Origin of the sequence: Sphingobacterium haloxyli (genome assembly GCF_002980525.1) — a bacterium.
In the GTDB taxonomy this organism is placed as follows: Bacteria; Bacteroidota; Bacteroidia; order Sphingobacteriales; family Sphingobacteriaceae; genus Sphingobacterium; species Sphingobacterium haloxyli.
In genome coordinates, this window is record NZ_PVBQ01000013.1 from 57,672 (window position 1) to 114,879 (window position 57,208).

43 protein-coding genes and 1 tRNA gene are annotated in these 57,208 nt (G+C 43.0%); 27 read left to right on the forward strand and 17 right to left on the reverse strand.

Annotated features, from left to right (window positions below; all coding sequences use genetic code 11):
- Positions 1-129: 129 nt before the first annotated feature.
- The 10 genes from C5745_RS15120 to C5745_RS15165 form a co-directional block, all read right to left on the reverse strand.
- The gene (locus tag C5745_RS15120) at positions 130-2,610 is read right to left on the reverse strand and encodes a glycoside hydrolase family 95 protein (protein ID WP_105717848.1); all 2,481 of its coding nucleotides are present in this window, start codon (positions 2,608-2,610) and stop codon (positions 130-132) included.
- A 16-nt stretch (positions 2,611-2,626) separates the two neighbouring features.
- Positions 2,627-4,234, reverse strand: a complete 1,608-nt coding sequence (locus C5745_RS15125) for a glycoside hydrolase family 28 protein (protein WP_105717849.1) — start codon at positions 4,232-4,234, stop codon at positions 2,627-2,629.
- Between the two features lie 67 nt (positions 4,235-4,301).
- Positions 4,302-5,375, reverse strand: a complete 1,074-nt coding sequence (locus C5745_RS15130) for a pectinesterase family protein (RefSeq protein WP_243403367.1) — start codon at positions 5,373-5,375, stop codon at positions 4,302-4,304.
- A 107-nt stretch (positions 5,376-5,482) separates the two neighbouring features.
- Positions 5,483-7,111 (reverse strand): DUF5123 domain-containing protein, encoded by a 1,629-nt coding sequence (locus C5745_RS15135; RefSeq protein ID WP_165793106.1) that lies wholly within the window; start codon positions 7,109-7,111, stop codon positions 5,483-5,485.
- Positions 7,112-7,128: 17 nt separating this feature from the next.
- A complete protein-coding gene (locus C5745_RS15140; protein ID WP_105717888.1) occupies positions 7,129-9,156 on the reverse strand; it encodes a RagB/SusD family nutrient uptake outer membrane protein in 2,028 nt (675 codons plus the stop codon).
- Between the two features lie 13 nt (positions 9,157-9,169).
- Positions 9,170-12,451 (reverse strand): SusC/RagA family TonB-linked outer membrane protein, encoded by a 3,282-nt coding sequence (locus tag C5745_RS15145; protein ID WP_105717851.1) that lies wholly within the window; start codon positions 12,449-12,451, stop codon positions 9,170-9,172.
- A 148-nt stretch (positions 12,452-12,599) separates the two neighbouring features.
- On the reverse strand, positions 12,600-16,898 hold the full coding sequence (locus tag C5745_RS15150) for a hybrid sensor histidine kinase/response regulator transcription factor (RefSeq protein ID WP_105717852.1): 4,299 nt from the start codon (positions 16,896-16,898) through the stop codon (positions 12,600-12,602).
- A 262-nt stretch (positions 16,899-17,160) separates the two neighbouring features.
- Positions 17,161-17,940, reverse strand: coding sequence for a rhamnogalacturonan acetylesterase (locus C5745_RS15155; protein ID WP_105717853.1), 780 nt, complete (start codon positions 17,938-17,940; stop codon positions 17,161-17,163).
- Positions 17,941-17,951: 11 nt separating this feature from the next.
- Positions 17,952-18,950 carry a pectinesterase family protein gene (locus tag C5745_RS15160; RefSeq protein ID WP_105717854.1) on the reverse strand — a complete coding sequence of 333 codons (999 nt, stop codon included), beginning with the start codon at positions 18,948-18,950 and terminating at the stop codon, positions 17,952-17,954.
- Between the two features lie 3 nt (positions 18,951-18,953).
- On the reverse strand, positions 18,954-20,591 hold the full coding sequence (locus C5745_RS15165) for a glycoside hydrolase family 43 protein (protein ID WP_105717855.1): 1,638 nt from the start codon (positions 20,589-20,591) through the stop codon (positions 18,954-18,956).
- A gap of 187 nt (positions 20,592-20,778) precedes the next feature.
- On the opposite strand from C5745_RS15165, the gene C5745_RS15170 reads away from it, so the two are divergent.
- From C5745_RS15170 to C5745_RS15225, 12 genes are all read left to right on the forward strand, one after another.
- Positions 20,779-21,522 carry a rhamnogalacturonan acetylesterase gene (locus C5745_RS15170; protein WP_105717856.1) on the forward strand — a complete coding sequence of 248 codons (744 nt, stop codon included), beginning with the start codon at positions 20,779-20,781 and terminating at the stop codon, positions 21,520-21,522.
- An 11-nt stretch (positions 21,523-21,533) separates the two neighbouring features.
- Positions 21,534-22,544, forward strand: a complete 1,011-nt coding sequence (locus C5745_RS15175; RefSeq protein WP_105717857.1) for a zinc-binding alcohol dehydrogenase family protein — start codon at positions 21,534-21,536, stop codon at positions 22,542-22,544.
- A gap of 141 nt (positions 22,545-22,685) precedes the next feature.
- On the forward strand, positions 22,686-23,663 hold the full coding sequence (locus C5745_RS15180) for a pectinesterase family protein (protein WP_105717858.1): 978 nt from the start codon (positions 22,686-22,688) through the stop codon (positions 23,661-23,663).
- 199 nt (positions 23,664-23,862) lie between these two features.
- Entirely contained in the window at positions 23,863-25,773 is a 1,911-nt protein-coding gene (locus C5745_RS15185) for a glycoside hydrolase family 88 protein (RefSeq protein WP_105717859.1), read from the forward strand.
- Entirely contained in the window at positions 25,774-26,814 is a 1,041-nt protein-coding gene (gene pelA / locus C5745_RS15190) for a pectate lyase (RefSeq protein ID WP_243403368.1), read from the forward strand.
- Between the two features lie 4 nt (positions 26,815-26,818).
- A complete protein-coding gene (locus C5745_RS15195; RefSeq protein WP_105717860.1) occupies positions 26,819-28,336 on the forward strand; it encodes a tagaturonate reductase in 1,518 nt (505 codons plus the stop codon).
- Positions 28,318-29,964, forward strand: coding sequence for a UxaA family hydrolase (locus C5745_RS15200; RefSeq protein WP_105717861.1), 1,647 nt, complete (start codon positions 28,318-28,320; stop codon positions 29,962-29,964). The genes C5745_RS15195 and C5745_RS15200 overlap by 19 nt, the downstream gene beginning before the upstream one ends.
- A gap of 12 nt (positions 29,965-29,976) precedes the next feature.
- Positions 29,977-31,377: a glucuronate isomerase gene (uxaC, locus tag C5745_RS15205; RefSeq protein WP_105717862.1), complete on the forward strand. Its 1,401-nt coding sequence runs from the start codon at positions 29,977-29,979 to the stop codon at positions 31,375-31,377.
- Positions 31,378-31,469: 92 nt separating this feature from the next.
- Complete coding sequence (locus C5745_RS15210; protein ID WP_105717863.1) at positions 31,470-32,129, forward strand: beta/alpha barrel domain-containing protein; 660 nt, start codon at positions 31,470-31,472, stop codon at positions 32,127-32,129.
- 73 nt (positions 32,130-32,202) lie between these two features.
- The gene (locus C5745_RS15215; protein WP_105717864.1) at positions 32,203-33,660 is read left to right on the forward strand and encodes an MFS transporter; all 1,458 of its coding nucleotides are present in this window, start codon (positions 32,203-32,205) and stop codon (positions 33,658-33,660) included.
- Positions 33,661-33,667: 7 nt separating this feature from the next.
- Positions 33,668-35,287 (forward strand): NADP-dependent glyceraldehyde-3-phosphate dehydrogenase, encoded by a 1,620-nt coding sequence (locus C5745_RS15220; RefSeq protein ID WP_105717865.1) that lies wholly within the window; start codon positions 33,668-33,670, stop codon positions 35,285-35,287.
- Positions 35,288-35,428: 141 nt separating this feature from the next.
- Positions 35,429-36,448 carry a LacI family DNA-binding transcriptional regulator gene (locus C5745_RS15225; protein ID WP_105717866.1) on the forward strand — a complete coding sequence of 340 codons (1,020 nt, stop codon included), beginning with the start codon at positions 35,429-35,431 and terminating at the stop codon, positions 36,446-36,448.
- On the opposite strand, the gene C5745_RS15230 is transcribed toward C5745_RS15225, so the two are convergent.
- On the reverse strand, positions 36,445-37,623 hold the full coding sequence (locus C5745_RS15230; RefSeq protein ID WP_243403369.1) for an MFS transporter: 1,179 nt from the start codon (positions 37,621-37,623) through the stop codon (positions 36,445-36,447). The genes C5745_RS15225 and C5745_RS15230 overlap by 4 nt on opposite strands.
- Positions 37,624-37,778: 155 nt before the next feature.
- Here C5745_RS15230 and C5745_RS15235 point away from each other — a divergent pair.
- The 14 genes from C5745_RS15235 (at position 37,779) to C5745_RS15300 (ending at position 50,200) form a co-directional block, all read left to right on the forward strand.
- A tRNA-Lys gene (locus C5745_RS15235) sits at positions 37,779-37,851 on the forward strand.
- Between the two features lie 152 nt (positions 37,852-38,003).
- Positions 38,004-38,606 carry a TetR/AcrR family transcriptional regulator gene (locus tag C5745_RS15240; protein ID WP_105717867.1) on the forward strand — a complete coding sequence of 201 codons (603 nt, stop codon included), beginning with the start codon at positions 38,004-38,006 and terminating at the stop codon, positions 38,604-38,606.
- A gap of 55 nt (positions 38,607-38,661) precedes the next feature.
- Positions 38,662-39,945: a TolC family protein gene (locus tag C5745_RS15245; protein WP_105717868.1), complete on the forward strand. Its 1,284-nt coding sequence runs from the start codon at positions 38,662-38,664 to the stop codon at positions 39,943-39,945.
- Positions 39,946-39,998: 53 nt separating this feature from the next.
- On the forward strand, positions 39,999-40,901 hold the full coding sequence (locus tag C5745_RS15250; protein WP_105717891.1) for an HlyD family secretion protein: 903 nt from the start codon (positions 39,999-40,001) through the stop codon (positions 40,899-40,901).
- Between the two features lie 5 nt (positions 40,902-40,906).
- The gene (locus tag C5745_RS15255; RefSeq protein ID WP_105717869.1) at positions 40,907-41,824 is read left to right on the forward strand and encodes an ABC transporter ATP-binding protein; all 918 of its coding nucleotides are present in this window, start codon (positions 40,907-40,909) and stop codon (positions 41,822-41,824) included.
- A 2-nt stretch (positions 41,825-41,826) separates the two neighbouring features.
- Positions 41,827-42,564 (forward strand): ABC transporter ATP-binding protein, encoded by a 738-nt coding sequence (locus C5745_RS15260; RefSeq protein WP_105717870.1) that lies wholly within the window; start codon positions 41,827-41,829, stop codon positions 42,562-42,564.
- Positions 42,564-43,670, forward strand: coding sequence for an ABC transporter permease (locus C5745_RS15265; RefSeq protein WP_105717871.1), 1,107 nt, complete (start codon positions 42,564-42,566; stop codon positions 43,668-43,670). The genes C5745_RS15260 and C5745_RS15265 overlap by 1 nt, the downstream gene beginning before the upstream one ends.
- Positions 43,667-44,788 carry an ABC transporter permease gene (locus C5745_RS15270; RefSeq protein ID WP_105717872.1) on the forward strand — a complete coding sequence of 374 codons (1,122 nt, stop codon included), beginning with the start codon at positions 43,667-43,669 and terminating at the stop codon, positions 44,786-44,788. Before C5745_RS15265 ends, C5745_RS15270 begins: the two co-directional genes overlap by 4 nt.
- 118 nt (positions 44,789-44,906) lie before the next feature.
- The gene (locus tag C5745_RS15275) at positions 44,907-45,773 is read left to right on the forward strand and encodes a methylated-DNA--[protein]-cysteine S-methyltransferase (protein ID WP_105717873.1); all 867 of its coding nucleotides are present in this window, start codon (positions 44,907-44,909) and stop codon (positions 45,771-45,773) included.
- Positions 45,760-46,404: an alpha-ketoglutarate-dependent dioxygenase AlkB family protein gene (locus C5745_RS15280; RefSeq protein WP_105717874.1), complete on the forward strand. Its 645-nt coding sequence runs from the start codon at positions 45,760-45,762 to the stop codon at positions 46,402-46,404. The genes C5745_RS15275 and C5745_RS15280 overlap by 14 nt, the downstream gene beginning before the upstream one ends.
- Before the next feature lie 69 nt (positions 46,405-46,473).
- A complete protein-coding gene (locus C5745_RS15285; protein WP_105717875.1) occupies positions 46,474-46,932 on the forward strand; it encodes a hypothetical protein in 459 nt (152 codons plus the stop codon).
- A 307-nt stretch (positions 46,933-47,239) separates the two neighbouring features.
- The gene (locus tag C5745_RS15290) at positions 47,240-47,524 is read left to right on the forward strand and encodes an HU family DNA-binding protein (RefSeq protein ID WP_093364748.1); all 285 of its coding nucleotides are present in this window, start codon (positions 47,240-47,242) and stop codon (positions 47,522-47,524) included.
- A 12-nt stretch (positions 47,525-47,536) separates the two neighbouring features.
- Positions 47,537-48,370 (forward strand): tetratricopeptide repeat protein, encoded by an 834-nt coding sequence (locus tag C5745_RS15295; RefSeq protein WP_105717876.1) that lies wholly within the window; start codon positions 47,537-47,539, stop codon positions 48,368-48,370.
- Positions 48,371-48,646: 276 nt separating this feature from the next.
- Positions 48,647-50,200: an Rne/Rng family ribonuclease gene (locus C5745_RS15300; protein WP_105717877.1), complete on the forward strand. Its 1,554-nt coding sequence runs from the start codon at positions 48,647-48,649 to the stop codon at positions 50,198-50,200.
- Positions 50,201-50,276: 76 nt separating this feature from the next.
- On the opposite strand, the gene miaA is transcribed toward C5745_RS15300, so the two are convergent.
- The 3 genes from miaA to C5745_RS15315 all read right to left on the reverse strand — a co-directional run bounded on the left by miaA (position 50,277) and on the right by C5745_RS15315 (position 53,190).
- Positions 50,277-51,182, reverse strand: a complete 906-nt coding sequence (gene miaA, locus C5745_RS15305; RefSeq protein ID WP_243403370.1) for a tRNA (adenosine(37)-N6)-dimethylallyltransferase MiaA — start codon at positions 51,180-51,182, stop codon at positions 50,277-50,279.
- Positions 51,179-52,351: a Gfo/Idh/MocA family protein gene (locus C5745_RS15310; protein WP_105717878.1), complete on the reverse strand. Its 1,173-nt coding sequence runs from the start codon at positions 52,349-52,351 to the stop codon at positions 51,179-51,181. The genes miaA and C5745_RS15310 overlap by 4 nt, the downstream gene beginning before the upstream one ends.
- 62 nt (positions 52,352-52,413) lie before the next feature.
- A complete protein-coding gene (locus C5745_RS15315) occupies positions 52,414-53,190 on the reverse strand; it encodes a hypothetical protein (RefSeq protein WP_105717879.1) in 777 nt (258 codons plus the stop codon).
- Between the two features lie 134 nt (positions 53,191-53,324).
- Between C5745_RS15315 and def the strand changes: the two genes are divergently transcribed.
- Entirely contained in the window at positions 53,325-53,912 is a 588-nt protein-coding gene (gene def, locus C5745_RS15320; RefSeq protein ID WP_105717880.1) for a peptide deformylase, read from the forward strand.
- Between the two features lie 22 nt (positions 53,913-53,934).
- On the opposite strand, the gene C5745_RS15325 is transcribed toward def, so the two are convergent.
- The 3 genes from C5745_RS15325 to C5745_RS15335 are packed head-to-tail and all read right to left on the reverse strand — an operon-like array spanning position 53,935 to position 56,570.
- Entirely contained in the window at positions 53,935-54,537 is a 603-nt protein-coding gene (locus tag C5745_RS15325) for a trimeric intracellular cation channel family protein (protein WP_105717881.1), read from the reverse strand.
- 59 nt (positions 54,538-54,596) lie between these two features.
- The gene (locus C5745_RS15330; protein ID WP_105717882.1) at positions 54,597-56,204 is read right to left on the reverse strand and encodes a M56 family metallopeptidase; all 1,608 of its coding nucleotides are present in this window, start codon (positions 56,202-56,204) and stop codon (positions 54,597-54,599) included.
- A 12-nt stretch (positions 56,205-56,216) separates the two neighbouring features.
- Entirely contained in the window at positions 56,217-56,570 is a 354-nt protein-coding gene (locus C5745_RS15335) for a BlaI/MecI/CopY family transcriptional regulator (RefSeq protein ID WP_105717893.1), read from the reverse strand.
- Positions 56,571-57,208 lie beyond the last annotated feature (638 nt).

Genomic DNA, 57,208 nt, shown 5'->3' on the forward strand with positions numbered 1-57,208 from the left:
GGAATCTTCGGGAATATGCCAAAGCCAACCCGAGCATTTGCCGAACAAAAAGCGAAGATGTCCCAAATCAGTCCCGAACCAATCTCGAACCAATCTCGAACAACTTCTGAAGGACTAGTGGAGGAAACGTTAGCTAGCAGAAAACGTATACCGTTTACCAACTTTCGTATCAAACTCTACCAGTTTTGTTTTTGGTACCGTGAAACCTTTTAAGCTTGCTTTTTCTGATTTTAGTGGAGCTTTAATTTCGCGCACTTGAAAAAATGGATTAACATTCTCTCCTCGGGCAGTATGGAGTTCCACATCTCCTTTCAAATTTGTTGCCTCTGCCAAACGAAGGCGGCAGTTTCCGCCTGATTTGGAGTGAACCGTTAAGCTTGTTAGTATCCCGTTATCCCACGCCATATCGATCTCAAATCCCCCGCGGGCTTTCAGGCCACTCACACTACCGCTAGGCAATGCATCCGGTAACGCGGGTAAAATAAAAATATTACCGTCGTAAGACTGAACTAACATCTCGGCAATCCCCGATGTACAGCCGAAATTTCCGTCAATCTGAAATGGTGGGTGTGCGTCCAGCAAATTGGGGTAAGTACCTCCGCCTTGCCCCTTGTCTCCAAGAGGAGGACTTAGCTGCTCTTGGATAAGTTTATAGGTCTTGTTGCCATCTAACAGCCTCGCCCACCAGTTCACTTTCCAGCCCATAGACCATCCAGTCGACTTATCGCCCCGATACGTTAACGAGTTTACTGCAGCTTCGGTCAGGTCTGGGTGACGGAAGGGCGATATTTGCCCTGAAGGGTATAAACCGTATAGATGTGAAATATGACGATGCTTATCCGTCGTTTTATCCAGATCTTCCAACCACTCTTGTAATTGGGTATGCTGTCCGATCTGCATAGGAGGCAGCCGGTCCAAAGCGATTTTAACAGAATCGGCCAATGAAAGATCTTGATTTAATATTTTAGATGCTTGAACAAAATTATGAAATACATCAAAAATCAATTGATTATCCATGGTTGTCCCTGCCGAAACACCGATGCTGCCTGGTAAGTAAGAATTCTCGGGTGACATCGAAGGGCTGATAACCAGCCATCTCCCTGAACGATCTTCGTGCAGAATATCCAGATAAAACAGGGCTTTTCCTTTCAAGACGTCATAATGTCTTCTTAAAAACGCTTTTTCGCCATTATAGAGATAATGTTGCCAAATATGCTGGCTCAACCAAGCGCCGCCCATTGGCCACATACCGTAATAGCCGCCGTCAACGACACCGGTAATACGCCACAGGTCCGTGTTGTGGTGCATATTCCAGCCCCGCGCGCGATACATCTCTTTAGCGCTTTCCTGTCCCGTCACGGAAAGATCTTCTAGCATCGAAAATAAGGGTTCGTGCATTTCCGAAAGATTCGTAACTTCTGCGGGCCAGTAATTCATCTCGGTATTGATATTAACAGTATACTTGCTGTCCCAGGGTGGGGATAGCTTTTCGTTCCAGATTCCCTGGAGGTTGGCTGGTTGTCCACCGGGTTGTGATGAGCTTATGAGTAAGTAACGGCCAAATTGGAAATAAAGAGAAACCAGCTCCGGATCGTGCGCTGTGGCAAATTCCCGCACACGAACATCGGTTGTCTTATTGGCCTGTGCCGAAGTGCCTAGATCTAATTTAACCCGATTAAAAAAGGTTTGGTATCTTTTGCTGTGTTTCGCTAAGGCCTTATTATATTTTACTTTTAATGCATTGTTCAATGTGGTCTGTGCACGTAGCGCGGGCTGACCGGTTAAATCGTTGTACTTATTAAAGTTCGTGCCGATAGAGACATATAAGATCACTTCGTCCGCATTTTTGATTTCGAATTTATCATTACCTGCAGTCAGCTGTCCCCCTCTTAGTATAGGGTGTACGATACCCTCAAAATTCACTTTCCCCGTTTTGCTGTCGACGGAACCGCTCGTGCCGGAGAGGTGCATTTGGTTTTTCGTTAAGGTTAAGGCATGCACCTGATGTGGTGTGCTGAGACCGACTGAAAAAGATAAGGCATTTTTTTGGGAGGACGTCAAACGGATGATGACCACGTCGTCTGTAAAAGACGCAAACACTTCCCGATGATATTGAACACCGTCAACTCGGTATGATGTACGTGCTACCGCATCTTGTATATCTAGTTCCCGGTGAAAGTCACTATACGTATCGTGACCCTTAAAATCCAGCCAGAGGCTGCCGAATGTCTGGTAAGGCATACCGTAGTCTAAACCTTCCGGCGCTTGTCTAGGAAAGGTAGCGTTCGACAGATCTTGCGCCTCCTTAGGTTTTCCCTCAGCTAGTAGTTTTCGTATCGCTAAAATATTGTCATGGGTGTTTTTGGGGACGTTGTTACCGGGTTCTCCTGCCCATATCGTTTCTTCATTTAATTGTATCTGCTCTTTGTCTGGGCCGCCGAAAATCATAGCGCCTAGCCGACCATTACCAATGGGTAAAGCTTCGTTCCATTCCGTGGCAGGTTTATCATATTTCAATTTTAAAGGCTGGTTTGCCAGTAGTCCATTAAAGGGTACGACAATAAAAGCCACAGTAATAATAAGGGAAGTTTTTAGCAATAATTTTCTCATAGTCATACAGAATTTCTTAGTTTACTCTTACAGCATCAGCATGTGCACCGTAATCGAAAGTTACTTTATTTTTGTCAATAGTTGAATTTTCAAAGGCAATATTTGAGGAGTTGGCGCCGTGTACCTCTACATGTTGAGGCTGTTTCTGGTCGACATCTAGCTTGTTAAGCGCTATGTCTTTTGCGCTTTCTATGTAAACGATAGGGCCTTCACTTGCAGTGTGTAGTCGCGCGTTTTCGATTGCTATATGTCTTGCATCTTTAATTTCCACACCTTTATTCACCGTTAAATTTAAATTCTTCATATGGATATGCTGTACAGGCATTTCTGGCAACCCACGTACGAAAACACCTACCTTTCCGCCATTACAACTGACATTTTCAATGAATATATTTCTGATTTGCGGGGTTTCCACCGTTACGGGCGGAATTTCTTGTACTTCGTTTGCCTGTGGCGGTTTCGTCCAGTAATACATATCAAAGAAGATGGCTTCGTCAACGATGTTAGACATGTTTATATTGCGAATATGAATGTTTTCTACTATTCCCCCGCGTCCACGTGTCGTTTTAAAACGTATTCCTTTGTCGGTTCCCATAAAGGTACAGTCTTCGACAAAAATATCTCGTGCTCCCCCCGACATTTCGCTTCCTACGACAAATCCACCATGGCCTAAATAAACTTTATTTCGACGGATGATTACTTTCTCTGTGGCAATCCCTCTTTTTCGTCCTTCCTCGTCTTTACCAGACTTAATACAAATAGCATCATCACCGACGTCTAAAATACAATCTTCAACGAGCACATAAGAACAAGATTCAATATCAATACCGTCTCCATTTTGGGCATAGTCGGGATTTTTGATCTTGACGTCCCTAACCGTAATATGCTGGCTCATGAGCGGGTGCAGGTTCCAAGCAGGGGAGTTTTGAAAGGTAACACCCTCCAACAATACCTTTTCGCAATTTGTTAAAACGAGTAAGTTGGGGCGTAAGTAATCTTTAATATCTTCAAAATCTGCCAAGGTCCTCCCCTCGCTCAATAGAACGGATCGTTTTTCCTCATGCGCTCGTTTTGTTTTTTCCGATGGAAACCAAGTTTTACCATCATCACTGATCAGTCCACCTGAGGCAACCTTATCACGCCACGCTCTGTCCGTTAGCGCTCCTTTTCCGACCATACGCCAGGCATCGCCGTTGCCGTCGATAGTACCTTTTCCCGTAATAGCGATATTTTTTAAGTTTCCTCCGCTGATGGGAGACTGGTTGCGGGCAGATGGTTTGCCTTCATAATTCCCCTCTACAATCTGGTACTGGTCGAAGTCTGCCGTGAACTGCAGGAAAGCGTTGTCGTTTAAATGCAAATTCACATTGCTCTGTAATTCCAGTGGTCCTGAAAGCCAGTATCCAGCGGGTATCAGAACCACACCACCGCCTTTTTTACTGCAGGTGATAAGAGCTTCCTGGATGCTTTGGGTATTGAGCGTATGGCCATCACCCTTAGCCCCAAATTGTTGTATGTCGATGGTGTCTTTCGGAAATTCCGGTTGTGTGACTTGCGGCAGATTATCCCAATGATAGGGGCTTGCCGAGGACTGTGCCTGCGCGTAATCGATATTGTTTAACATACATAAAACGGTGGCTCTGAGCAAAATCTTCTTTGTGCGGTTAAAAATCATATTCTATCTTTAAAAATTACGGTTCAATATCCAAGTTTATATCATCAGCGATAAAGTCGGGGTGTTTGCCTGCGATCACTTTATCGTAACTGAATTTAACAGCTTCTTCAGCTGGTAGTTGCCTAGACCACGAAACACGCGTTTCTGGACTAGCCCCCCATCCCCTAGAGTTGAATTCAGCATAGAATGCTGTTCTCTCATTGTCGGGGTTTCCCCAATTATGCCATCCGGATTGCTGTATGTGCTTATCCATTGCACAGTCGATGAATACCGCTTGAGCGTGCGGACGCCAGGGCCTGCCGAGATAAACCGAACTTTTGGCTATCTCAGAGCGAGCTGTGAGGGTACATTGATGGAATACATATCCATAGGCTTGATCTTCGGGGGTAGATGCCGCTGTGATGTACCCGTTCCGAGTACTTTCCAACTGGCAATTATCGAAAAATGCGGTAGAGCCGCCGAAGATAAAATCGACCGATCCTTCGATAAAGCAGTCTTTTAGGTATTGATAGGTTCCATTGCCAGCATACCACGTATCTTGATGGCCTAAAAATCTACAGTTACGAAAAGATGAGTGAGCACCACCGATATTGATCGCTAATGCCTGTCCCGCATTTATACCTGCGGTATTTTCGAAAGTTATGTTTTCAGCAACGAAATTATTTCCCCGTACAAAGAACGATGCGGAACCACTTGTTCCGTAGTCGGAACCATCCGGTTTAATGCGACTCGCATAGTTGTTGTAGGTCAAAACCGTTGTTGCCGCATCCTCTCCTACCAAGTGGATATGATCTTTGTTCCGGGGTACGGTAATGACCTCTTTATAGATGCCATTTTTGATGTAGATGTAATAGGATTCCTGTGCATTGTCGGGTGCAGCATCAATCGCTTCCTGAACGGTTTTATAATCGCCGGTACCATCCGCCGCTACAACCCCATCCGCTTTGATCGTTTTATCCTCTTCTTCTGTCGATGTCGTTTCCGAACTGTTAGAACAGGACAGGAGAATAGGATAAACAGCTATTAGCAGGATAGCACATAGCATCGAGATATCCGGTATATAATTTTTTGTTTTCAATAGTAAAAGCATATTTGTTTTTTATTCGTTAATTTTAATCCTGTGCGATTAATGCTATTTTTACTGTAAGATATGCGCGCAGACCTTAAACGAAGAGTCTGCGGCATATCTCGTTGTTTTTATTCGAACCAACGTGGATCACCCGCTGTTCCGCGACCGCCAAACCCGGAGCCGGGATTAATCCTAAAATCGCCGGCGTCCGGATCCACAAAAAGATCGGCAGCGCTACCGCTGAAGAGCGTAATATCTGCAAATCCACGGGAATCCCTTTCGATTTCAAACTCGTTCGTTCGATAACTGCCTGCAAAGGATACCGGAAGGCTGAAGTTTGCATGGTCATAACTGGTTGCATTCAGTTTCGCACCACTGTTTGTGCCTGAAATAATATTGCTTCCCGCCTCCATCTCTAATGGGAGCCTATTGGTATCAAAACGGAGCAACTGACTCATAGTGGCGTTCTGATTGTAGAAGGTACAGTTTTGTACTACAATCTTTTTGACGGCAACCCGCACGTCCATGAGCTGTGTAGAAAGATCCGTTAGTGTACTGTTGGTAAACTTGATGGAGTCTACAACGGCCTCACTTCCGCCCACATTTACAACACCCCAGCCGCCGTTTTTATGAATTCTGCAATTATCAAACTCAATTCGATTCACATTGACGGCATTATTCAAACGCACCACGCCGTTGCCAAAGCCTTCTATAAAACAGTTGATGAATCGGTAACCTGTAGTCTGTGTACCTGCCTGATCGGAGGTGACAAGGAAAGAACTTCCCGTAATAGCGTGAAGGTCCACATTCTCAAAAATAACCCTACCGTACTGCGTGTCCGATAGTTTAAAAGAACTGATTTGTAATATTGGATTCTTACCGTTAGCATTCGCTGTTCCGGTTATACTAACGCTGATTACGCCCGTCGGTAACGTTACGGAACCCAGATTATACGGTTGATCTCCCGAAAAGTTTAAAATTATCTCCCGTTTCCCTGCCGCCAATGCCGCTGAGACTAACGCTGGTATATCATCTCCAGGAGAGACGGGGATGATTTCTCCTCCGGATATACCTGAGGTCACAAGTACCCGAGTACCTCGCAAAACATCGTCGTTGAAAATAGAGATCATATAGATTTTACCCGGCTGGAGCCCCGTAATCGTTACAGTTCCTTCTGTTTTATTGGAAGCAGTCAAATCAATCCGTCTTACCTCGGCATCATCGTCTATCGGATCGGTGACCATGATATGGGTCACATTGTCCGTCGCTGGCCAATGCATCGTAATTTGGTCTAAGGATATATCGGCACCGGAAAACAATTGTTCTGCCGTGGTCTTGAAAAACAGTTCTACATAGCCTGACTCCTGGCCGGTCTCCGTATTTACGCCTTTCATGCGTACAGAGTAAAGAGATGTTCCGTCTAAATCCTCAAATATGGTGCGGTAGACCACCCGTGTTGGCGTGGTGGACGGTGCAAAAGGTGTTAGCGTATCCGCTAGTATTTCTACTGTTTTGACAATCTCATTAAATGCTAAGCTATCTTTGCTGAACTCAAAAATGTATTTGGTAGCGGATACAGTTTGGGTATAGCCGATTTCTACATCGGTAGCACCAATGTTAGTTGTTTCAAAACTTAGCGATCGGAAGAGCCGCGCATGTGAAGGGTCGACATCCCAATCGTTGACTTTTTTCTCGCAGCTTGATATGGCTAGTGCTATCGCCACTAGCATGATCATGTTTATTAAATTCTTTCTCATGATTGTTTTCTTAACCATTAATACCCATATGAATTTTCCAGATAGCCCCTTGACTCACGGATATCGTCCACATAGATTGCGAACGGATAACGATAATTGCATACACCGTTCCCCATCTTATATTGTTGCAGTAAATTCTGAATTTCGGTTCCATACGTTAGAGTAGATAGAAATTCCGAATAGTCGTACGAGGCCATCAGGCCTGTTCCTGCCAATAGTGTCCTCACGGGCCACATCGTGTAGTTGTAGGTACGGCCCTGCTCCACAGTGACCGGTTTTTTGGCTGCCTCTGGAAACCAAGAGACAGACAACCAGTCGCCTCCGGGATTAGCGGGAAGATCGCCGTAATAGTTTAATGAGTTTTGATCTATATACTCTGCGTTCCGGAACCGGTAGTAGACGGTTTTGGGGAAATCCGAAGGTTGATACGTTTTGTCAAATATGGTAACAGGCCGTGTGTTATCATACATGAGACAAAGTGCTTTCTTCATGTCTTCGATTTTGTCGTATAACAATCCCCAACGCACCAAGTCTTGTTTTCGGATCGATTCTCCCCCAAACTCCCAAGCGCGCTCGTTGATAACCGCATTTAGGAAGTTGGGATCATATTGGGTAATTTTTGACGATCCGGGACCGAAAGCTCTTTCACGTACCTTTTCTAATGCTTGGCGTGCCGATATGCCGGCAGCTTCATGTACGGCGTCTGGGTTTTCTAATTGGCTCAACGCTTCGGCATACATCAGGTAAACGTCCGAATAGCGCATCAAAATCCAGTTCACACCGGTTGCAATCCTTCCACTGGCGGTTCTGTGCATCGCTAGATAGGCATCGGACATCCAATATATCCGCCATTTTCCAAATTTGACATCATAGGGATTGGTACTTATATTTTCCTTGTTATCCCCGCCGTATCCAATCCAAGTCAACGTTACATCGCGACGCTGATCTTCGCGGTCGAACGAGTAAAAATAGTAAGCGGTAGAGGTTACATAGCTACCGCCGAAGCCCCGCGATCCGTATTTAGATCCGCCTGCGACCGCGTAGCCCATCAACGAACCGACATCACCATTTTGGCCCATACCGAAAGCAACTTCAAAAAGATTCTCATTAAAACTGTTCAATTGTCCGCCACATACAGTTTCCCATATATGTTGAAAGCTCGGGTCTAAGGCGTGTGGGTTGTCGGGCGAACCAAGCAACTCTGCGGTATGTTGCGCAGCAATCTCATAATAGTCACGCCAGTTTTGTGGTCGGCCGACGTAGTAACCGTTGGTTTCGGGAATGGTAGGGTGTTTTTCTGCGGTAGAGTTGGGGAATAGACGCGCATCCCTGAGCGACCAGCCTCCAGCAAATAAGGCTACACGTGCCAACAGACCCTTTGCAAAGCCCTTGGTAACGCGCTCTACGGTGCCGTATTCGCCCGTAGCACCTTTATAGGGTAGGTACGACTGCGCTTCGTTTAAATCCTGTACCAGATAGTGGTAAATGGTATCCTTGTCTGACTTTCCGGAATATACGTTGGAAAGGTCGGATTTAGAAGCTTCTTTTTTATAAGGTGCATCGCCCCAGTAACGTGCTATCTCGAAGAATGCCAACGATTTCAGCGTAAGTGCTTCTCCCAACAGCGGTTTCATAGTCGCGGCATCGCTTTCCAAAATGGGGGAGTTACGGATGCCATCCACGACAGCCGTGGACATCTCGGCAAACTCATAAAGACGTTGCCAGCGGGTCGTTTGATTATTGGCGTCTCCAAAAAAGTTGCCTGCACCGTAATCACTAGTCGGTTGGACATAGTTCGTCTCGCTAAAGCTACCATTGGATTCCGTATCCGATACGCCTTGCCAGTTTACGGCAAGTTTTTGACCGTATATATATGTATCTGTCATCCGTCCATAAAGCCCCATGACGGCTGCTTTTGCCATGGAGCTGGTATTGAATACGGTCTCTGGGCTCAACGAAGAAGGCGATTGTGTTTCTAAGTATTTTTCACATGCGGTGAAAATCGTGACGAACACGATGGAAATTATTCCTATTATCTTTTTCATTTTCATCATCTCTTTAAAATGTAACATTTAATCCAAACAACACTTTCTTAGATTTTGGATAGGCTGAATACCCTACACCGGGGGTTAATGCGTTCCCTTGAGTATCTACTTCGGGGTCCTGTCCGGTATATTTTGTCCATACATGAAGGTTATAGCCCGCAACGTACACGCGTAGGTTTTGCATGAGCAAACGGTTGGCGATATGTGTAGGTAGGGTATAACCGAGGGTTAGGTTGCTTAGCCGTAAGAACGAACCGTCTTCGATAGCCCAATCTGTCAAGATGCGCGCATTCGCCGCCATCGGATTCCACATGGTCTTGCCTTCGTTCAAAGCCCGGAACATATCGGGATTCGCTTCGTTTCCAAACATAATGTTGTATCCGGTAGCTGGATCGATGGTGGTAAAACGCTCCGATAGCCGCATATCCGCACTTAGATTTTGGTAGCGTTTTGATCCTTCATAGGCAGTGAAATCAATTTTGTCTGCATTATAGATGTTGTTTCCGTAAGACCAGTTGAACATTGCGGCTAAGTCGAAATTTTTGTAGCGGCTATTCAACATAAAACCCCCCGTATGTTTAGGCTGTGCTCTACCGATGACCATCCGATCATCGTCTGGGTTAACAACGGTTCCGTCTTCTCCAATTTTTTTTAGCTTGATATGGCCCGGACCAAAATAATTGCCGGAGCGTGACATAACGTGGGAAGCGTCTACCACACCTTCGTTCAAGATCCACTTATTTTGATCCCCATCAAAATGGAAATCATCAAAGGTATAATAGCCATCTGAAAGAAATCCGTACATCAGCCCTACAGGTTGTCCTACTATAGCTCGGAAATCATCCCGCCCAAAATCTAACCATGCCGAGGCGGGTGTATTCATCTCGTCCAATCCATCGAGAAGTGCCCGGATTTTATTTCTGTTGAACGAGATGTTGAAGTCAGCCGATAACCGAAAGTCTTTTTTTTCCATCAACACAGCTGAGGCCGAAAACTCTAATCCCCTATTGGAAGTGCTACCGATGTTCTGGTATTGATTTGCATAGCCGGAACTGGAAGGAAGAGGAACTTGAAGAATCAGGTCGTTCGTAATATTATTATAGGCATCGATGGTGACATTGAACCGGTTGTTCAAGAAGCTTAAGTCTAAACCTATATTGGTAGAGACCGTACTTTCCCAGGTTAGGTTTTCATTTTTGAGCGTGTTTTTTGTACGTAGTGCACTCTGTGGCGTTTCGCCGATGTAATACAACTGATTACCTCCGGTGACGAAGCCATATTCCTGTCGCCAATAAGAACCTACTCTAGCGTTGCCCACCGCTCCACGGCTTAAACGTAATTTTCCATCAGATAGCCATGTACGTGTATTCTCCATAAAAGCTTCATCGGAAAAACGCCAGGCGAAAGCAGCACCGGGAAAGAAGCCCCATCGGTTACCGGGCGCAAAAACGTTCTTCCCATCTACTCTTCCGATGAGTGTTAAGATATATCGATCACGGAAGGTATAGTTTACGCGAGAAAAGAAAGACGAAGTCCGGGATGGCTCACCAATGGTGGTATAGGTAGGTTGCGGTGTGCCGTAATTCCACATTGCGAGTACATCTTGAGGTGTGAAGTCTTCGGGGTAAAACTTAGACTCCATTAACATATCGTTCCGTTGGCTATTCGTGATTTCCTGCCCACCCACAATGGTGAAACGGTGCTTATCTTCTTGTAGATTAAAATCATACGTCAGTACGTTTTGTATAGAATACAAGGTTCCCTTTCTATCTTCTCTTCGCGCCACGGGCTGTCCGCCGTTTGCGCTTGACTGTCCCGTGCCCCGTACCCAGATGTTATCCGTAAAATCTTTATTATAGCCAAAGGATCCTTTGGTGCTAAAGTTCAGCCCATCGATAATTTTCCAGTTGAAGCCGGCATTAAACGTGAGATTAAAACGATTTTGATCTTTATATTCGTTTTCCACATTCACAACGGGATCTCGCAACGAGCTTAATGCCTCGGGCGATGTGATATCTTCTGCGCCGCCAAGGGCATCCTCGTTCAAGGAGGCTAAACTACGTACCGGGGCATATTTAACGGCTTCCCGGAGTTTTCGACCATCCGATATACTGGGACCCTGTATTTCCGTCGCAGACATACGCGAATTAAACTCGAAAGACAGTTTAGGGCTGATTTTCTTATTGAGCTTGGCACTAACATAATCGCGCTGATAGGCAGAGTTAAGCATGATATAATCTTCATCGTCCCGGGTGTAATTAATATTATACGTTAAGCTGCCATCTTGGTCGCCCCCACTGAGTCCAATATTGTAATTCTGTTGTATACCTGTATTGCCGTAAAGCCGGTCTTGCCAGTTGATGCCGGCTTTAGATTTATAGATATCCAGGTCTTCCCACAACCCGTACATAGAATTGAAGCTGTTATTGGCGGAAGTAGAAGGATCGAGTTCCCGTTGCCAATAGACGTATTCGTAGGGAGATAGTACTTCTGTCAAGTTGTAGACGTTACTGGCACCCAAAAACGAACTAAATGCGATTCTAGGCGAGCCGCCTCTACCAGACTTAGTCGTGATCAATACGACACCATTTGCCCCCTCTGACCCATAGATGGCCGTTGATGCAGCGTCTTTCAATACGTCGATGGTTTCGATGTCAGTCATGGGGATATCGTTGATATTGGCGACCCGGAAGCCATCCACGATATATAACGGAGCGTTGTCTTGTGTGATGGAGTTTCCTCCGCGCACACGGACCTTTATATCGGCATCTGGAGACCCTTCTGTCACAGTTACATGAACACCCGGCATTCTCCCTTGTATAGCCTGGAGCACCGAGACTGTTGGTAAATCTTTAAGCTGCTCCGCATTTATCGATGCAACGGAGCCGGTTAGATCTTTACGCCTTGCCGTTCCATATCCAATGGCAACTACCTCTTCTATGGTCGAGGAACTTCCCTCTAAAACAATATTGACAAGGGTTCGCCCAGACAGGAAGACCTCCTGCGATTGCTTGCCCATATACATAAAAACGAGAACGGCATTTTCTTCGATGTCTTGTAAAGTATACTGGCCGGTATTATCGGTCGAGGTAACTTTATTTCCTCCTTTGACGCTTACTGTTACGCCTTCTATTGGATTGCCGTCGGTATCGTTCACTCGTCCTGTGACGTCAATCAGCTTCTGGGCTGCTGCGGTCTGCAGCAGCAGATCTGGATCAGATCCCCCTGCATGAGCAGTATAGGTATAACAAGCTATACTGATCAAAAAAAATGATGTGATTAAATTTAGTTTCATATTACTTTGGTTTATAATGATGGCACCTTTAAATGCAACCGATTGCAGTAAAAGACAATGCAAGTATAAGAGACATCGACATTTTCGAGGTCCAAATTTTGATCAATAAGGTTCAAATTTTAAATCTGTCTCTCTGGAAAGCGAGATTTTAGGGTTTATTTCCTTCTGGATATTTTTTTTGTTGAAAATATGCTTTAGGCGACGTACCAAACTTGTCACGGAAACAGGTACTGAAATACTTCGGGTTACTAAAACCGACTTGATAGGCGATTTCGGTAATATTATCCAGCCCCTGATCTAGTAATATTTTGGCTTTTTGAAGCCGCATGTCACGTACAAACTCAACTGGCGGGATATCAGTCAAACTTTTGAATTTTTTATAAAATGTATTTCGACCCATATTGAGCGAATCGGCTATTTGGTCAATACTTAACGTCGGACATTCCATTTTTTCCTCCACAAAGGAAATAACTTTCCGGAGAAATTCCCGGTCATGGTCTGTGATAATAATATCATCCGTGCATATCAACAGTTCGCGTTGATTTAACATATGATCAAAAAGAAGCTTACGTTGCTTTAAAAGGCGTTGTACAGACGCTAATAGAAAATCCAAATGGAAAGGCTTGGTAATATAATAATCTGCACCATATTCGAGCCCTTGGATCTGCGTTTCTATGGCGTGTTTTGCGCTTAGCAGAATAATAGGGATATGACTTGTTTCGGTCTGCTCTCTTAATTGTTTCACAAGCTGTATTCCATCCATACCCGGCATCATCACATCGCTAACGATGATGTCCGGTTGATGAGTTATCGCCGCAGATAGCCCATTATCACCCCGTTCTGCTTCTATGACCTGATAATGCTTGCACAGCTGCGAAACCAAAAAGGCACGGAGCTCTCCATTATCCTCAACGACAAGGACTTGTTCCTTTAGTTCTTTTGTTCCCGAGCCTTCTTTTTGCTTATCAGCATTGAGTTCCGGATATGCACCAATATTTTTTTGGACAACAGGAATAACCTTAGGCTCGGTGCATTGTTCTTCATCCAACATTAAAGAAAAGGTAACCTCCAGCCCTCCGCCCTCGCGATTTTTTGCCCATATTTCTCCCCCATGTAACTGTATAAGCTCTTTGGCAAGAGATAAGCCGATACCGGAGCTTTTTTCCGATTGTAGCAAAGGTGTCGATTCTATATGGAAGAGTTCAAAAATTTCGTTTAAAGCTTCTTCTTTTACGCCGGGTCCCCGATCGCGTATAGAAAGGGTTACAGCACGTGTTGCTGTATTTACATCAAAAGCGAGGACAATCTCCGTATCGGGGTAAGTATATTTTAAGGCGTTTGATAACAAGTTATAAAGAACAATTTCTATATTATCCTGGTCTATGTTCAAAAATAAAGGTGCATTGGGAAGATTGTGTTGTAGACGGATATTTTTTTCCCTTGCAGCAATTTGAAAACCATCCAGCACGTGTTGCACAAGCGAAATAAAATCAGTCGAGCCTTTATGCAATTGATAGCTGTTTTCCTGTATCTGTCTTAATTCCAGGAGTTGATCTACAAAACGCTGCATGCGTTTTGCGTTCAAGTTGATTAATTGTGTGTACTGACGAGTTTCTTCATCTAGCTGTGTGCTCTTGAGCAGTTGCTCCACCGGACTTAGAATGAGGGTCAAAGGTGTTCTTAATTCGTGCGAAATATTTGTGAAAAAACGCATTTTGACTTCCGCCATCTTTTGCTCAATCATGACGCGCTGTTTTAGGAGCCACATCGATTTAACGAAGTGTCGAACGATTACTAGTATGAGTATGGTGAGGCATAAATAAAGGCTATAAGCCCACCATGTAGTCCACCAAGGAGACAGTATGACGATGGAAAGCCTTCGGAAAGGCTCAGCTGTATCAAGATCATATTCCCCTTTTACTTCAAATAGATAATGGCCAGGTTTTAGATTGGTGAATGTCGCCCGATTTAGCGACCCGTTCTGCTGCCATATACTGTCCAATCCTAATAACCTATATGAAAAATTATGGTTGCTCGTGTAGAAATCTGTCAAAGCAAAGTCGACACTGATGTTGTTTTCGTCGTGTGAGAGAATCAGCGTATCGATATACTGAATATTCACTTTTTCCTTTTCACCTATTAGATTTCGCTCCTCATTATTGACCCACAGCCTTGTCAACACTAACTTGACCGCCTGGATGTTTGCATGGATGTTTGCGGGACTTACCTCGAGGAAGCCTTTGTTGGTCCCAAAGAACAGACGGTTTTCCGCTGCTCCGGACACTGTCTTCTCCGAGAAAGACAGGCTATTAAGACGATCTCCAGAATCCATGTTCATAAACTGTTTACGATGTTGGTCGTACTTGATTAAGCCACCTTCCGTGGAAAGCCACAGGTCGCCGGTAGAATCGGCGATACCACCTAGAATAAAGCTGTTGTAAAGGCCTTCCCGCCTTCCGTAATTTGTGAAATTCAATTTTCCAAAGGGATTGCCGTCCACTTTTGTGAGTCCGCCGCCAGACGTACAGAGGTACATGGATCCCTTTGCGTCAGAGAAAATATACTGTATGTCGTTGTCGCCCAGTTTTATGGTATGATTTGGTGTGTCAAAGAAAAAACGAGTCTCTCCGTGGGGGGCATGTATCACTAGTCCTTCTGTTGTTGCAACCCACAAGTTTCCATGTTGATCAAAAGAGATGTGGCGAATTTTGTTGAATAATCTGTTTTGCGTCGCATGGTTTTTCCAAGCGATTTTTTTCACGTCAACCTTTCCAAACCCATGTTCCAATTTATATAATCCATTATCGAAAGTACCTATCCAGATACGTTGTTTCTGATCTTGAACCAATGTATATATTTGATTGGCGTTTAGCCCATGCTGTTCGCTCGTGATCCTACTTAATGTATAACCCCCATCACCTTTGGTTGCGGCTTTAAATAATCCTGAAGCCTTCGTCCCGATCCAAATATTACCGGAATGATCTTCCAAAAGACTGTAGACGCCATCAGATTCTTTAAAACTGGTCGCAGTAAATGGCGAAATCGCCTTTTCGTTCTCTTGGACATAGAGGTTACCTGCTTTCGTTCCTACCCATAATTTTGATGTTGCGTCCAACATCAAACTTCTGACCTCATCGTTTAAAGCGCCATGCTTGTCAACAAAAAGATCATGATGATGAAATGCAACATCGGAAAAAACAAGTTTGGTAAACCCTTTCTCCTCAGAGGTAAACCATAAAGCTCCATTATGATCATAGAAAAAAAGATAATTATATTGAGGTAAAACAGTGGTTTGCGACCCAATGTCGTTTATCGAGAATTTAACCTCCTGAGCATTTTCATCAAAGTAGCCGAAACCACCTCCTCGTATGCTGATCCATACGCGATTGTTGATGTCTTCGAAGCAAAAAAACGGTGTCTTCGTATTCTGTTTAGCATATAACGGTTTAAAAATGCGTGACAAATTGTTGCGTCGATCCAAGTAGAGCACAGCGCCTTCCTGTTCTATCCAAACATTTCCGTTACGATCTTCGTACATGCCAAAGAGGGATTGATGTCCTTCGATGAGTTTATCTACAGCCTTCGTAGAAAGGTTAACTCTAAATAGGTAGCCGTCATTACGTGTTGCATATAGGAAATCACCATAATTTGAGAAAAGGATAGCATGGAGGATATCTCCGCCTATCTTTATCTTCTGCACTTGATGTTGACCATCTTTTACTAACAATATATCGGAATTATGGGTTATAAATGCAGAGCCCCATTTTCCATAGGCAAATTTGACGACCGGCCCATCTGTATACACGCTATCCGTGGATTGATATTCTCTATCTAACCGCTGTAGGAGATCGAGCCCCTTGTTAGTCCCTATCCAGATATGTCCGCTTTTATCCTGATGGACGATATTAATAGTATCCGAAGAAATTTGATAGGACCTCGAACTTTCCGTGCTATAATGTAAAATTTTGGCTAACCGATCTCTACGGGGGACAGCCACTATACCTTGATTTTCTGTGCCGAGCCAGATGTAATCATCGGTTAAAAGGAATATTTTATTAAATAGAATCGTGCGCCCTAGGGATTGTCTTATCAGTGGGGATAAGGTGTGGAATCTTTCGGTCGTTTTGTTAAACCAATAGATTTGGTGGTCGTAAGTAAGTATCCACAAATAGTCATCGTCATCTAAAATCTGTATGATTCGGCGATTCAATAAAAAAGATTCGCTGTTTTGCTGAATACCATCAAACGTTTTAAAAGTGGTTCCGTCATATCGATTGATACCATTCCAGGTGCCTAGCCAAAGGAAACCATCTTTATCTTTCGTGATACACGATACTGTACGGTGGGAAGGGCCATTTTCCTTGGTATATGTTGTTAAATGACCAACCGCTTGTGGAGAACCCACAAGCGGTAAGACAGCAAGTAATATGATGCAAAGCGTACGCAATTTTCTGAAAAATTAATTGTTAGGCAGCTCGTAACTGTCGTCTTCTGTCGGGTGATAGAAATGGGTTGTCTTTTACGCTGACCCATCAAAACCCGTCCCGCTTGATTAGCTTAATTTGGACTACTACTCCATTTTGAAACATTACACTCTCCTAGAGAGTTTATGCGGTTTATTAATTATGTTATTACAATATTAGCTAATAAATACCGAATAATGTCGATAAAAAAGCTACGCAAACGTTGTAGGGAGCGTTGTTGATATGCTACAATCCTTTTATCGCGTCAAAAACCAGTTGAGCAACAGCTTTGCCTCCTGCTGTCTGGAAATGGGTATTATCTTTTTGTCCATCCGGATAAGCTTGAAACTGTCCCGCGGAAAAATTCATAAAGTAATTTTTTGTTACATAATCTTGTCCTTTTTCTGAGAAATGAGCCATCGACAGCTCGTTTAGATCAATTAGCTTGACGTCCATTTCGGCAGCCACTTCTTTTACGGCTTGCGGATATTCCCCATGTACATTGTGGAGTCTGCCATCCTTCCACGGATAGTTGCGCGCCACCGGCGTAAGTAAAATAGGCAGGGCACCTTTTTGGCGTGTTTGGTTAATGAACAGGCGCAGAAACTCCTTATAGCCTTGAATATCTACATAGCGCTCCGGCTTGTTTTCCGCGGCATCATTGTGGCCAAATTGTATCATGACAACGTCTCCCTTTTGAAGCGCGTTATAGACAGCAGACCATCGGCCCTCTTGAAAAAATGTACGGGTGCTACGCCCCCCTTTGGCGCGATCGTCAACCTTCACTTGGTCTACTTTGCCAAGAAGATGTTCCACGTGCTTTAAACTATCTGCAAGGAAGAAGGGTTGGAACATCTGCCCCCAACCCACCAATGGATATCGTTTTGAATCGTAATCGTTCTCCAACGAATAGTCGGCGACTGTTGAGTCGCCAATCAGGTAGATGGTGGTTACTTTTTGATTAGAGAAAGAAGCAAGTAGGACACCTACTGCAAAGATGATTACTATTAGGCTATATTTCTTCATAAGTTTACTGTTTATAACGGATTCCACCCGTTTAGTACCTGTTCACGGCTGTATTTTTTTAGATCTGATTTCTTCAATTGATGCGACCATTCGACTCTTTTCGACAAGTCTTTTGCTCCTGGCCCATAGCTACCGTATTCTGCGTAAAAAGTGGTTTTCTCTTTGTTGGGAAAATTTTTGTCGCCCGGCCATGGATGCCAACCCTCCGGTGTAATGTGCGCCCCCATTTCCGTGTTGATGAAAACCGTTTTAGCAAACGGGCGCCAAGGTCTACCGAGATAAACCTTATTTACCTGCTCGTCCTTGGTGGTCAGTCTGCAGGATTTGAATACAAAGCCGTAAGGGTCTTCCGCCGTTGTGGATGCCGCAGTAACATACGAGTCACGAAGGCTTTCAATATTACATCTTGAAAAATAAGCAGTTGCCGCACCAAAAATAAAATCCGTAGTGCCATTGATAAAACAATTCTCAAGAAAGGTACGTGTACCCGCCTTCGCGAGATAGAGTGTATCTTGGTTACCCAAAATGTGGCAGTTGCGTACGGTGATGCGGTCCCCCTCCGTATGCAAAGCCACGGCTTGCCCTACCCTACCAGCTGTGTTGGCGATCGTTAAATCTTCCAGCGAGCAATCATTCGCAGCAACTAATACCGTATACGATGTGTACGTGCTAAACTTCGGATTCCCCGTCACATCGACTCCCCGAAAAGGCTTGCCCGAATAATCGTCATGTTCAATGATCGACTTTTCCGCCCCTTCTCCCTTTAGCGTGATGTTTCTTTTGAAAGCTGGGATAACGACCTTTTCTTTATAAATACCTGCTTTGATATAAATAGTCACACGTTTTTCAGCATGATCCCTCACCTGGTTGATTGCTTCCTGTATCGTCGCAAAATCACCTGATCCATCCTGAGAAACAACTAACTCAAATCGGTTGTCTGTCGTCTGCGCTCTCCCCCCCATCGCGACAAAGGAGATAAATAAAACGAGTAATATCTTGTGTAGCCGCATAGCTTATTCTTTAATAGGCTCTACTCTAAACCAATCAAACTCTGCGTAACCGCTATCATTGATTTGCGTGTCACGTACGGCGTATAGCCCTAACGTGGCACCGATCCATTTGCCCGGCTTTGCTGTAAATGCTTCTCCTACTGCTGTATACTTTTTGCCGTCCAGGCTATAAGACCATTGGCAGACTGCCCCCTTGTTTACTTTTACGCGGAGGTATATGTACTCCCCTTCTTGCAAATCGGTGATGGTCGTGACCGACTCTTCGCCTGAAGTTAATCCATTCTTGCAGCTGGCATAATGGAGTGTTTGCTTGCCCTTGTCTTGCTTGATGTATAGCTGGCTGTAATCTTCTCCTACCGCAGCAAACCCAGCACGCTCATGCTCGATTTTCTCGTTTGCTATAAGCCGCATCTTGGTCGTTGCCATAAACTCCTCAGCAGGGAATTTTTGCGTGAGCACATGCGGAATATCTAACAAATTTTTGTGATTTTCTGGGACTTGTTGTGTGTATAATGTTAAGTGCCCATGCTTGCTCGGCATAAGCCAGGTACCATCAGGGTTGGCTTGCCATTGCCATTGCTTACCAAGTAGTGGTGTTTCGAATTCATCCGACTCGACAGGAGTCTCAATCGGATACGTTTTCCCAACGTTCGGTTTTTTATATGTCGATACCGGTTCCCCAGTTCCCTTAATATCGTTTTCTATACCGATGATAGGCCAATCATCAACCCACTTCATAGGCTGTAAGTGAACGATACGGCCATATGCATCTTTATCTTGAAAGTGTACAAACCAGTCCTCCCCGGTTTGCGTATCTATCCAAGCGCCTTGATGAGGGCCATTAATGGATGTGCTTCCTTGATGCATGGCGACGTGTCGTTCATAGGGACCATATACATTTTTAGAACGTAATACCAGCTGCCATCCGGTAGAAACGCCGCCCGCAGGAGCAAACAAATAGTAGTAGCCATTGCGTTTATGCATCTTGGTCCCCTCAATAGTTGGGTCGTCTTCATGTCCATCATAAACAATCACGCCGCGATCCAACACTTTGCTACCGGTTGCATTGAGCTTCGCAATAGCAACGACACTTTTCAGTCCGGCGCGACTCCCTGCATACGCAAAAGACAGGTAGTTATTGCCATCCTCGTCCCAAAACGGACAGGGATCGATTAATCCTTTGCCCTCAAATACCAGAACGGGCGCTGACCAGTCTCCGGCAGGGTCCTTCGTTTTAATCATATAGATGCCAAAATCAGGATCTCCCCAATATATGTAGAATTCGCCTTCATGATAGCGAATAGAAGGAGCCCAAATACCATTTCCATGTTGGACCGTGTTGAATACATCTTCTGGGATTTGCCTAGCCAAGGCGTGTGAGACGATTTTCCAGTTTACTAGGTCTTTTGAGTGTAATACAGGAAGCCCTGGAGCATGATTGAAGCTCGAGGCAGTCATATAAAAGTCATCGCCTACGCGGATCGCATCCGGGTCGGAATAATCGGCATGTAAAATCGGATTTTGGTACTGTCCGTTGCCCAAATCAGCAACCCATACGGATGAAACATGTGGGCTTTGCGCATAAATTGCTGAGCCGGATGATAGCACAAAAGCAAGTGAAAGTATAGAAAGTTTATTCATTGTTATGTGTTTGATTTACGTATTGGTAATCACAAGAATACATATTTTTGAGGAGTGTACAAAAAAAGAAATATGCAATCGTTACCGGCAACGATTGCGCGTAATTTTATAGTTTAGTTTTAAAAAAAATCAGATATTGACATCGTGTAAGCAAGCAAGGGAATAAACATACGTAAACCACAAAATAATGAAAACACCTAGGTTCATCCCATTTTGGGGAATATTTTTATTGGTTTTGCTGTGTAGTTTTATGCCGAAATCTAAGAAAACAGTTTGGATGATAGGCGATTCTACGATGGCTATAAAAGCGCCCGACAAATTTCCGGAAACGGGTTGGGGTGTGGCATTTGCGGAGATGTTCAGACCCGATGTGGATGTGCTAAATAAGGCAAAGAACGGGAGAAGCACGAAGTCCTGTATTCGAGAAGGGATCTGGAAAGAAGTAAGCGACGGGTTGAGAGGGGGAGATTATGTTTTTATTCAATTTGGGCACAATGATGAGAAAGTCCATAAGCCGAATACAGGAACAACGATTGAGGAATACAAAGCAAACCTTTCGTTATTCGTCACGGAAGCTCGGTCGAAAGGAGCCGAACCCATCTTGTTGACACCCATCGCCCGCCGTGCATTCGAGGACGGCAAGCTCGTCGATACGCATGGTGCGTATCCCGATGCGGTAAGAAAGGTAGCGGACAGCTTACATGTGCCGCTTATCGACTTGACACAACAAACATCGGAATTATTAACCGAGTTGGGCGAGGAGAAATCGGCCAGTTTGTTTTTACATCTGCCGGAGGGACATATCAATTATCCAAAAGGGGTAATCGATAATACACATTTGAATGAACGGGGGGCGGAGGCCGTCGCTCATCTTGTCGCTCTTGACCTGGAGCAGCAGCATATACCTTTAGCGAAAGATTTAAAAGAATAAATTATATACGGATGAAGAAATTAATTTGTGCCGAGCCGGGACGATTTGTGTATGAAGAGGCAGATATCCCAAAGCCGGGAAAAGGAGAATCCTTGCTGCGTATCCGAAAAATTGGAATTTGTGGTACGGATATCCATGCGTTTGCTGGCAGACAGCCTTTCTTTACTTACCCCCGCGTATTGGGGCATGAGGTTGCTGCGGACTATGTAGAAGGTGACGCAGCAGGGTTTACAACAGGGGATAAAGTGACGGTAATCCCGTATTTCACAGCTGGTACAGATATTGCTTCGCGGATGGGCAAGCCAAACTGTACCAATGATATGCGTGTTTTAGGCGTCCATATCGATGGCGCTATGGCCGAATATGTAGTTGTTCCGTCGCATGCCTTACGTAAAGCCACCGATTTGGATTATGACGATCTCGTACTTGTCGAGCCGTTATCCATTGGTGCCCACGGTATACAGCGGGGCGGTATTATTCCGGGAGAGTTTGTCCTGGTGATGGGAGCAGGCCCAATAGGTTTAGGGATTATCGCCTTGGCAAATATTGCGGGAGGAAAGGTTATCGCGCTGGATGTTGACGACAGTCGCTTGGCTTATGCAAAAGAGTTGGGGGCGTCTTACACCGTTTCGGCACGAGATGCGGATGTGCAGGAGCAACTGGCAACTATTACGAATGGTGACATGCCTACGCTTTTGTTTGACGCGACGGGGAATACAGCGGCTATCAATAACGCTTTCCAATATATGGCGCATGGTGCACGCTATGTGCTGGTAGGTTTGCAAAAAGAGGAGATACACTTTAGCCATCCGGAATTTCACAAACGAGAGGGTACATTGATGAGTAGCCGGAATGCTGTTGCGCGTGATTTTGAATATGTCATGGAGCGCTTACAGGACAAATCGTTAGATGCTCAACAGTTTATTACACGACGGGTCAAGTTCGAGGACGTGGCGGAACTGTTCACCGACGTTAATAAACCACTACTTTCCGGAATCAAGACCGTAATTGAGTTTAGTTAACTGAAATTACAGTATAAACTAGTGCGCAAACGTTACCGATAACGTTTGCGTTCTTAATTTTAAGCTAACCCGCTGCTAAACTGAATATTAATGTATAAATTTATCTTCGACCAATAAAGAGGGAGTAATAAAATACATTTAATGAAGGCAAACCTATTCATCATTTTGGTTTTTTTCTGGATGGAAGCTGCGTGGGGGGCATCCTATGACTTCGTCGTGGCGAAAGACGGTAGCGGTAATTTTGAGACCGTACAGGAGGCCATCGATGCCGTTTCTTCTTTTCGCAAAAATGTAACCACGATTTTTGTGAAAAAAGGGGTGTATAAAGAAAAGATTGTCTTAGCTTTTCCGAAGCAGCATATAAAACTCATTGGCGAAGACAAATTTAATACGATTCTGACGTATGATGACTTTGCTCAGAAAAAAAACATATTTGATGAAGAAATCGGCACATCGGGCTCATCCAGTTTCTATTGTATTGGAGATGGGTTTACTGCAGAGAATATCACGTTTGAAAATAGTGCCGGTCCTGTGGGACAAGCCGTAGCGATATGGGTGGCTGCGGATAAGGCAATCTTTATCAACTGTCGTTTCTTAGGCTTTCAAGATACGCTGTATACATATGGTAAAGGTGCGCGGCAATTATATGTCAACTGTTATATTGAGGGAACAGTAGATTATATTTTTGGATCGTCTACAGCTTGGTTTGAAGCCTGCGAGCTACATTGTAAGAAATCAGGCTATATTACCGCCGCTTCAACCCCTGAAACAGCTGAATACGGCTATATATTCAATAATTGTATCATCACGGGAGCTGAGGATGTGCAACGGTTTTATTTAGGTCGTCCGTGGCGGCCGTATGCGAAAGTCGTGTTTATGCATTGCATCTTACCGGAATTTATCGTTCCGGAAGGATGGCACAACTGGGGGAAGGAGAGCAACGAACAAACTGCTTTTTATGCAGAATATAAAAATAAGGGAGGGGGCGCTTTGTCACAAAGTCGTGTCAAATGGTCTAGGCAGCTCACGGACGAAGAGGCAGGAAAGTTAACACTATCAACTGTTTTCGGTGATTGGGACGCCAAATCAGTAATAAATAAACATCCGGTTCTCCGGTAACGATTGCATAGTTTTTTCTTTCTTTTTCTAGACAAACGGTGTAGACTTGTCTAAGCGAAATAGCCAAGAACTAAACAAATAAAGGGGAAAATGATACGAAAGAAACAAGATATCAGAATAATATATATCACTTTGCTCATGGTTTGGGGATGCAACGATGCATCAGAAAAAGCGTTGGTGATAAAGTAGGGGATAAAAAATGAAGAAGAATATAAGTTTTGTAGTTTGTTTACTGTTGTTAACACAGCTCGGTGTTGGGCAACAGAAACTATCCGAGAAAATGGCCATTACGGCGATGGATTCGCTGTATAAAGATGCCCGGTTCACCAATGTGGATAAGGGGCCCCAGTGGACCTACGACATGGGCGTAGTATTGGAAGGCATGGTGGAGGTATGGCGGAATACAGGCAATAAAACGTATTTCGACTATATACAAGGCTGGATGGATCAGTTTGTAATGGAAGACGGTGATATCCGAAATTATAGACCAGAAGAGTATAATATCGACCATATCAAAAATGGCCGCTCATTATTGTTCCTGTACAAGGTCACGGGGAAGCAGAAATATTTAAAAGCCAGTGAAAAGATCTATAACCAGATCTTGACACATCCTCGGACCAATGAGGGCGGATTTTGGCATAAGAAAATCTATCCGCATCAAATGTGGCTGGATGGACTCTATATGGCACAACCCTTTTATACAGAGTATGCTGCTTTGATGGGTATCGATAGTGCGTTTGATGATATCGTAAACCAGTTTACGTATATGGAAAATCATGCGCGAGATGAAAAAACGGGATTACTGTACCACGGTTGGGACGAATCCCGTAGCGAACGATGGGCAGATCCGACAACAGGACTTTCCAAACATTTTTGGGGACGGGGAATTGGCTGGTATGCGATGGCTTTGGTGGATGTGCTAGATTATTTCCCACAGGAGCATCCCGGTAGAGAAAAGCTCTTACAAATCTTGAACCGAACGTTGACGGCTATTGCGAAACACCAAGATGGTAAAACAGGGGTATGGTATGATATTGTTGATTTAGCTGCTCGCGAAGGAAATTATCTAGAGGCTTCGGCGTCCAGTATGTTCGTATATGCGATGGCGAAGGCTGTTAGAAAAGGATATGTGGCAAAAGAGGACTTCCAAGAATCAATTGATAAGGGGTATACCGGCTTGGTAAAACAGTTCGTCACCCCGGGCGGCCCTGACCGTGTGAATATTAACCATGTCGTAACTGTTTCCGGATTGGGAGGATCAAAAAATTACCGTGATGGGAGCTTTGCATACTATATGAGTGAACCCGTGAAACCTAATGATCCTAAAGGTGTTGGCCCTTTTATCCTAGCCGCATCCGAACTCGAATTTGCAAAAACAGCAAAAGGAGGAAAAATAAATGTGATGTTGGATAATCATTATAACAATGAGTACAAGAAGGCACCGGACGGTCAATTGAAGCCTTATCATTACCTTTGGGACGGTCAGGACAATAACGGTTTCTTTTTGTTAGGGCGCATATTTGAAGAATATGGAGGCAAATTGAACACATTGCGTGAAGCACCAACCCAGGAGAAGTTGGCAAACACCGATATTTATATCATTGTTGATCCTGATACGGAGAAGGAGACAACGAGTCCAAATTACATGAACGAAGCGGATGCGGATGAGATTGCAAGTTGGGTTCGGGCAGGAGGTGTGTTGGTGCTATTGCTCAATGATGCGGGCAATTGTGAGATAACGAAGTTCAATACCCTGCCTAAAAAATTCGGGATCACGTTTAATGAAGACAACCGGAATATGGTGAAAGGAAATAATTATGCGGAGGGCGCTATTATTATGCCGGCGAAAACAGAGATTTTCAAGAAGACAAAGAAGATTTATATAAAAGAAATCTCGACCATCGAGGTTACAAAGCCGGCAAAAGCGCTCGTGCAAGACAACGGCGATACCATCATCGCAACAGCAAAATTTGGTAAAGGAACTGTTTTCGCTATTGGTGATCCGTGGTTGTACAATGAATATGTAGATGGGCGCAAACTTCCGGCAGAATATCAGAACTTTGACGCAGCGCATGAACTGATACACTGGTTAGTGAAAAAAGCGAAATAAATGATGCGTATTAGGTTTTCCATATTGTTTTATTGTTTGCTCTCGGTATCGTATTCTGTTTTTGCGCAGGAGAGGCTAAAAGATAGTTTAGCAGAGAAGGTGCTGGTATACCAGCTTCCCAATGGAGCATGGGGAAAACAAGTTGATAAGAAAGCAGTCAATTATGCTTTACCATTAACGAAGGAATTACTTCAGAAAATTAAAGCCACGGGCGAAGAACAGGCTACGATTGACAATGGAGCAACAACGCGCGAAATTAACATATTAATGGAGGCCTATGCCAAAACGCAGAACGCTGATTATTTAAACGCAGCTCGTCTAGGGGTAGCATATTTGTTGGAAGCACAATATGAAAATGGGGGTTTTCCGCAATACTATCCTAACAAGTCCTTATATCGGGGACAAATCACCTATAATGATAACGCAATGATTAATGTGTTAACCGTGTTGGACAACTTAGTGAAGGAAAAAGCGGGTTTTGCCGCACTAGGTGAGGACAAGTTAAAAAGACGTGCGGCAGATGCATTGGCGAGAGGCATAGATTGTATATTGAAAACACAGGTGGTTCAGGACGACTCTTTAACCATCTGGGCCGCGCAATATGATGAAAAAACGTTACGGCCAGAACAGGCCAGAGCTTTTGAGCCAGCTTCGCTAAGTACATCGGAATCGGTCAACATTGTTCGTTTTTTAATGCAGCAGCCCGTTACACCAGCAATAGAACAAGCTGTAGAATCTGCTATTCGTTGGTTTGCCGCACATGATCTAGAAGGATATCGATTTGATAAGACAAAAGATCCGAAAACAGGAAAAACGGTTCGTGACTTGGTCGCCGATAGCACTTCCGTGATATGGTCGAGATTTTATGATATCGAGAATAATAAACCGCTATTCGGCGATCGGGACAATAGCGTGACTTACGATTTTTCACAAATATCAGATGAACGAAAGAATGGGTATGCATGGTTTGGGAATTGGCCGGCGAAACTGTTGGAAAAAGACTACCCCAAGTGGAAGAAAAATAAGGAGATAAAAAAGTAGAGATATGTTACTTTCAAGAGAGAATATAGGAAAAATAGATGCGAGCAAGGTTGAACTGCCCGAAGGCAATTCGTTCGACTTGCCGGAACGTGTGTTGCAATTTGGCACTGGGGTGCTGTTGAGGGGCTTGCCCGATTATTTTGTTGACAAGGCAAATAAAGAGGGCCTGTTTAACGGGCGCATTTTGGTTGTTAAATCAACAGCATCATCTGGTACGGATGAATTTGCAGAGCAGGAAGGGTTATACACCTTATGTATCAAAGGAATAGAGGATGGACGGGAAGTCATTCGATACAGTGTCAATAATGCGATTTCAAGGGTTTTGTCAGCCTCGAAAGATTGGCAAGCTATCCTTGAAGCGGCACGGAACCCGGAAATGCAAGTTGTATTTTCCAATACAACGGAAGTAGGGATCGTGTTGAGTAACGATAAGATAACAGACGGTCCTCCTGCCTCGTTTCCCGGAAAATTATTGTCCTTCCTGTACGAACGGTACCGACACTTTGGTGGTGATACGACAAAAGGGCTCGTGGTGCTCCCTACAGAATTGATTTCCGACAATGCAACAAAACTGAAGAAAATTTTACACAGTTTGGTCGCTCAGAATAACCTGGAAAAAGGGTTTTTAACGTGGCTAGACGAGGCCAATGACTTCTGCAACACGTTGGTAGATCGTATTGTGCCGGGTCGTTTGCCGAGCGAGGAGCAACAACAAACGGAACAGGAGCTGGAGTATCAGGATAAGCTAATGATCATGGCGGAGCCGTTCCGTTTATGGGCCATCGAAACCGATTCGCAACGCGTGAGGAATGTCCTTTCGTTCACAGAAGTAGACGGCGGTGTAGTACTTGTTCCGTCTATCGATAAGTTCAAGGAAATTAAGCTGCGCCTCTTAAACGGGACACATACGCTAAGTTGTGCAGCGGCGTTGTGGAGTGGCTTTATAACCGTCAAAGAGGCGATGCAAAATGAGGCGTTTAATGCTTTCGTCCGTGGCCTGATGAAAAATGAGATAGGTAAATCTATAGTCGATCAAAACATTAAGACACAGGATGTGGAGGATTTTGCGAATCGTGTGATCGATAGGTTTAGCAACCCCTTTCTTGAGCATCGATGGGAAAACATTGCGTTAAACTATACGTCGAAGATGAATATGCGCAATATCGCATTGCTAGAAAAATGGTATACGAAGAATCTCGTTCCTCCGCAACACATCGCGTTGGGTTTCGCCGCCTATATCAAGTTTATGGATACTGAAGAGCAAGATGGTCAGTATGTACAGGAGATTAACGGGCAGAAAATTGTCGTTCAAGACGAGTTTGCACTAGCCATGTTAAACCATTGGAAGAATAGAGAGACGGTAGTATCCGATGTGCTCCGTGATGATAGCCTATGGGGAAAAGATTTGACAGCATATTCGGAGTTTGAATCGACCGTACAACATTATCTACAAGAAATGAACACAAACGGTGTATTGAAAACAATTGAAAAGTTAAACGCAGAATGGCAAATAGAATATTAAGGATCCACCCGAAGGATAATGTATTGGTGGCATTGCAGGATTTGTCAAAGGGTGAGCAAATTGAATTTGACGGCGTTGTTTATACCCTACAGGACGACGTACCGGCGAAGCATAAGTTTTTTATGCAGGAAATGCACCAAGGGAGTGAAATTTATATGTATGGGGTACTCGTGGGAAAAACACAGTATGCCGTGCAGCAAGGGGGGATTATGAATACGGACAATACAAAACATGCTGCAGATCCCTATAGATTCCGCCCTTATGAATACACATGGGAAATGCCCGATGTTTCGCGTTTCGAAGGCAGAACCTTTAACGGGTATGTTCGCTCCGATGGCAAAGTGGGTACAGCCAATTATTGGCTTTTTATCCCCACCGTATTTTGTGAAAACAGAAACCTTGATGTTATCAAGGAAGCACTTCACAATGAGTTGGGTTATTCGGTCACGGGAAAATACCGGGCTTTCACCCGTGAGTTGCTTGCTGCATATGAAGACGGACAGGATATCAGCACCCTGCTGCCCGAGCAGTTGAGCGTAACCACCCATAAGCAAAATCGTGTCTTTAAGAATGTAGATGGTATCAAGTTTTTAAATCATCAGGGAGGATGTGGCGGTATCCGACAAGATGCTGCGGTTCTAGGAAAGCTATTAGCAGCGTACGCCGATCACCCTAATGTGGCTGGTGTCACGGTATTAAGTCTCGGTTGCCAAAATCTGCAGTTAAATGATCTATTGGCCGACATCAAAGAAAGAAACCCGAACTTTAAAAAGCCGATTTATGTCTTTGAACAACAACAGTCCAAAAGCGAAGAACAACTCATTCAGGAAGCTATACAAAAGACCTTTGTCGGACTGATAGAAATTAATAAATTGGAACGGCAACCTGCTCCGTTGAGTAAATTAACCTTGGGGGTAAAATGCGGTGGTAGCGACGGTTTCAGCGGGATATCGGCCAACCCGGCTGTAGGATATACGTCTGATTTGCTGGTCGCTTTAGGGGGCAAAGTGCTGTTGGCAGAGTTTCCCGAATTGTGTGGGGCCGAACAAAATCTAATCGATAGAACGATTGAGCCCGAAGCAGCTCATAAATTTATTAGACTAATGACGGCGTACAGTCAGGCGGCAGAAGATGTTGGTTCTGGGTTTCACATGAACCCGTCTCCAGGAAATATTCGGGATGGTCTGATTACCGACGCTATAAAGAGTACAGGAGCGGCTAAAAAAGGCGGAACGTCGCCGGTGGTTGACGTACTGGATTATACCGAAGAAGCAACGAAACCGGGGCTAAATCTCGTGTGCACGCCCGGTAATGATGTAGAGGCAACAACCGGAAAGGCCGCTTCGGGCGCTACCCTAATTTTGTTTACCACGGGGCTTGGCACGCCTACGGGAAACCCGATTTGCCCTGTTATTAAGGTAGCTACCAATAACGCGTTGGCTCAACGCATGGGAGATATAATTGATATCAATACGGGGGCTATCATTGACGGCGATAAAACCATCGAGCAAATGGGCGAAGATATCTTAGAATATTGCATTAAAGCCGCCAGTGGAGAAGTAATACCAAAAGCAGTACAGTTAAATCAAGACGACTTCATTCCTTGGAAAAGAGGAGTAAGTTTATAAAACTATATAATCATGAAAGCATTTTTAGACGATAACTTTTTATTAAACAGTAAGACAGCAGAAACGTTATATCATCAGTTTTCAAAGAGCTTGCCGATTATCGATTACCACAACCACCTGATACCAGAACAAATTGTGAATGACACGCAATTTGAAAACATAAGTCAGGTATGGTTGAATGGCGACCATTATAAATGGCGCGCCATGCGTGCCAACGGGGTAAATGAGAAATATATTACCGGAGATGCTTCCGACAAGGAGAAGTTTTTAAAATGGGCGGAAACTGTTCCATATACATTGCGTAATCCCTTGTACCATTGGACACACTTAGAACTTCAGCGCTACTTTGGCATCAAGGATTTACTATCTCCTAAAACAGCGGAAAAGATCTATGAAGAGACGGCGGCTAAATTGGCAGAGCCGGGTTATTCTGTTCGGGGGTTATTGAAAATGATGAATGTTGAGGTCGTATGTACGACGGACGACCCGATAGACTCCTTGAATTTTCATCAGCAGTTTGCGCAGGAGAATGAAAGCTTCAAGATGCTTCCGGCTTTTCGTCCGGATAAAGCCATGAACGCAGACGATGTTGAAGCGCTGAACACTTATATCGATCAAGTGGAAGCAGTGACAAATACATCTATCGGAAGTTATGCGGCTTACTTAGACGCACTGAAGACAAGACACGACTTCTTTGCAGAAAACGGTTGTTCTGTTTCTGATCACGGGTTAGAGCAGATTTACGCCGAAGACTATACCGATCAGGAGATTGCCCTTATTTTCGAAAAAATAAGAGCAAAACAAACTTTGACACCTAGCGAAAATTTGAAGTTCAAATCGGCTATGTTAGTGCAATTCGCGGAATGGGATCACGAAAAAGGTTGGGTTCAACAGTATCATCTAGGTGCCCTACGTAATAACAATGCGCGTATGTTACGCTTAAACGGACCGGATACAGGCTGGGATTCCATCGGTGACTTTAGCCAAGCGAGAGCACTTTCTAAGTTCCTTAACAGATTGGATAACCAGGATAAGCTGACAAAAACGATTTTATACAATCTGAACCCAGCTGACAATGAATTAATCGCCACCATGATCGGAAATTTTAACGATGGATCAATCAAAGGAAAAATTCAGTTTGGATCAGCCTGGTGGTTCCTAGATCAAAAAGATGGTATGACTAAGCAGATTAACGCGTTGTCGAATATGGGGCTATTGAGCCGTTTGGTAGGGATGTTGACCGATTCTCGAAGCTTCTTGTCGTTTCCACGACATGAATATTTCAGACGGTTAGTGTGTGATATCTTCGGAGAAGATATAGAAAAAGGAGAATTGCCAAATGATATGGAATGGGTTGGGAAAATTGTAGGCGATATTAGTTATCATAACGCGAAAGAATACTTCAACTTTTAGATTTCTGCGCTCAAATGACTATCTTTCCGAAATATTCTAATGACACCTAAACCGGTCAGCGGGAAGAATTAACATAGAACAAAACGAATATAATGGGTAAAAGAAAAGAAGTTTTAGATGCGATTTTAAAACAGGGAATGTTGCCTTTGTTTTTTCATACAGACGTACAAGAAAGCGTAGCTATTGTAAAGACGTTATATGCATCGGGGATTCGTGTCTTTGAGTTTACAAATCGTGGAGACGAGGCAAAGCGCGTTTTTAAAGCATTAATAGATGCTCGAAACGAAGAAATGCCTGAGCTTCAGCTAGGCATTGGCACGATTAAAACAAATGCAGAAGCCGATAAGTTTATCAGCCTTGGCGCGGATTTTATCGTCTCACCGATAGTTATCCCCGAAGTAGGAGACCTAACGCATAGTCATGATTTATTATGGATTCCGGGCTGTATGACGCCTACAGAGATAGCGTTAGCGCAACAAAATAAAGCCTCTTTAATTAAGCTTTTTCCGGCGAACGTATTAGGACCCGGATTCTTGTCTGCGATTAGAGAGCTTTTCAAGGGCCAGCTATTTATCCCAACTGGAGGCGTCGATTTAGAAATAGAAAATCTAAAATCTTGGTTTAATGCTGGTGTCGCCGCCGTAGGGATGGGTAGCAAACTAATCAACCCGAAAAATACAGCTGGCCTGGCCGAAAAAACACAACAGGCAATACAGCTAGTGGAGCAAGCAAAGGCATCGATTGAAAAATGATAAATAATACACAATTTATTTCACGATTACGAACAACGAATTACAAAAAAATATAAACAAAAACGCTATACCAATGAACATAGAAAAGAAAAGCAATTATAGGTGGACGATATGTTCGCTACTATTTTTTGCAACAACAATTAACTATTTGGATAGACAGGTGCTGTCGCTCACGTGGAAAGATTTTATTGCCCCGGAGTTCCACTGGACAAATAGCGACTATGGATTGATCACGGCATTGTTCTCTATATTTTACGCTGTAAGTATGTTGTTTGCTGGCCGTTTTGTAGACTGGCTTGACACTAAAAAAGGTTTTTTGTGGGCTATAGGGATCTGGTCCGTCGGCGCAATATTACATGCTTTTTGTGGCATCGCCACTTCAGGGATTGTTGCTGGAGAGTGGCTTGTTGGGTTTGAAGGAGCGAAAGAAGCAATTGGGCGTGTGAATGATGTCGCGCTTGTTGTCAATGTGAGTGTTACGCTGTTTATTTTTGCACGTTTTGTCCTAGCCGTAGGTGAAGCGGGAAATTTTCCGGCAGCTATTAAAGCTACCGCCGAGTTTTTCCCTAAAAAGGATAGAGCGCTTTCGACGAGTATCTTCAATGCGGGAGCAACTATTGGCGCATTGGCCGCTCCACTAACGATTCCCGTGATCGCCGCTTACTGGGGTTGGGAGATGTCATTTATCATTATTGGTGCGCTCGGTTTTGTATGGATGGGTTTCTGGATCTTTATGTACAAGAAGCCTCATAAACACCCTAAGATTAACAAGGCAGAGTTAGCCTATATTATGCAGGATGGCGACGGCGACGAAATCGAACCAGAGGATGTCGTCGGAGTAGCCCCACCTACAGGAAAGAAGAAAATGTCTTTCGCTAGCTGCTTCAAACACAAACAAACATGGGCCTTTGCATTCGGTAAGTTCATGACAGATGGGGTATGGTGGTTCTTTTTGTTCTGGATGCCCGCGTACCTTTCTTCGGTTTATGATATCAAATCATCGGATACAGAGGGGCAATTGGCGTTGTTTGTATTGTACTTGATAACCTTATTATCTATTATTGGCGGTTGGTTACCCTCGTATTTTGTGGACAAAAAGGGATTAAATCCTTATGACGGACGTATGAAAGCTATGTTGTTGTTTGCTTTTATTCCGTTGCTGGTATTGTTTGCACAGCCGTTGGGACATATTTCCTACTGGGTTCCCGTTATATTTATTGGCTTTGCGGGCGCGGCACATCAGGCTTGGTCAGCGAATATATTCTCTACTGTAGGAGATATGTTCCCCAGAAGTGCTATCGCAACCGTTACCGGTATTGGTGGTCTTGCAGGCGGAGTAGGTTCGACGTTCATCAACTTCGGTTCGGGAAAACTGTTTGACTATACTGCGGAAACGCAGATGACTTTTATGGGCTTTCAGGGTGAAGAAGCAGGTTATTTTATTGTTTTTTCTTTCTGTGCTGTAGCCTACCTAATCGCGTGGGCAGTAATGAAGGCCTTGGTGCCAAAAATGGAAATAATTAAAGGATAATCGTAAAATGGATCTAGATTTAGCGCACATTTTCTATAAAGAAGAGGACATCCCGGTGGAATTTTCTCTAGCGGAGCAGATCGATCAGCGAACGTTCCTCTCGAACGGAGAGATGCTTACCTGGACAGGACAGACGAGTGAGGTATTTTCACCCGTTTGTGTAAAGACAAAAGAGGGGTTGGTAAGAAAACGTATAGGAAGCTATCCGGTATGTACTGAAAAAGAATCGATGGTCGCTTTGGAAGCTGCTGTGAAAGCCTACGACAATGGGCGCGGCGAGTGGCCCACGATGAGTGTGGCCGACCGCATTACCTGTGTTGAGCGATTCACGGAAAAGATGTTAGAGAAGAAAGACATCGTAGTGAAGCTCATCATGTGGGAAATCGGAAAATCTTACGCTGACTCCGTTAAAGAGTTTGACCGGACAGTCGAATATATTTATGCGACGATTGACGCCTTGAAAGATTTGGACAGAGACTCGTCGCGCTTCCAGATAGAACAGGGGATCATAGCGCAGATTCGTCGTTCGCCGTTAGGTGTCGTGCTTTGTATGGGGCCGTTTAACTATCCATTGAACGAAACGTTCACGACCCTCATCCCTGCGTTAATTATGGGTAACACCCTGTTGTTTAAACCACCAAAACATGGGACATTATTGCACTATCCTTTATTGGAGGCATTTCGGACCAGTTTTCCGAAGGGAGTTGTCAACACCATCTACGGTCGGGGAAATAAGATTGTACCCCAACTAATGCAATCGGGAAAAATTAATGTACTAACGCTTATCGGTTCCAGCCGTGTAGCGGACGAATTGAAGAAACTGCACCCGCGTGTAAATAGGTTACGCGCCATTTTAGGGTTAGACGCTAAAAATGCAGCGATCATTACAAAAGATGCAGATCTTGATTTGGCCGTCTCTGAAACCGTATTAGGCTCGCTGTCGTTTAATGGGCAGCGATGCACGGCTTTGAAGATCGTCTATGTGCACCGTGCCATAGCGCAGGAATTTTTGAAGAAGTTAAGTGCTGAAGTTGCGAAATTGAAATACGGGATGCCATGGGAAAAAGGTGTGGCTTTGACGCCGCTACCAGAAATCAATAAACCAGCGTATTTGACGGAGTGCCTGGAAGATGCGAAAGCTAAAGGGGCTAAAGTGGTTAACGAACACGGAGGAGAGTTTCTCGAATCATTCTTTTATCCTGCTATCGTTTATCCAGTAAATTCGCAGATGAAACTTTATAGGGAAGAACAATTTGGTCCGGTAATCCCTGTCATTCCATTTGATGACTTGGAAGAACCTATCGAATATTTAATCGAATCTTCTCATGGACAGCAAGTGAGTATATTTAGTAACAACCATGCTGTTATTTCATCCTTAATAGACCCCTTAGTCAATCAAGTAAGCCGCGTCAATATCAATTGTCAGTGCCAGCGGGGTCCGGACACATTTCCCTTCACGGGAAGAAAAGACAGTGCCGAGGGAACATTATCGGTAGTAGATGCCTTGCGATCGTTCTCTATCCGATCGCTTGTGGCGACGAAGAATACAGATAAAAATAAAAAGCTGTTGAACGAAATAGTGCGTGATCACAGTTCAAACTTCCTAAGCACGAAATATATTTTCTAATAAGACGGAGGGCAGGCTACTTTGCCTGCCCTTTTTTTGTTGAAGTGCTTCAGCAAATAACCGGTTGGCTTTCCTAGTCTCGTAGCGCTATATTTTAATATATCGGCTATTTTAGGTATTATTACAACATAATTACCTGTTATGGCGTTTGAGAACTATACGATAAAAGATATTGCAAAGGCCTTAAACCTTTCCACTTCCACCGTTTCCAGAGCTTTACGAGATAGCTATGAAATCAGTACAGACACGAAAAGGATGGTGTTGGAGTATGCGGCGAAAATAAACTACCGCGCAAATCCCATTGCGCGAAGCTTAAAGGAGAAGAAAAGTTATAGCATCGGGGTGATCGTGACGGAAATTGCCAATAATTTTTTCTCGCAGGTTATTGATGGAATAGAGTCAGTCGCTTATAGCAAGAATTATCAAGTTGTTATCTCTCAAATGCGTGAGTCCTCTGTTCGGGAACGGTCGAACGTAGAATATCTGTACTCCCGTTCAACGGATGGTCTTCTCATCGCATTATCTTCCGAAACAACTGATTTATCTTATCTGGAACAACTTATGAATAAAGGTTTTCCCATTGTTTTCTTTGATCGCGTACCCAATGACCTAGCCTGCCATAAGGTAATTGCAGATAATCGTCAGGGAGGATTCGACGCCATTCAATATCTTGTCCGGAAAGGAAAACGAAAGATTGCCCATCTTACAGGAACAAAAAAACTTTCTATTACGATGGAACGACTGGAAGGCTATAAGATGGGACTGGAAGCGAACGGACTTCCATACCTTCCCGAGCTGGTTAAGCACTGTGAATATGGAGGACTCCACCAGGACGAAATCGAACAGGCCGTGACAGAACTTTTACAAGAGGAATATGATGCTATTTTTATCTCAGGAGACAAATTGAGTATGGGGTATCTGCAGGCGATGAAAGCACGGCCAGGGGCAGACTTGACGAAAATTGATGTAACGGGTTTTACAAACTCTAAAGTTGTAAATCTATTCTCACCCCCCATTACAGCAGTACGGCAACCGGCGTTTGAGATGGGCGAGAAAGCCGCAGAACTATTGATCCAACAAATTGAATCCAAACATCTGATAGAGGAGTTTGAAACAATTGTGTTTCCGACGACCTTGATAGAGCAAAGCGTATCGGATTAACTCTTATTAAATACAGTAAGCCGGCTGGTTAACGCAAACATCAGCAAGCCAAAACACGCGAATACTCCGAACGAATATCGTAAACTAAATACCTCTGCTATATAACCGATAAGTGGCGGGCCCATAAGAAAGCCTAAATAGCTCACGCTGGAGACCATTGCTAAGGCCACTCCGGAGGAGATGGTTTTGTGCGTTCCTGCAACGGAGTATACAGATGGTATGTTACAAGCAACCCCTAACCCGACGAGCATAAAAGCGAGTGTACATAGAATAAGTCCGGGGAAAATCACGGCGCTCATCATGCCCACAAACATGAGGATTCCGCTAATCTGTAATGTTCGTTTACGGCCGATTCGACTAATGACGGCGTCACCGACAAATCGTCCCAACGCCATGGTGACCATGAAAGAAGCATACCCGAGGGTGGTCCATTTTTCTGGTGCTAACACAATATCATGGAAATAAACGCCGCTCCAATCAAACATTGCCCCTTCGGTTGCCATACTGCAAAAACCAATGACCCCCAGGGATATTAACAGGCGGTCAGGTTTAAATGAAAAAGACTTTTTTTCAGACGAACTCGTAATGTCCTGTACGAGATAAGCCCTATTTAGAAATATATTGATGAGCATTAGGCCCATAACAATATAGAAGTGGGTTTGGGTCGATAGATCAATATTAAAAGAAATCAGACCAATTATAGCACCTGTAAAACCGGCGATACTCCAGGAGCCATGAAAGGATGACATGATGGATTTCTGATAAAGACGTTCAGCTAGTACGCCCTGCGTGTTGACGGAGATATTACATATATTACCAACCACGCCGAAAAGCAAGAGCGTACCCCCTAGTTGCCAAGCGTTTGATGCAAAAGGGATGCTACATAGCACCATTAAATAGAGAACTGCCGCAATGGGCATAATACGGTGACTTCCGTATTTGCTAACAAGCCTTCCCGAAATGGGCATCGTCAACAATTGACCGATAGGCAACGCTAGCAAGACCGTGCCTAATTGTGCTTCCGTTAGTTGTAATTGAGACTTTATCACGGGAATACGACTTGCCCAGCTAGCGAACGCCAATCCTTGTCCGAAATAGAATAATGAAACAGCTAAGCGTATTCGTTGCTTGTTCCCATACATTGCGGTGTTTTGCGTATTTGTTGACGAGTCCATGGGCACATCCTGATTTTGAGGCAAAAGTACGCTAAATTTTACGCATTAAATAATTAGTGGATACGTTGGATTGGAAGATGCCAAATTTTAGAGACCCGTTAAAAACCGAGAAATTGTTGGTATTTAGCAGAAGACCGCTTACATTTGTGTTAGCCGACTCCGTAGCTCAGTTGGTAGAGCAACTGACTCTTAATCAGTGGGTCGAGAGTTCGAGCCTCTCCGGGGTCACTTCTTGGGACAAGTCTAAAAATGATAGACTTGTCCCATTTTTTGCGCTGTACGTGGGATTATCTAGTTCTATTTTTTAATCATTTGATTAAAATGTTTGGTTAATTGAAGCATTAGTTTTTATATTTGTTGCTTTAAAGCATATTGGCTAAATGACGAAAAGCAAAGAAGCAAAGCGTTTAGATACGTCTACAGAGGAGAAAATCATACAAGCAGCGAGTAAGGTGTTTACACAAAAAGGCTATGTAGCGACGCGTACACGCGATATTGCGGAAGAAGCTGGCATTAATCTAGCTTTGCTCAACTATTATTTCCGCAGTAAAGAAAAATTGTTCCAGTTGATTATGGCAGAGAAACTGCAGTTGTTATTTAGCGTGATCTTACCCATCGTCAACAACGATGATCTAACATTGGAAGAAAAGATGGAGACCCTCGTCGAAAACTATATCACTTTGTTAGTTGATAACCCCGATTTGCCCCTATTTGTTTTAGGAGAGATAAAGGCAAATCCGGAAGGCTTTAAAGACAGATTACAGGTTAGGAAGCTACTGCAACATTCTTCTTTTATCCGCCAATTGCGAGAGAGAAGACCAGACGTGGAACCTGTACAGTTTATTGTATCGTTGCTCGGAATGACAGTTTTCCCTTTCATAGCAAAACAAATTCTATTTGCAGATGATAAAATTTTTAAAATACAGATGGAAGCAAGAAAAATATTAATAGCTAAGTGGGCAAAAATGATGCTGGAAACATAAAGTGTTTTTTTTGTGCTGCCGTTAATCAAGTGATTAAAACAAAATAATTAAAATAATGATTAGAATAGTATTTACACGGATATTAACTGTTATAGGCTGCTGGTTAATAACAAATAACTACACCTATGCGCAGTTATCTCGATCATTAAACCTTGACGTTTGCTATCAACTCGCAGAAAACAATTACCCTTTGGTAAAACAATATGCTCTGTTAGACAAAACAAAAGAATATTCCTTGACCAACGCTTCAAAAGGCTACCTACCACAGATAAATGTAGGAGGACAAGCGAGTTATCAATCGGACGTAACACAAATACCAATATCTCTTCCTAACATCGATGTCCCTTCTATGAGCAAAGACCAGTACAAATTATATGGAGAAGTATCGCAACCGCTTACGGATTTGTTTATGGTAAAACACCAAAAGGAACTTGTTTACGCTAATGCGGCTGTGGAAGAACAAAAAGTAGAAGTGGAATTGTACAAACTGAAAGAACGTATCAACCAATTCTACTTTGGAATCCTATTAATTGATGCTCAGATAGCCCAGGTTGAACTCTTAAAAAAGGACATCCGTTCCGGGATGAACAGAAACGACGTCGCTATTGCTAATGGAATTGCTTTAAAAAGTAGTAGTGATGTACTTGCAGCGGAGTTATTGAAAGCAGACCAGCGTACCATTGAGTTGAAAGCCACGCGGAAAGGTTATGCCGATATGCTTTCCCTCTTCATCAATCGTACCATTGATGAACACACAATATTGGAAAAGCCATTTACAGCAACTGCTCTAATGACGGAAATCAACCGTCCGGAATTAAAATTATTTGAAACACAGAAGAAAACCTTTGACGTGCACAACAAACTGATAAACAACAGGGTTTTGCCACACTTTAGTCTTTTCTTTCAGGGAGGGTATGGCAGACCTGGGCTAAACATGTTGAACAATAATTTTGATTTGTATTATATCGGAGGTGTTCGCCTTACGTGGAACATCTCCAGCTTCTATACACAGAAACAAGAAAAGCAATTGCTGGATCTAAGTCAAAACGCGTTGGAAGTGCAAAAAGAAACGTTTCTATTCAATACTAACCTTACATTAAAACAACAGGATAGTGAAATAGCGAAACTGGAAGAACTGATACAAACAGATCGGGATATTGTTCAATTAAGGAAGAATGTAAAGCTATCTGCACAAAACCAGTTGGCGTACGGCACAACGACTACAAACGATTACCTCACATATATCAACGCAGAAGACCAGGCAAAGCAAAATATGATTGTCCACGAAATACAGCTTTTGATGGCACAGTATAATTTTAAAACAACATCAGGGAATTAAAATAGACAACCATGAATACAGCACCAGAAAATCGCTTTTTTTTATCTAAAATTATGATAATAATTGTTTTATCAGCGTGTAACACCAATCGACATTCTTTTGATGCATCGGGTTCGTTTGAAGCCGAAGAAACGATTATATCAGCCGAGGCGCAAGGCATGTTAAAAGTCTTTGATATAAAGGAAGGACAAACTCTACAGGCCGGGGAACAAATTGGTTATGTTGACAGCGTGCAGCTGCATTTAAAGAAGAGACAATTGGAGGCGCAGGTACGCGCATTAACCGGAAAGAAACCGAACATCCCAGTTCAGCTATCTGTCCTGGAGGAGCAATTAAGAACTGCTGAAAAAGAGAAGGCCCGAATAAGTAAACTGGTAAAAGGTGATGCAGCAACACCCAAGCAGCTAGACGATATGAACGCGCAAATTGAAGTACTGAAAAAGCAAATTGAAGCGCAGAAATCATCATTAAGCATCTCTAGCGAAGGTATTAGCAAAGACGCTATTCCGTTGCAGATACAGATTGAACAATTAGAAGATCAACTAAGCAAATGCCATATTGTAAATCCTATAGCGGGAACAGTATTAACCAAATATGCCGAAGCCAATGAGATGGCTACTGTGGGGAAACCGTTATACAAAATTGCCGATCTATCCAATATCATCTTGCGCGCTTATATTACAGGGAATCAGTTATCCCAAATCAAGCTCAACCAAAAGGTAAGCGTAAACACCGATGATGGCAACGGGGGATATAAGGAAACAACGGGAATAATAACTTGGATAAGTGACAAAGCAGAGTTTACGCCAAAAACTATCCAAACGAAAGACGAAAGGGCAAACATGGTATACGCGATAAGAGTGAAGGTTAAGAATGATGGGACGTACAAAATAGGCATGTACGGTGAAATTTTGTTCAATGGAGAAGAGGAAAAAGAAAGCGGAAATGATGATTAACTATAATGAAAGACGTTGTTTTAAATAATATCTCCAAGACTTACGATAGCGGAATGGTGCAGGCGGTAAGTGACGTGTCATTTCACGTAAACAAAGGCGAATTGTTCGGGTTGATTGGGCCTGATGGCGCAGGTAAGACAAGCATTTTCCGCATCCTCACCACCTTACTTTTACCGGATGGGGGCTCAGCTTCAGTAAATGGTTCTGATGTGGTAGAAGATTATATGACTATTCGTAAAAACGTAGGCTACATGCCCGGCAAATTCTCTTTGTATCAAGATTTAACAGTACAGGAAAACCTGAACTTTTTTGCAACGATATTCAATACCAGCGTAAAAGAAAATTATGATCTTATCAAGGATATATATATACAGTTAGCGCCCTTTAAGGATCGGAGGGCAGGAAAACTTTCTGGGGGTATGAAACAGAAATTAGCTTTATGCTGTGCACTAATACATCGCCCGACGGTACTCTTTCTCGATGAACCGACCACAGGTGTGGATGTTGTCTCCAGAAAAGAATTCTGGGAGATGCTGAAACGTCTGAAACAGCAAGGGATTACCATACTGGTTTCCACCCCATATATGGATGAAGCCACGCTTTGCGAACGGATTGCCCTGATACAGAATGGCAGCATCATGTCAATCGATACGCCTAAAAACATCATAGCGCAATTCCCGAACCATCTCTTTGCTGTGAGGAGCGATAATATGGGAAACCTGCTGAAGGATTTAAGAAAGGCTAAAATAATAAAAAGCTGTAATGCGTTTGGCGCATACCACCATGTGACATTCCACGACGACAGTCCGGAGATGAAAGAAAAGCTTATGCGTGTTTTGGAAGAAAAAAAACATACGAATATAGAATTAAAGCCGGTCACGCCAACCATTGAAGATTGCTTTATTTATTTGATGGAGAACTAGGAATGGATACTGTAATACACACCAATAAACTCACGAAACGATTTGGCGATTTTGTTGCCGCCAATGAGATCACCTTCGATGTGTACCGGGGTGAAATATTTGGTTTTCTTGGCGCGAATGGTGCCGGAAAAACAACGGCTATGCGCATGTTATGCGGCTTATCCACACCTTCATCGGGAACGGCTACCATTGCCGGATTCGATATTTACAAACACGCTGAGGAAATCAAAAAGAACATTGGCTATATGAGTCAGAAATTCTCGCTGTATGAAGATTTAACCGTGCTGGAAAATATCCGATTTTTTGGTGGTATCTATGGTTTATCGGACAGACAATTAAAAGAAAAGAGTGAACAGCTTATAGAAACACTAGGTATGAAAAGCGAGGGCAAAAAGATGGTGGGTTCATTGCCGCTGGGTTGGAAGCAAAAGCTATCCTTCTCGGTAGCTATTCTTCATGAACCCAAAATCGTTTTCCTCGATGAACCCACGGGAGGTGTTGATCCGGTAACCAGACGTCAGTTTTGGGATTTGATATATGAAGCGGTTGACAATGGGATCACTGTTTTCGTGACCACGCATTATATGGACGAAGCTGAATATTGTAATCGTATTTCGATGATGGTGGACGGTGAAATAAAAGCACTCGATACACCGGCAAAATTGAAACAACGATATTCCGTCACATCGATGGACGAGGTTTTTTATGAATTAGCTAGAGGAGCAAAAAGGAGCGAATAATGAATAACATTTCCACTTTTATACGAAAGGAGTTTCTGCATGTTTTTCGCGACCGGAAAACCCTATTGATGCTGTTTGGTCTACCCATAGTGCAGATTATTTTATTTGGTTTTGCATTGACTAATGAAATTAAAAATGCAAAAATTGTTGTCTGCGACTATGCAAAAGATGCTGCTTCACAGCAGATTATAGAAAAGCTAAAAGCAAGCGAACAGTTTGAAATTCAAAATACACTATTAGGCCATAAACAAATAGAAGCAACCTTTAAAGAAGGGCAAATAAAAATGGCGGTTGTTTTTCCTGCTAATTTCAACAACGACTTATTGCATAAGAATAAGGCGCAGGTGCAGTTAATCACAGATGCATCCGATCCTAACACAGCAACGACAATCAGTGGATACGCTAGTCAAATCATCATGGATTATCGGAACGAACTGATGCTATTGCAAGATCTACCCTACCAGATTAATACAGAGATGAGGATGATTTATAACCCAGAACTGAAGGCCGCTGTAAATTTTGTTCCGGGGGTAATGTCGTTGATTTTATTACTCGTCTGTGTATTGATGACTTCCGTCGCTATCGTAAAAGAAAAGGAAATGGGAACAATGGAGGTATTGTTGGTCTCGCCGTTTAATCCTTTTTTGGTTATTGTGTCTAAAGCAGTACCCTATCTTGCCGTATCCCTGATTAACTTAACGGTCATTTTGTTGCTGAGTGTTTTTGTGTTGGGAATGCCGATTAATGGTAGTGTTTTATTACTATACGCGGTGAGTACGTTATTTATCATTACAGCACTTTCCCTAGGATTGCTGATTTCGAATAGCACGGCTTCGCAACAGGCAGCCATGTTGATTTCGCTGATGGGTATGTTGGTCCCGTCCATTCTATTTACAGGCTTTATGTTTCCATTAGAAAATATGCCGTATCCCCTACAGCTTGTATCCCATATCATTCCTGCCAAATGGTATTATATTATCGTTAAATCTATTATGGTGAAAGGGTTAGGTTTCTCGGCAATATGGAAAGAAACACTGGTTTTATTCGGGATGACACTCCTGTTACTGGTCGTTAATATCAAAAAATTTAAAATCCGTTTGACATGAGAACGCTGAAATTTTTGTTGCGGAAAGAATTTAAGCAGATATTTCGCAATAAAGCTTTATTACCTATGCTGTTTGTCGTGCCTATCATGCAATTGCTTATTCTTCCGTTGGCTGCAGATTATGAAGTAAAGAATATCAACATTACGATTGTTGACCAAGACCATTCGGCCTATTCGCAAAAGTTGATTTCAAAAATAATGGCATCCGGATATTTCAGGCTGGCAAGTTATGCAACGGGGTTTAACGATGCATTTGATGATGTTGAAAATGACCGATCCGACTTGATATTAGAAATACCACAAGGTTTTGAACGTAACCTTATCCGGGAAAATGAACAACAGCTATATACGGCCGTTAATTCTATTAACGGTGTAAAAGCTAATCTTGGGGGCACATATTTGAATCGCATCATCGCCGATTATAACGCAGACGTTCGGGTCGAATGGGTACAGATGCCGAAATTCAACGGCCTTCCGACTATTGAAATCGTTTCGTCCAATTGGTTTAATCCTACGATGAACTATCGTTTTTATATGGTTCCTGGTATTCTCGCTTTGTTGGTCACTATGATCGGAGCATATATGTGCGCGCTTAATATTGTTAAGGAAAAAGAAAAGGGCACAATTGAACAAATAAATGTGACACCAATCAAAAAGTATCAATTTATTTTGGGAAAACTTATACCTTTCTGGGTTATCGGCATCGTGGTATTCAGTATGGGGCTGTTTGGGATCGGATGGCTGGTTTATGGCATCGTGCCCATTGGGAACCTGCTCCTGCTATATGCATATCTTTTGGTATATTTGATGGCCATATTAGGTTTGGGACTGTTGATTTCCACGTATGCGGAGACCCAACAACAGGCAATGTCGATAGCTTTTTTCTTTATGATGATTTTTATCTTGATGAGTGGATTGTTTACGCCTATTGATGGCATGCCCCAATGGGCTTATATAATGACGCAATTCAGCCCTATAACCTATTTTATAAAGGTCATGCGGATGATTGTGTTGAAAGGAAGTACATTTTCCGATATAAAAAGCCATTTTTTAATCATGATAGGTTTTGCAGTATCCCTTAACGGGTGGGCGATTTATAACTATAAAAAGACCAGCTAATCGCAGTATTGTCTTTTACATTACAAGCACGGTTATCTTGTTGGAAGTATATCGCATATTTCGGATTTTACCCTTGCGAAATATTGTAGATTTTTGTAGAATAAGCGATCAGAAAAAGATGGAAACACAGACAACTATGAATTATAATCGTATAGCAAAAGCCATTGATTATATTAAGGCACATTTTAAGGAACAGCCCAATCTGGATGATGTAGCGGAGAACATAAGTTTAAGTCCGGCACACTTTCAACGGATGTTTACCGAATGGGCAGGAACAAGTCCGAAAAGATTTTTGCAGTACATCTCTCTAGAACATGCCAAGAAGATGCTAAAAGAGGAACGGGCAACACTGTTTGACACCACTTTTGAGACAGGACTTTCCAGCACGAGTCGTCTCCATGATCTGTTTGTAAACATCGAAGGAATGACACCGGCAGAATATAAAAACGGAGGTAAAAACTTAGGGATCAATTATAGCTTTGCCGAAAGCCCTTTTGGTACGTTGATCACTGCTGCCACCGAGAAAGGTGTCTGCTATATGGCCTTTGAAGACGATGAGAAAAAAGCTTTGTCCAATTTAAGAGCAAAATTTCCGAATGCTACATTCCGAAGAAAATTAGATTTACTACAGCAAAATGCATTGTTTATTTTTCAAAATGATTGGAGCAAGCTCAGTGAGATTAAATTACATCTAAGGGGTACCGATTTTCAACTGAAAGTATGGGAAAGTCTATTAAAAATTCCCATGGGTAAATTGTCTACCTATGGTTATATCGCCGAACAAATAGGCAGTCCGAAAGCTTTCCGTGCCGTGGGAACGGCTATCGGAAGTAATCCAGTTGCTTTCTTGATCCCTTGTCATCGTGTCATTCAGTCATCCGGCATATTTGGCGGATATATGTGGGGATCGACGAGAAAAACAGCCATTATTGGCTGGGAAAGAGCAAAAGTATGCACAGAAAACACAAGGCATGGACTTATTTAACCAATCCCCCGATAGCGATCAAAATTGGCTACCTTATGACGGGGTAGTAAACTATTACGGGAAATTGATGTCCAAAGAGCAAGCCGATTTTTATCTAAACCGTTTATTAGAGACTATAGAATGGAAAAATGACGAAGCAGTTCTTTTCGGGAAAAGAATAATTACCAAAAGAAAAGTCGCCTGGTACGGCGAAAAGCGCTACGAATACTCGTATTCGAACACAACGAAATATGCGCTACCCTGGACAAAAGAATTGTTGGAGTTAAAAACCTTAATAGAGAAAGAAACAGGTGAAACGTTTAACTCCTGTCTGCTCAATTTGTATCACAACGGAGATGAAGGAATGGCATGGCATAGCGATGGAGAACGCGATTTAAAGCGAGACGGAGCAATCGGATCCGTGAGCTTTGGAGCAGAACGGAAATTTGCATTCAAGCACAAGCAGACCAAAGAAAGAGTAGCGCTTTTTTTAGCACATGGAAGCCTTTTGGTCATGAAAGACACCACACAAACCCACTGGTTACACCGATTACCGCCAAGCAAGAGGGTTAAGACACCCAGGGTGAACCTGACGTTTAGAACGATAGAAGATCAAACGAAAGACAGCACGAATAGGAATAGGGAGCAATAATACATCAAGATTACATTCCGATTCCGGAAATATCGAAATTTAGGTTAAATTTACCAGAAGAAAGTCGATATGAAGAAATTAGGAATTTTGTTGATTATTTGTTGTTGTTCGACGGGGGGCTTAAAAGCACAAAAGGCGCAAAAATTAGGTTGGATATGGGGACCGTCTGTCGGATGGCAGTATCAAAGCGGAAATTTTCTGAAAGCATCCGGGTGGGGACTATTTGCGCCCAACGAGCGTCAATATATAAAGATTAATGCCGGGGCAAATTTTACGTGGATGCAGAGCAAGACCACCGTTGTTCCTGAATTAGGTTTTACCTATTATCTAAGCAATAGTTTGATTTTGCCATTTGTTCAGGCGGAGGTGACACCATATACATTGACACCTAAAGTTGGAATAAGTATGCTTTCCATTTTAGACTTGGGTATAGGCTATGGATTTCATATGAAAACCAAGGAAGATTTTAAACCGTTAAAGGGACTAACTGGATCGGTAACGTTGAATATTCCGCTGAATTTCTACTAATAGGCTGAAACCTGCATAAATCGCCTTAATCAAAAGAATATAAGTAGTTTATGCAACCTTCATCGCTGTTAAAAAACAATTTATTCTGATGAAAATTAGCGCGGTCTTTTGTTTTTAAAAATTATTTCTGTCCAGTTTTCTTTTCCTGAAAGGTATAAATAGTTGATACAGAAAAGTTTTTGAACGGTCTGAGTTTGGGAAAAAAATAAAATAAATTTTTAAACATCATAAAAAAAAGATACTTTTGCATCCCCAAACTGCTGTTGCGTTAAGGGTTGAAAAATAAATAATTACAGTAAAAACAGATATGACTAAAGCAGAAATCATTGCGGAGATCTCTAATAAGACAGGCTTAGAGAAAGTAGATGTTCAAGAAACAGTAGAGGCGTTTTTTAAGGTGGTGAAAAATGCTATGATTAGCGGAGAGAATGTGTACGTTAGAGGTTTCGGAAGTTTTGTTGTGAAGAAAAGAGCAGAAAAAACGGCTCGTAATATTTCGAAAAACACAGCTATTATTATTCCGGCGCACTACGTGCCAAGTTTTAAGCCGGCAAAAGTTTTTGTTGAAAAAGTTAAACAAGGAAACAAGTAAAACTAGGTCGAGATGAATACCAAACAAATAATCGTGGTTGTCGTTGTGGTTGCCTTAATGGGGGGACTTCTTGCGCGGCCTATCAAAGGTTTGGTAGACGAAAACAAGGGAGCTAATGATCCGGCGGGTGAAGCAGCTTCGTCGGCTTTTACTCTTCAAAGTGTATCTGAAATTACCAAACAGTCTATAAACACCAGTATAGCACAGGAAATTACGACTTTAGAGGAAAAAGCTAAAGAAGCCAATGGCGACGAAAAGCTCGCTTTGTTGGAACAATTAGCCCAAAAGTGGGATGATGTTGCCAAATTTGCTCCTCAGGGATTTATTTATGAGGAAATGGCCGAAACATCACCTAAATTTGAGTATTGGTTGAAAGCTGGTGATGCCTATCGTACGGCGTATACGAATTTGCAGGATACGGCTATGTCGGCAGAACTGAATAGGCTGGCCATTCGGTCGTATGAAAAAGCAACAGAACTGGACGAAAACAATTTGGACGCAAAAACAGGTTTAGGCGCAGCTATGGTTACAGGCAGTGGCAACCCAATGGCAGGAATCGCGTTGTTACAGGAAGTTGTCGCAAAAGACCCAAAAAATATTCATGCAAACAAAACACTGGGACTGTTCTCTTTGCAGTCCCGTCAATTCGACAAAGCTATTGAGCGATTCAAAACGGTTGTCGAATTAAGCCCCGATGCAGAATCGTACTTTTACTTAGCGACGGGCTACGAAAATATTGGATTGAAAAACGAAGCTATTGCAGCTTTTCAAAAAAGTAAAGAGCTTGCTTCGGATCCAACCTTATCTCAGTTCATCGACAGACGTGTAGAGGAACTCAGCAAGTAATTAACATATTAATTTAATCATTAAAAACATTAAAGCTATGCCAAGCGGAAAAAAAAGAAAAAGACACAAAATGGCTACGCACAAGCGTAAGAAACGTTTAAGAAAAAATAGACACAAGAAAAAATAAGCTTGTTGGTCTTTAGGTTAATACCTGCAAGATGTCATACAATCTATAGTTTTTCAAATGGAAGACAATAGATTGTATTTTTTCATTAACGAGTTTTTATGTTTCATCAGGCTAAATACAGGTCGTATAAAGCCGTAAATGAGTAGCTGTTGGTAAAGGAATTAATTATCGATTCGACTCCCGATAAGGGGGTGACTATTGCTTTACTACAGGACAAACAGCTTGTTGAGCTGAACAAGGAACAGGCAGATAATAATTTCGCCGTAGGCGATATTTATCTAGGGCGAATCAAAAAGATTATGCCCGGCCTCAATGCCGCTTTCGTAGATGTAGGCTACGAAAAAGATGCGTTCTTACATTATTTAGATTTAGGACCTCAGGTTCAGTCTTTGCTCAAGCTAACACGGATAGTAAAGAACGGCAGCTATCAAGAGAAGCTGCTCAATAGTTTGAAGCTCGAAAAGGACATTGATAAAGCAGGAAAGATTTCGGATATATTAAGTCGAAACTTGCTTTTACCGGTACAAATTGCGAAAGAACCTATCTCGACGAAAGGCCCCCGATTAAGTTCGGACCTGTCTATCGCAGGTAGATTCGTTGTATTGGTCCCGTTTTCGAGCACGGTTTCCATATCCAAGAGAATTAAAGGGAGCGCTGAACGAAATAGGTTGAAGAAGATAGTGGAAAGTATTAAACCACCAAACTTCGGCGTTATCATACGGACAGTTTCGGAAGGAAAAGGTGTAGATGAATTACAGAAAGACCTTTTAGATTTAATCTCGAAATGGGAACTTTTTACCAAACGCCTTAAAAGTGTTGAGCCCGCCCAGAAGGTATTGGGTGAAATGGATAGAGCTTCTACCATTTTGCGTGATATATTAACGGACGAATTCACTCACATCCATGTCAACGATCATGCACTATATGAAGAAGTAAAATCGTATGTGCAGGAAATTTCGCCCGATCTCGAAAAAATAGTAAAGCTTTATAAACATAAAGAGCCTATTTTTGACCACTTCGGCATCGAAAAACAGATTAAGGCGTCTTTCGGCAAAACGGTAAACCTGCAAGGTGGTGCTTACCTCGTAATCGAGCACACCGAAGCCCTCCACGTAGTGGATGTCAATAGCGGTAACCGAATTGCTAGTAAAGAAAATCAGGAAGAAAATGCGCTGCTAGTAAATAAAGAAGCAGCAAAGGAAATCGCTAGGCAATTGCGATTACGTGATATGGGAGGTATCGTGGTTATCGATTTTATCGATATGCACAAGCCGGCCAATCGCAAAGAGTTGTACGGGTTTTTGAAAGAATGCATGGCAAACGATCGCGCCAAGCATACCATTCTTCCCCCAAGTAAATTTGGGCTGGTACAAATAACCCGTCAGCGCGTCAGACCCGAAATGAGTGTTGTGACAAACGAGAAATGTCCGGCGTGTGGAGGAACTGGCGAAATTCGTTCGAGCATCGTATTGCTAGACGATATTGAAAGCAATTTGAGTTATATTTTACAAGAGCAAAACGAAAAGGGAATCACATTGTGTGTGCACCCGTATATAGGCGCCTACATTACGTCTGGTTTGTTCTCTATAAGGCTCAAATGGTTTTTTAAATACGGTAAATGGATAAAAATAAAAGATATTTCATCGTATTATTTGACACAGTTTAGATTCTTCAATTCTAAGGAAGAAGAAATTAAGTTGTAGGTTTAGAAAACATTAAAGTAAAGGCTGCCAAAATGGGCAGCCTTTGTTATATACGAACCGTCGTTGAAGACAACCGTCAGAGCCAATTTATCTGGATTCCATCTTTTTCCATTTTTCGGAAATAGGTCATCTGCCGCTTAGCATATCGGTGTATTTCCGTGTTTAGTTTGCTGAAAAATTCGGGATAAGTCAGTGAACCTTGTAAGTACAACGTCGCGTATTTGTATTCCAAACCATAATAAATTAAGTCGGCTTCACTTACCCCCATTTCCATTAAGCTCTCGACTTCTTCAATGAGCCCCTGTTGCAAACGCTCTCGGAGTCTGTTTGTAATAGAGGCCCGCCGTTGTTCTAGATGAGAGTGGATGCCGAAAACAAGATAATTATCGATCACACGCTGGGCGTGTGATATTTCTGGATGCTGTTGTAAATGAAGCAGGATTTCCAGCGCGCGTACTAAACGTTTATGATTATCAAAGTCGACTTTAAAATCTTTCGGAATACCTATATGACGTATCTGCGTGATGAGTTCCGCTTTGCTTAAACCAATTAATTGTTGCTGCAAGTCGTAGTTTTTTGGAATTTGTGCGTAAGGGCTTTTCTGTAAAATTGTTTGGATATACGACCCTGACCCACCACAAAGTATAGGGCGTTTCTGTTCGCCTATGATATAGTCGTAAGCTTGAAAGAAGTCCGCGCGAAAAAGATCGACGTTGTATCTTTCACCCGGATTTTTGATATTGATAAGGTGGTACGGTATATGCTGATATTCTGCCAAATCTTTGCCAGTTCCAATATCCATATGCCTATATACTTGGCGGGAATCTGCGGATATAATTTCGCCGTCAATTTGGGCGGCCAGTTCTGCGGCTAACTTGGTTTTCCCCGACGCAGTGGGGCCGAGTATGATAAGTAATAAATCAGGCGAAAGTTTTTCTTTCGCCTGATTTATTATTGTGTTTATTCTAGTGGTAATATTCACTCGTCAAATTTAATCCATTTTTCGTTACTAGCATTGCTGGTAACGACATTCTGAACAAAAGCCATGCCCCGTACACCATCATCTACTGTTGGAAAATCCAGTTCCTCTGGGGTTGGGGTTCTGCCTTCGCGTTTTGCGCTTGTCGTTGCTGCAAAGTTACGATAGATGTTAGCAAAAGCTTCTAATAATCCTTCAGGATGCCCCGCAGGTATACGCGTGTTGTGTGTTGCAAATGAACTTAACGCATACGGTGTCGTATAGGCATTCCCTGTGCGGTAGAGTTGTCGAGGCTGATCCAGCATTTTAATAATGAGGTTATTTGGATCTTCGTTTGCCCACTCTAATCCACCTTTTTCACCGTAAACACGGATCCGTACGGCATTTTCTTCTCCGGCGGAGATTTGAGATGCCATTAAAACCCCTTTGGCGCCATTGTCGAAACGTAATAGTACGGAGCCATCATCATCGAGTACGCGGCCTTCTACCAATGTGCTTAAGTCAGCACATAGTTCTGTGATTTTTAAGCCCGAAACATATTCTGCTAAATGAGCAGCATGGGTTCCAATATCGCCCATAACGAGCGATAGACCCGATTTTTTGGGGTCAGCTCGCCATGCAGCGCCCGTATTTCCCTCGCGCTCAGATAAACGACTTAGCCAGCCTTGTGGATATTCGACGACGATTTTCCGGATTTTGCCAAAATGGCCGTCTTTCACCATAGCTTTTGCTTGTTTCACCATAGGGTAGCCTGAATAAGTATGCGTCAAACAAAGCGTTCTTCCTGTCTTTTCTACAGTAGCTTTCAGTTCTTTAGCTTCGTCCAACGTGACTGTCATCGGTTTTTCTACGACTACATCAAAGCCGTTTTCCAAGGCCATCTTTGCTGGCCCAAAATGCAGGAAATTAGGTGTAACGATCGTTAGGAAGTCCATACGGTCGCCCTCAGGCAGTTGCGATTCTTTCGCTATCATCTCTTCGTAGTTCGCATATACCCGGTTTGGCGCGACAAACAGCTCTTCAGCAGATTGGCGAGAAACTTCCGGGTCAATACTGAACGCACCACAAACAAGTTCTATTTTTCCATCCATAAAGGCGGCGATCCGATGGACTGCTCCAATAAAGGCGTCTTTGCCGCCGCCAACCATGCCCATACGTAGTTTACGTTTCATGTGCAAATAATTTGTTTAAATTAATGTTTAACAGGCTAAATATACACAACCGAAACTAGTTTTCATAGCTGGAGCACCAATTTTGTACTCCCGTTGTTATGTGAGAGATATCCCATCGGATATGTTTGTTTGAGTTCAGAGAGTCGCTCGGGATCCGTAATATAATAACGTTCCTTGCCTAGAATCCAAAACGCCTGAGGAGGTGTATGTCCCTCCTCATGAAAGCCCAAAGTACGGAGATTTGAAACCGCTGCCCAATCCCTGTCTACATAGGTCATAATATCACTTGGATGAAAATCCTGGACGAATGCTTTTAGGAGTTTTGACAGTCCACCTACGACGCGATATCCCGCCTTATGACAAAAGCGCAAGAGTTCGAAGGAACGGTAACTAATTGAATCTTGTCTCCGCATTCTTCTGCCCCCGCTAAAAATAGCAACAGATACGAGTTCGCCGTTATGGAATAACCCATAACGATATTTACCGGGAATGGCAATTTGCAAGTGGTTCTCGTTTAAAAATGCCGAGGCCATGCGTTTATCTATACGGGCAACGACCGTTTGACGACCATAAATCACCTGCCCTTTCCCCAAAAGGGAGCACAACCGGGAAAGGATCTTGCGCGGATCTTTCAATATTTGATCATGGTCGACATGGAACGTGCGGATGTCGCCCACATCTACGCGTTCCGCACTTCCACCGAAATAGATAGCCAACGCAAAACAGGGCATTTTGGCATAGAGAACGACTACGCCGTTTAAATATCGATTCGAAAAGGAAGTGTCCAGTCCCTTCTCTAATTCAAGAATAAAATCCGCTATCGCCAAAGGTAAGCCCATACCACACAAAGTTAATACAATCTGAATGTGTATAAATTTTTATTGATACCTTTGCATAAAAATTAAAAATTGTAAAATTCGATGAAGCCAATCCTTTTACCAGGTGCGCTCATCAGCATAATGTAAATGATTAAATGAAATTACCCATTGTTGCATACGGTGACCCTATATTAAGAAAAAAAGCAGCGGAGATTGACGAAGATTATCCCAATTTGAAACAGTTGATCAGCGACATGTTTGAAACGATGTATGCGGCTCGCGGAGTAGGTCTCGCCGCACCACAGGTTGGATTGCCTATTCGTTTGTTTGTGATTGATGCCTCTCCATTTGCGGAAGATGATGAGGATGGTGAGGGTGACCCAGCACTCAAAGACTTTAAAAAAGTACTGATCAATCCGATTATCATAGAAGAAAAAGGAGAAAAATGGAGCTTTAACGAGGGCTGTCTAAGTATACCGGATATCAACGAGGATATTATACGCTCTTCCCAAGTAGTCATTAATTATTTGGATGAAGATTTTGAAGAACATGAAGTCGAGCTTTCTGGACTCGCAGCCCGTGTTGTTCAGCATGAATACGATCATATCGAAGGTAAACTGTTTGTCGACAAATTGAGTCCATTGAAGAAAGCAATGCTAAAGGGGAAGCTAGAGGCGATATCCAAAGGTATGGTACAGGTAGGGTACAAAATGAAATTTCCCAATCCGAAGAAGAAAAGGTAACTTGCTAGTTATCCTTATCTTCCTAGCCTCCTATTCCTGGCAAGGATAATTCGTACTTTACAGCGACGAGCCTGATGGCTGACACCGTCAGCGTAGATACAAAGGCATTCGTCGCTGTATCAACACCCCAAGTTCCTAAAACTACATACATAACTGCGCCTGAGAGACAAGCTGTGGCATATATTTCTTTTCGAAAAATTAAGGGTGTTTCATTCATCAATGTATCGCGTATTACGCCTCCCATAACCGCGGAGAATACGCCTAGAATAACTGCGGCAGTTTGTGAGCTTTCGTAAGTAAGCGATTTTTGTACGCCAACGACACAGAAAAAACCGATCCCTAGGGCGTCAAAGAAAGTTAGCGTTCTCGCCAATCGATACAACTGTTTGTTAGCAACGACGGAAATGATGACACCTGTTAAAATGGCAATAAGATAATTGCTGTCCCCTACCCATATTGGGCGTAAATTTAAAAATACATCACGTAATGACCCCCCTCCGATTGCCGTCACAAACCCTGTAAATGTGGCTCCAAAAATATCGATGCCAGAGCGGTTGGCAGCCATAGCGCCCGAGATGGCAAAGACCATCGTGCCTAAGAGATCAATGCAATAAATTATGTTCATCCCTCAATAACAATATAATAATGCACAAAGATAGTGCATTATAGTGGACGATGATAATGTTATTCAGGAGAGTTGTGCAATTCTAGCATCTTTTTAGCATTCGCTTCGATATCGGCGATCTTCGCTTTCCATTCGGGCGAATTGAAATATTCCTCTGTTTTTCTGGCATGTGCTTCTATGTTTGCGACCTTATTTTTCCATTCCGGCGAGTTGTAGTACGCCTCTATCTTGCTGGCATTCGCTTCGATGTCGGCGATTTTTGCTTTCCATTCGGACGAATTGAGATATTCCTCTGCTTTTCTGGCATTCGCTTCGATATCGGTCATCTTCGCTTTCCATTCGGACGAATTGAAATACTCCGCTGTTTTTCTGGCATGTGCTTCTATGTTTGCGACCTTGTTTTCCCATTCCGGCGAGTTGAAGTATGCTTCTATCTTGCTGGCATTCACTTCGATGTCGGCGATTTTTGCTTTCCATTCGGGAGACTGGAAATGTTCCGCGTTTTCAATATGTGTTTGTTCCATCGGTACACCCTCGGGTTCCAGAGGTGGTTTTATGGTGTCGGGAGAAGAGCGTGTATAGCTTGGCGCGATTGCTGGAGCAGGTATTTGATAAGGCGTTTCCGAAATAGCTACAGCTACAGCTACGGGTGCGTTTTCTTTAGTAGCCGTTTTTTCTTTTGGTCCAATCCATGCGATGGTGATTAACGCTAGGGAGCAAAGGACAACCGGTATAAGATGTCGTCGGGTGTTGATATGATTTTTTTCCATATTGGTAATTCGTTGTATGCGGTGTAATAAATGATGTTTTTTTCCGACCGCGGCCATGGCATGGGCGGGAGCAGACGTGTTTTTGAGGACTTCGACAGACATAAGTGCTTGAGCGTAAGCGATGGAAGAAGGAATCCATTCCATTGCCATATCGTCACAGGCATGTTCCCTTTCGGTTTCTATGTGCTGTGAAAGCAACCAAACAAACGGATTGAAAAAAAGTATAGTTTCTATCGCGACCTTAAACAGGTTGAATAGATAGTCGTGGCGTTTAATGTGTGCTAATTCATGTATTAATATAGATTCGACCTGTTCTGGCTTCAGATTGTTGACAAATGCTACAGGAAATAGCACAATTGGTTTCAGGTGTCCTATGGTTAATGGTATGGACACTTTATCCGATAGATAGAATTGTATATGTTGTTTAATTTGTATTTTGTCACAAATCTGTTGAAAGGATTGCATCCACGCGATTGGAGCAGTTGATATCCCTTGCGTTCTAAGGTAATGTAGCTTAGCAAAACTGTTACTAAAAATGATCAGTTGAATAAAAAGTCCTAACACATATAAAGAACTCATCCATGGCAATAACGGTTCCAATGCTTTTAAAAGCTGAGAGTAGGTTTCTTGTGAAAAGGCTAATGATAAGTCTCCATTCTTCATAAATGTTTTCGCTGATGTAGGAGCTACATCCATGCAGCGGGTAAAAGTAACAGCAAATGAGGTAAGAAGGATAAATTGGCCGGATAAGGCGAAAACATATTTGTTTTTAGAAGTAAGTTTTGGAAGCAAGAGGTAGGCTAAGGATAATGCACCGTATATCAATGCCCCCTGCCAAAGAGAATGTACCATGCTCAACCCTAGCGCCTGTGTGATGTTTTGAAGTAGGCTGTTCATACTTTATAGATTTTAAAGATTGTTCAGATATTCTTTGATTAGTTCTATTTCTTCCTTGCTAGCCCGTTTGTTGCCCAGTGCCTGCATGACTAAGCGAGTCGTAGAACCATTATATACTGTATTGATTATCTTGTCTAGAAACTTATGCTGTGTTTGCTCTTTACTTAATAGTGCTTTATACAAATGGGTCTTTTTGGAGGTATCCCGCGAAACCATACCTTTGTCGAGCATAATTTGCATCAGCTTGAGCGTGGTGGTGTATCCCGCATCTTTTTTGTTGAGCCCTTCGTGAACACTCCGCACGCTGCTCTCCCCTTTTTCCCAGAGGATTTGCAATATTTCCATTTCGCTATCTGTTGGCTTCATTTTGTCTACGAATTGTTTCGTAGACAAACGTACGAAAGAATTCGTAGATTCCAAATAAAAAGAACTTTTTTAACAAATTACCGAATGTTAAGCATAGCTGATGCGCGCCGGGCTGCCTTCGTTCCGTCCCTGTGCGGTCCGGGGAGGGGGATTTTCAAAAACTATCGTGCAGTTTTCCAGGGTTTTGGGTCCTTCGGGGCGAAAAAAGGGTGTTTAGGCTTGCGTTTTATGCCCGGAATCTCTACCTTTGCACCACTCCGCGAGGGAGTACGGCGGTCCTTCGGGACCTTGGGCCGGGGAGAGAGGAGAAAATAAAAAAATATTTTTTGCTTTTTTGAAAAACTTTCCTACCTTTGCAGTCCCTTCGGAAACGGAGGGTAAAACACAAGAGATAGATTCCGTTCCTTCCGGGGAGCGGTTGAGATAGCCGAAGCGCGAAGCGGAGGTGCAGAAGTTCTTTAAGATAGATGATCATGTAGCGCAGCGAGTACCCTTTATGGGGGAAAGTTGTAACAGAACAGACAATTTTTTCGGTCCGGGCCGTACAGTACAATTACTGACGATCCGGTCATAAAAAAGATGACCGGGGTCAACATTCATTTTTACAATGGAGAGTTTGATCCTGGCTCAGGATGAAC

Coding starts and splice junctions, on each gene's coding strand:
- C5745_RS15120 (WP_105717848.1), bottom strand. CDS start 2,610: ATGAGAAAATTATTGCTAAAAACTTCCCTTATTATTACTGTGGCTTTT.
- C5745_RS15125 (WP_105717849.1), bottom strand. CDS start 4,234: ATGTTAAACAATATCGATTACGCGCAGGCACAGTCCTCGGCAAGCCCC.
- C5745_RS15130 (WP_243403367.1), bottom strand. CDS start 5,375: ATGCTTTTACTATTGAAAACAAAAAATTATATACCGGATATCTCGATG.
- C5745_RS15135 (WP_165793106.1), bottom strand. CDS start 7,111: ATGAGAAAGAATTTAATAAACATGATCATGCTAGTGGCGATAGCACTA.
- C5745_RS15140 (WP_105717888.1), bottom strand. CDS start 9,156: ATGAAAAAGATAATAGGAATAATTTCCATCGTGTTCGTCACGATTTTC.
- C5745_RS15145 (WP_105717851.1), bottom strand. CDS start 12,451: ATGAAACTAAATTTAATCACATCATTTTTTTTGATCAGTATAGCTTGT.
- C5745_RS15155 (WP_105717853.1), bottom strand. CDS start 17,940: ATGAAGAAATATAGCCTAATAGTAATCATCTTTGCAGTAGGTGTCCTA.
- C5745_RS15160 (WP_105717854.1), bottom strand. CDS start 18,950: ATGCGGCTACACAAGATATTACTCGTTTTATTTATCTCCTTTGTCGCG.
- C5745_RS15165 (WP_105717855.1), bottom strand. CDS start 20,591: ATGAATAAACTTTCTATACTTTCACTTGCTTTTGTGCTATCATCCGGC.
- C5745_RS15170 (WP_105717856.1), top strand. CDS start 20,779: ATGAAAACACCTAGGTTCATCCCATTTTGGGGAATATTTTTATTGGTT.
- C5745_RS15175 (WP_105717857.1), top strand. CDS start 21,534: ATGAAGAAATTAATTTGTGCCGAGCCGGGACGATTTGTGTATGAAGAG.
- C5745_RS15180 (WP_105717858.1), top strand. CDS start 22,686: ATGAAGGCAAACCTATTCATCATTTTGGTTTTTTTCTGGATGGAAGCT.
- C5745_RS15185 (WP_105717859.1), top strand. CDS start 23,863: ATGAAGAAGAATATAAGTTTTGTAGTTTGTTTACTGTTGTTAACACAG.
- pelA (WP_243403368.1), top strand. CDS start 25,774: ATGATGCGTATTAGGTTTTCCATATTGTTTTATTGTTTGCTCTCGGTA.
- C5745_RS15195 (WP_105717860.1), top strand. CDS start 26,819: ATGTTACTTTCAAGAGAGAATATAGGAAAAATAGATGCGAGCAAGGTT.
- C5745_RS15200 (WP_105717861.1), top strand. CDS start 28,318: ATGGCAAATAGAATATTAAGGATCCACCCGAAGGATAATGTATTGGTG.
- uxaC (WP_105717862.1), top strand. CDS start 29,977: ATGAAAGCATTTTTAGACGATAACTTTTTATTAAACAGTAAGACAGCA.
- C5745_RS15210 (WP_105717863.1), top strand. CDS start 31,470: ATGGGTAAAAGAAAAGAAGTTTTAGATGCGATTTTAAAACAGGGAATG.
- C5745_RS15215 (WP_105717864.1), top strand. CDS start 32,203: ATGAACATAGAAAAGAAAAGCAATTATAGGTGGACGATATGTTCGCTA.
- C5745_RS15220 (WP_105717865.1), top strand. CDS start 33,668: ATGGATCTAGATTTAGCGCACATTTTCTATAAAGAAGAGGACATCCCG.
- C5745_RS15225 (WP_105717866.1), top strand. CDS start 35,429: ATGGCGTTTGAGAACTATACGATAAAAGATATTGCAAAGGCCTTAAAC.
- C5745_RS15230 (WP_243403369.1), bottom strand. CDS start 37,623: ATGGACTCGTCAACAAATACGCAAAACACCGCAATGTATGGGAACAAG.
- C5745_RS15240 (WP_105717867.1), top strand. CDS start 38,004: ATGACGAAAAGCAAAGAAGCAAAGCGTTTAGATACGTCTACAGAGGAG.
- C5745_RS15245 (WP_105717868.1), top strand. CDS start 38,662: ATGATTAGAATAGTATTTACACGGATATTAACTGTTATAGGCTGCTGG.
- C5745_RS15250 (WP_105717891.1), top strand. CDS start 39,999: ATGATAATAATTGTTTTATCAGCGTGTAACACCAATCGACATTCTTTT.
- C5745_RS15255 (WP_105717869.1), top strand. CDS start 40,907: ATGAAAGACGTTGTTTTAAATAATATCTCCAAGACTTACGATAGCGGA.
- C5745_RS15260 (WP_105717870.1), top strand. CDS start 41,827: ATGGATACTGTAATACACACCAATAAACTCACGAAACGATTTGGCGAT.
- C5745_RS15265 (WP_105717871.1), top strand. CDS start 42,564: ATGAATAACATTTCCACTTTTATACGAAAGGAGTTTCTGCATGTTTTT.
- C5745_RS15270 (WP_105717872.1), top strand. CDS start 43,667: ATGAGAACGCTGAAATTTTTGTTGCGGAAAGAATTTAAGCAGATATTT.
- C5745_RS15275 (WP_105717873.1), top strand. CDS start 44,907: ATGGAAACACAGACAACTATGAATTATAATCGTATAGCAAAAGCCATT.
- C5745_RS15280 (WP_105717874.1), top strand. CDS start 45,760: ATGGACTTATTTAACCAATCCCCCGATAGCGATCAAAATTGGCTACCT.
- C5745_RS15285 (WP_105717875.1), top strand. CDS start 46,474: ATGAAGAAATTAGGAATTTTGTTGATTATTTGTTGTTGTTCGACGGGG.
- C5745_RS15290 (WP_093364748.1), top strand. CDS start 47,240: ATGACTAAAGCAGAAATCATTGCGGAGATCTCTAATAAGACAGGCTTA.
- C5745_RS15295 (WP_105717876.1), top strand. CDS start 47,537: ATGAATACCAAACAAATAATCGTGGTTGTCGTTGTGGTTGCCTTAATG.
- C5745_RS15310 (WP_105717878.1), bottom strand. CDS start 52,351: ATGAAACGTAAACTACGTATGGGCATGGTTGGCGGCGGCAAAGACGCC.
- C5745_RS15315 (WP_105717879.1), bottom strand. CDS start 53,190: ATGGGCTTACCTTTGGCGATAGCGGATTTTATTCTTGAATTAGAGAAG.
- def (WP_105717880.1), top strand. CDS start 53,325: ATGAAATTACCCATTGTTGCATACGGTGACCCTATATTAAGAAAAAAA.
- C5745_RS15325 (WP_105717881.1), bottom strand. CDS start 54,537: ATGAACATAATTTATTGCATTGATCTCTTAGGCACGATGGTCTTTGCC.
- C5745_RS15330 (WP_105717882.1), bottom strand. CDS start 56,204: ATGAACAGCCTACTTCAAAACATCACACAGGCGCTAGGGTTGAGCATG.
- C5745_RS15335 (WP_105717893.1), bottom strand. CDS start 56,570: ATGAAGCCAACAGATAGCGAAATGGAAATATTGCAAATCCTCTGGGAA.